This is a genomic window from Acinetobacter sp. A1 (assembly GCF_012371315.1).
Lineage (GTDB): Bacteria > Pseudomonadota > Gammaproteobacteria > Pseudomonadales > Moraxellaceae > Acinetobacter.
On sequence record NZ_JAAZQY010000021.1, the window covers coordinates 1 to 45,152 of the forward strand.

Annotated in this window: 38 protein-coding genes; 4 read left to right on the forward strand and 34 right to left on the reverse strand. The window is 41.1% G+C overall.

All coding sequences use genetic code 11. The features are described 5' to 3' along the window. Positions 1 to 124 precede the first annotated feature (124 nt). Positions 125 to 1,192: a maleylacetate reductase gene (locus HHA41_RS08700; protein WP_168461380.1), complete on the forward strand. Its 1,068-nt coding sequence runs from the start codon at positions 125 to 127 to the stop codon at positions 1,190 to 1,192. Between the two features lie 81 nt (positions 1,193 to 1,273). On the opposite strand, the gene HHA41_RS08705 is transcribed toward HHA41_RS08700, so the two are convergent. From HHA41_RS08705 to HHA41_RS08780, 16 genes are all read right to left on the reverse strand, one after another. Next, entirely contained in the window at positions 1,274 to 3,268 is a 1,995-nt protein-coding gene (locus HHA41_RS08705; protein ID WP_168461382.1) for an alpha/beta hydrolase, read from the reverse strand. Positions 3,269 to 3,395: 127 nt separating this feature from the next. After that, a complete protein-coding gene (locus HHA41_RS08710; RefSeq protein ID WP_168417495.1) occupies positions 3,396 to 4,298 on the reverse strand; it encodes an ABUW_2363 family tetratricopeptide repeat lipoprotein in 903 nt (300 codons plus the stop codon). A 153-nt stretch (positions 4,299 to 4,451) separates the two neighbouring features. Then, a complete protein-coding gene (gene cysE, locus HHA41_RS08715) occupies positions 4,452 to 5,249 on the reverse strand; it encodes a serine O-acetyltransferase (RefSeq protein ID WP_168417494.1) in 798 nt (265 codons plus the stop codon). Then, a complete protein-coding gene (locus tag HHA41_RS08720; RefSeq protein ID WP_168461383.1) occupies positions 5,242 to 6,090 on the reverse strand; it encodes an RNA methyltransferase in 849 nt (282 codons plus the stop codon). The genes cysE and HHA41_RS08720 overlap by 8 nt, the downstream gene beginning before the upstream one ends. A gap of 24 nt (positions 6,091 to 6,114) precedes the next feature. Next, positions 6,115 to 9,678, reverse strand: a complete 3,564-nt coding sequence (gene dnaE, locus HHA41_RS08725) for a DNA polymerase III subunit alpha (RefSeq protein WP_168461384.1) — start codon at positions 9,676 to 9,678, stop codon at positions 6,115 to 6,117. A 188-nt stretch (positions 9,679 to 9,866) separates the two neighbouring features. After that, positions 9,867 to 10,562: a methionine ABC transporter permease gene (locus HHA41_RS08730; RefSeq protein WP_167846080.1), complete on the reverse strand. Its 696-nt coding sequence runs from the start codon at positions 10,560 to 10,562 to the stop codon at positions 9,867 to 9,869. Next, complete coding sequence (locus HHA41_RS08735) at positions 10,559 to 11,584, reverse strand: ATP-binding cassette domain-containing protein (RefSeq protein WP_168461385.1); 1,026 nt, start codon at positions 11,582 to 11,584, stop codon at positions 10,559 to 10,561. Before HHA41_RS08735 ends, HHA41_RS08730 begins: the two co-directional genes overlap by 4 nt. Before the next feature lie 74 nt (positions 11,585 to 11,658). Further along, complete coding sequence (locus tag HHA41_RS08740; RefSeq protein ID WP_168461387.1) at positions 11,659 to 12,531, reverse strand: MetQ/NlpA family ABC transporter substrate-binding protein; 873 nt, start codon at positions 12,529 to 12,531, stop codon at positions 11,659 to 11,661. A 513-nt stretch (positions 12,532 to 13,044) separates the two neighbouring features. After that, complete coding sequence (purD, locus tag HHA41_RS08745; protein ID WP_168461388.1) at positions 13,045 to 14,328, reverse strand: phosphoribosylamine--glycine ligase; 1,284 nt, start codon at positions 14,326 to 14,328, stop codon at positions 13,045 to 13,047. Between the two features lie 117 nt (positions 14,329 to 14,445). After that, positions 14,446 to 16,020 carry a bifunctional phosphoribosylaminoimidazolecarboxamide formyltransferase/IMP cyclohydrolase gene (gene purH, locus HHA41_RS08750; RefSeq protein WP_168461389.1) on the reverse strand — a complete coding sequence of 525 codons (1,575 nt, stop codon included), beginning with the start codon at positions 16,018 to 16,020 and terminating at the stop codon, positions 14,446 to 14,448. Between the two features lie 92 nt (positions 16,021 to 16,112). Then, complete coding sequence (gene fis / locus HHA41_RS08755) at positions 16,113 to 16,382, reverse strand: DNA-binding transcriptional regulator Fis (RefSeq protein WP_001086304.1); 270 nt, start codon at positions 16,380 to 16,382, stop codon at positions 16,113 to 16,115. A gap of 388 nt (positions 16,383 to 16,770) precedes the next feature. Further along, positions 16,771 to 17,622 (reverse strand): DUF3426 domain-containing protein, encoded by an 852-nt coding sequence (locus HHA41_RS08760; RefSeq protein ID WP_168461391.1) that lies wholly within the window; start codon positions 17,620 to 17,622, stop codon positions 16,771 to 16,773. A 16-nt stretch (positions 17,623 to 17,638) separates the two neighbouring features. Then, positions 17,639 to 18,541 (reverse strand): 50S ribosomal protein L11 methyltransferase, encoded by a 903-nt coding sequence (gene prmA / locus HHA41_RS08765; RefSeq protein WP_168417485.1) that lies wholly within the window; start codon positions 18,539 to 18,541, stop codon positions 17,639 to 17,641. Between the two features lie 224 nt (positions 18,542 to 18,765). Continuing rightward, a complete protein-coding gene (locus HHA41_RS08770; protein WP_168461393.1) occupies positions 18,766 to 19,647 on the reverse strand; it encodes a bile acid:sodium symporter family protein in 882 nt (293 codons plus the stop codon). A 71-nt stretch (positions 19,648 to 19,718) separates the two neighbouring features. Then, on the reverse strand, positions 19,719 to 20,630 hold the full coding sequence (locus tag HHA41_RS08775; RefSeq protein ID WP_168461394.1) for a bile acid:sodium symporter family protein: 912 nt from the start codon (positions 20,628 to 20,630) through the stop codon (positions 19,719 to 19,721). Positions 20,631 to 20,812: 182 nt separating this feature from the next. Beyond that, on the reverse strand, positions 20,813 to 21,169 hold the full coding sequence (locus tag HHA41_RS08780; RefSeq protein WP_154320682.1) for a hypothetical protein: 357 nt from the start codon (positions 21,167 to 21,169) through the stop codon (positions 20,813 to 20,815). A 244-nt stretch (positions 21,170 to 21,413) separates the two neighbouring features. On the opposite strand from HHA41_RS08780, the gene mnmG reads away from it, so the two are divergent. Then, on the forward strand, positions 21,414 to 23,294 hold the full coding sequence (gene mnmG / locus HHA41_RS08785) for a tRNA uridine-5-carboxymethylaminomethyl(34) synthesis enzyme MnmG (protein WP_168417481.1): 1,881 nt from the start codon (positions 21,414 to 21,416) through the stop codon (positions 23,292 to 23,294). Between the two features lie 356 nt (positions 23,295 to 23,650). Here mnmG and HHA41_RS08790 read toward each other — a convergent pair whose 3' ends face one another. Further along, positions 23,651 to 24,649 (reverse strand): WYL domain-containing protein, encoded by a 999-nt coding sequence (locus tag HHA41_RS08790; RefSeq protein WP_168417480.1) that lies wholly within the window; start codon positions 24,647 to 24,649, stop codon positions 23,651 to 23,653. Between the two features lie 407 nt (positions 24,650 to 25,056). On the opposite strand from HHA41_RS08790, the gene HHA41_RS08795 reads away from it, so the two are divergent. Continuing rightward, a complete protein-coding gene (locus HHA41_RS08795) occupies positions 25,057 to 25,656 on the forward strand; it encodes a hypothetical protein (RefSeq protein WP_154320684.1) in 600 nt (199 codons plus the stop codon). Between the two features lie 154 nt (positions 25,657 to 25,810). Here HHA41_RS08795 and HHA41_RS08800 read toward each other — a convergent pair whose 3' ends face one another. From HHA41_RS08800 to ppsA, 16 genes are all read right to left on the reverse strand, one after another. Beyond that, the gene (locus HHA41_RS08800) at positions 25,811 to 26,989 is read right to left on the reverse strand and encodes an acetyl-CoA C-acetyltransferase (protein WP_168461395.1); all 1,179 of its coding nucleotides are present in this window, start codon (positions 26,987 to 26,989) and stop codon (positions 25,811 to 25,813) included. An 82-nt stretch (positions 26,990 to 27,071) separates the two neighbouring features. Next, the gene (locus tag HHA41_RS08805; RefSeq protein ID WP_168461396.1) at positions 27,072 to 28,844 is read right to left on the reverse strand and encodes a class I poly(R)-hydroxyalkanoic acid synthase; all 1,773 of its coding nucleotides are present in this window, start codon (positions 28,842 to 28,844) and stop codon (positions 27,072 to 27,074) included. A gap of 124 nt (positions 28,845 to 28,968) precedes the next feature. Further along, positions 28,969 to 29,313, reverse strand: a complete 345-nt coding sequence (locus HHA41_RS08810) for a phasin family protein (RefSeq protein ID WP_019384921.1) — start codon at positions 29,311 to 29,313, stop codon at positions 28,969 to 28,971. Positions 29,314 to 29,363: 50 nt separating this feature from the next. After that, a complete protein-coding gene (gene phbB / locus HHA41_RS08815) occupies positions 29,364 to 30,110 on the reverse strand; it encodes an acetoacetyl-CoA reductase (RefSeq protein ID WP_168461397.1) in 747 nt (248 codons plus the stop codon). Positions 30,111 to 30,588: 478 nt separating this feature from the next. After that, complete coding sequence (gene alr, locus HHA41_RS08820; RefSeq protein ID WP_168417476.1) at positions 30,589 to 31,665, reverse strand: alanine racemase; 1,077 nt, start codon at positions 31,663 to 31,665, stop codon at positions 30,589 to 30,591. Between the two features lie 44 nt (positions 31,666 to 31,709). Then, positions 31,710 to 33,155 carry a replicative DNA helicase gene (dnaB, locus tag HHA41_RS08825; protein ID WP_168417475.1) on the reverse strand — a complete coding sequence of 482 codons (1,446 nt, stop codon included), beginning with the start codon at positions 33,153 to 33,155 and terminating at the stop codon, positions 31,710 to 31,712. Positions 33,156 to 33,375: 220 nt separating this feature from the next. After that, positions 33,376 to 33,822 (reverse strand): 50S ribosomal protein L9, encoded by a 447-nt coding sequence (gene rplI / locus HHA41_RS08830; RefSeq protein WP_004973150.1) that lies wholly within the window; start codon positions 33,820 to 33,822, stop codon positions 33,376 to 33,378. Positions 33,823 to 33,831: 9 nt separating this feature from the next. Beyond that, positions 33,832 to 34,059, reverse strand: a complete 228-nt coding sequence (rpsR, locus tag HHA41_RS08835; protein WP_004719336.1) for a 30S ribosomal protein S18 — start codon at positions 34,057 to 34,059, stop codon at positions 33,832 to 33,834. Between the two features lie 11 nt (positions 34,060 to 34,070). After that, positions 34,071 to 34,460, reverse strand: a complete 390-nt coding sequence (gene rpsF, locus HHA41_RS08840) for a 30S ribosomal protein S6 (protein ID WP_168461398.1) — start codon at positions 34,458 to 34,460, stop codon at positions 34,071 to 34,073. Positions 34,461 to 34,791: 331 nt separating this feature from the next. Beyond that, complete coding sequence (gene cyoE / locus HHA41_RS08845) at positions 34,792 to 35,670, reverse strand: heme o synthase (protein WP_168417473.1); 879 nt, start codon at positions 35,668 to 35,670, stop codon at positions 34,792 to 34,794. Between the two features lie 10 nt (positions 35,671 to 35,680). Then, the gene (locus HHA41_RS08850) at positions 35,681 to 36,007 is read right to left on the reverse strand and encodes a cytochrome o ubiquinol oxidase subunit IV (RefSeq protein WP_004973158.1); all 327 of its coding nucleotides are present in this window, start codon (positions 36,005 to 36,007) and stop codon (positions 35,681 to 35,683) included. After that, complete coding sequence (cyoC, locus tag HHA41_RS08855; RefSeq protein WP_168417472.1) at positions 36,007 to 36,627, reverse strand: cytochrome o ubiquinol oxidase subunit III; 621 nt, start codon at positions 36,625 to 36,627, stop codon at positions 36,007 to 36,009. The genes HHA41_RS08850 and cyoC overlap by 1 nt, the downstream gene beginning before the upstream one ends. A 3-nt stretch (positions 36,628 to 36,630) precedes the next feature. Next, positions 36,631 to 38,619 (reverse strand): cytochrome o ubiquinol oxidase subunit I, encoded by a 1,989-nt coding sequence (gene cyoB, locus HHA41_RS08860; RefSeq protein ID WP_168461399.1) that lies wholly within the window; start codon positions 38,617 to 38,619, stop codon positions 36,631 to 36,633. A 3-nt stretch (positions 38,620 to 38,622) separates the two neighbouring features. Then, on the reverse strand, positions 38,623 to 39,696 hold the full coding sequence (gene cyoA, locus HHA41_RS08865) for a ubiquinol oxidase subunit II (protein WP_168417470.1): 1,074 nt from the start codon (positions 39,694 to 39,696) through the stop codon (positions 38,623 to 38,625). Positions 39,697 to 40,000: 304 nt separating this feature from the next. Beyond that, positions 40,001 to 40,792, reverse strand: coding sequence for an RDD family protein (locus tag HHA41_RS08870; protein ID WP_168417469.1), 792 nt, complete (start codon positions 40,790 to 40,792; stop codon positions 40,001 to 40,003). Positions 40,793 to 40,866: 74 nt separating this feature from the next. Then, positions 40,867 to 43,245: a phosphoenolpyruvate synthase gene (gene ppsA / locus HHA41_RS08875; RefSeq protein ID WP_168417468.1), complete on the reverse strand. Its 2,379-nt coding sequence runs from the start codon at positions 43,243 to 43,245 to the stop codon at positions 40,867 to 40,869. A 155-nt stretch (positions 43,246 to 43,400) separates the two neighbouring features. Between ppsA and HHA41_RS08880 the strand changes: the two genes are divergently transcribed. Further along, the gene (locus tag HHA41_RS08880; protein ID WP_168417467.1) at positions 43,401 to 44,237 is read left to right on the forward strand and encodes a pyruvate, water dikinase regulatory protein; all 837 of its coding nucleotides are present in this window, start codon (positions 43,401 to 43,403) and stop codon (positions 44,235 to 44,237) included. 114 nt (positions 44,238 to 44,351) lie between these two features. Here HHA41_RS08880 and HHA41_RS08885 read toward each other — a convergent pair whose 3' ends face one another. Continuing rightward, complete coding sequence (locus tag HHA41_RS08885) at positions 44,352 to 44,906, reverse strand: flavoprotein (protein WP_168461401.1); 555 nt, start codon at positions 44,904 to 44,906, stop codon at positions 44,352 to 44,354. Between the last annotated feature and the right edge of the window lie 246 nt (positions 44,907 to 45,152).

Below are 45,152 nucleotides of genomic sequence, written 5' to 3' on the forward strand. Positions count from 1 at the left end.
CACTACTGAATCGACATAGACAAAATGAGAACTTATGCAAATATTTGTCTATATTTTTAGTTATAGTTAATTACTCTCTTTTTCACTTTAAACTCAAAGTGTCACAAAATTTAAGATCAATAAGATGCAAGCATTTCATTATCAGGCTTTGCCTGTAGATGTTCATATTGCTTCGGAGCAAATGAATAACATTCAGGACATTTTACATCCTTACGGTTATCAACGTATTTTAATTATTACGACTGCAGGACAACAAGCAGCAGGTGAGCGTTTATTTAGACAAATCCAAGACAGTGCTGTGGCGGTATATCCACACGCTGTGATGCATGTGCCAAAAGAAGTGGCACAGCAAGCCATACACGATGCGAAGTATTTAAAAGCCGACTGCTGTTTGGCATTAGGTGGCGGTTCAGCCATTGGTTTGGCCAAAGCGATTGCATTGGAAACTCATCTACCGATTATTGCAATCCCTACGACCTACGCTGGCAGTGAAATGACAACAGTATATGGTATTACTGAAAATCAGCTGAAAACCACAGGAAAAGCTGAACAGGTACTGCCTAAAGTGGTGATTTATGATCCAGAATTGACCCTGAATTTGCCTACAGAAATTTCGGCATGCTCAGGTATGAATGCAATGGCACACGCGGTTGAGGCCTTGTATGCACAAGATAAAAATCCAATTATCAGTTTAATGGCGGAAGAAGCGATTACTCAACTGGCACAGGCTTTACCTGAAATTGTAGAAACGCCACACAATATTCAGGCACGTGAACAAGCCTTGTATGGTGCGTGGTTAGCAGGGGTGTGTTTGGGTTCGGTAGGTATGGCAATCCACCATAAAATTTGTCATAGCCTTGGTGGGCGTTATCAATTACCACATGCACAAACCCATGCCATTATGCTGGCATATTCAGTGCACTATAACCGCCATGCAGATGTTGAAGCCATGAATCGATTGGCAGTTGCTTTAAATGTGTCAGATCGAGATCAATTGGGCTTAGCAATTTATCAGCTCAATCAGAAGTTAAATATTCCAATGGCACTGAAAGATTTGGGCTTGCCTGCAACAGCACCCGCAGAAGTCGTAGGTATTATTTGTGATAGTCCATATTACAACCCACGTGAATATGACTATGCCGAATTAGAAGCATTATTGACCAAAGCGTACTGGGGGCAAGCACCTGCCTAAGTATTTTGAATGTTTAAGTCAACAAAAAACCGAAGATGAAATATTCACTTCGGTTTTTTGTTGCGTAGATTAAATTGGATTTTAAGGTTTATACAAACCTAACTCTTGCAAATGCAAACGTAGAATACGTCTGAGTTCCAGTACAGCTTCAGGCGTTTCTTGAATAGAATGACTGCCTTTGATAATTTTTTCAGAAACAGCACCTGTAAGATGTGCGCTGTTGTAGTGCACAACATCATCATTCATGAGTAGGGGTTCTTTGCTTTCAGTATTGTTGCCAATAATGCTGTGATATTTAAAACCTTTTACGGGCAGAATATTTTCAGTCAGTTCAGTAAATTTAGAATGTTTACTTAAATCACTTGGGCCATTTTGAATGACTCCATGCCCAATTTCTTTAGCAAGATTTTTTAGGTCAACATCATGCTGTTGTAAGGTATCTGAAAATGCATTTAAAAATGCACCTGGCAAACGAATAACTTTACGGGCAGCAAGGGTAAACCAACGGTCGGCAAACTCTGTACCACGGTGTGGAGCCGCTAAAAAAATTGCCCGATTAAAATTTGTGATGGGTTTAAGTCGCAAACGGGCTTGCAATAACGGGTCAGATTTAAAGCGCTCTAGACGTCTGTTCTTCAGCATTTGCATTGCTGGTTGGGTAAGGTCAGTATCACTCACCAGTAATCGAGCTAAAATGCCACCCATACTGTGTCCAATCACTACGGCATCTTTTTTGGCTGCAGCAGAAGAGTTGACCTGTTTAAAGCCTTGTTGCAATAAAGCATAAATTTGGAAACGACTTTCTAAAATAGGCATATTGGTTGAATAAAAAACTTGCCACACTTGAAAATTTTCCCGCAATACAGGATCACCCATAATATCGTTGGTTAAACGCACCCACGCTTCAGGGCTACTGGCAAGACCATGTATCAGTACGATCACTTTTTTGTTAGGGTTATAAGGCTCCAGCAAATACAGATGCGGCATACTCAGGCGTTCTTCACGGTCAATCAGTGAAAGATAAGCCGATTTACCCAAGTTATTCTGTGCTAACCACAAGCCATAAGGCGCAGAAAAGTTTGCCGCCAATGGATAGTTCTTTTGAGCAATATTTGCAGCTTCGTATTTATAAGGATCGTAAGCTTTTAGCTTAAATTGTGAACTATATAAAATATCTTCAATTGAACGAGCGCTAAGTGGTTCTGCGGTGAGGGTTGCTGCTAAATATCGTGCTTGGTGAATGTTTGGATTTTTTCCAGCAGGATAGTCGTGCTTCAGTGGGTCAATAATATATTTACTTTGGCTGATATCATCATTTGGGTTTTCAGGTAATACCACCAAAAACTCAGAACCAAAACCATCACGGCGGGTAATAGAGCGTAAACCCGAAAAGTTTAAGTTATAGGTCGACATCAATTGCTGAATTTTTTGTTGTTTCAACTGTGGATAGTGATCAAAATCAATTTCATAAATGCTATTGCCGACACGAATTTGATGCTGTAATTCGTTGTGTTTATGTCGTAGTGCATAGCTACTGACCAGTTTGGCAATCGCCTGATTATAAAAATCTCGAATTTGGACTTGGCGGTTGTCAAAAATACGGTCTTGTGGAGCACGTTTGGTCTGAAACATGTAGGCATAACTGTAACGAATGCTTTGATCCAGCATATTTAATTGCTGATCTAAACATTGTTCATAATTGGCCTGATTAACTTTCTGTTGTTCTTCCGATCTTTTACTATTCAGAATACCAATTTTGCAGGACGAGGAGTTTTCCAGTGCAATGGCTTTGGCTAAATATAATTCACTTGCCGTAGACAGTAATTGTTCATCTTGGATCTGTGGAATTTGCTTCAGTGCGCTGACACATTCTGCAGGTTGTTGGGCACAAATAGTGGCTTCACGTCCTGTCATCGATAGCACATTCAAACTGGCTTCACTGATTTTTTTGCGTGACAAAATGCTATCGCGTTCATTGGCGATACTGACTTTTAAAGCTTGATTTTTGACACTCACTACCTGACAACCAGACAGCAGTGTTGTACTGAGCAGTGCAGCAATCACAATTTTATTCATGGAAAGTCTGGCTTAATTTTTAAGATTTTTTTCCATCATACGTTTTTTTAGGCGTAATTCAATTGCTTAGCCATAAAAATAGACCGTCGAAACGGCCTATTTTAAGGTATTTTTGTATCGGTGCAGATTAAGTGCGTGGTGCAATCACTTGCCAAACATTCCAGCGACCTTGTTTTTCAATTTCAGCAATTAAACGGTCTGCAACTTCAGCTTCTTGCGGGTATTTGATTTTGTAGTTTTTCAGCGTTTGTACCGCATTTTTCTTTTGTTCTAGCGCAATATAATTATTGGCTGCAGACAAATAAGCTTCCTGCACACCCGCTTTCATCGCTTTGTCTAAATATGAAATTGCTTCACGATGACCACCACCTTCAGACAGGCCAAAACCAAACCAGAAGTTGGCTTCTGCATCTTCCTGATTAATTTTTAAAATACGCTGTGCATAGCTGAGTGAGCGGGTAGTGTAGATAGAACCTAAGTCAAGGTTACGTGCCATGACGCTGGCTTTAAATGCACGCATTAAAATATCAAAAGAGGCATTTTCATTGGCTGCCAAAGTGTCTAGTTGTGCGGTTACTTCTTTAAGTTTGGCTTCAAAACCACGGCGTTCCTGACGCTCACTAAAACGTGGCGGATAGTGACGTGCCTTACCTTCAACCAGTTGTAAGAAATCATCAATTTCAGTGATGTCTATTTCATTTTCGCCCGCCAAGGCCGCAAACTTTAAGCTGCGTTGATTGTTATTCACCGTAGGTACAATCAATTTGTTCTGATCTAAAGTGATGCTTTGGCTTGGATTGTTCGGGTCAGTCACCACCATTTTGGTGACAGGCTGTGCTGCTGCTTTTTGTAGGTTAATTTCAAACGGAGGTGGGGCATCGTAATTAAAAGGGTTTAAGGCATAAAATGGTGCGCTTAATTCAGGTTCTGTAAAAACGATAGGTGGTTTCACTTCTTGTTTTGGTGTTGCTACACAAGCGCTGACGAGCGTCGCGGCAAGGATGCTGAGTGCCAAAGGCTTAAGGGTCATGGTGTTCTTCCGTTCAATTTATTTTAAAAGTGAGTGGTGATTGTGTTAGATGAAAATATTGCATGTTGGTCAGTCTAAGAAATCTGTTCCGAACATGCAATACAAATGAGGGGGCTTGGTTACACAGTGATACGAAGTTTTTAAAGCAAAAGATTATTTGCTTTGAGTTTCACATTCACGTCTAACATCTTCAATTATTTTTAATTCTTCAGCGCTATACGGTTGTTCATCTTGTTGCTGACTTTTAAAGGTTGGATCAAGCAAAGATAAACGCTGACATAACAAATTCATACGTTTTTCATTCTGTTGTAAACGGTCAAGTAACACACGCATACCGTCAAGCACGGGGTCAGATTGATCTTCAGTCGCGGCATAAGGTTGGAAACCAATGCTGGCTGCATAATCACGACGACGTGCTTCCTGATCATCTGCAGGTTTGTTTTTGATAATAAAACGTGCAGGGTTGCCTACAGCGGTTGCACCTTCAGGTACTTCTTTGGTCACCACAGCATTAGAACCAACTTTTGCATTTTTATGTACGGTGAATGGGCCTAAGATTTTTGCACCCGCACCCACAATCACACCATCTTCTAAAGTTGGGTGGCGCTTGCCTTTATTCCAAGTGGTGCCGCCTAAGGTGACACCATGGTACAAAGTGACGTCATCACCAATTTCGGCGGTTTCACCAATCACCACACCCATGCCATGGTCAATAAAAAAACGACGACCAATTTTTGCACCTGGGTGAATTTCAATGCCTGTTGCAAAGCGGCTGAATGAAGAAAGCAGACGAGCCGAACCTTTACAGTCTTTGTTCCATAACTCATGTGCCACACGGTGCATGAGCAATGCATGAATGCCTGGGTAGGTGGTTAAGACTTCAAGTGTATTTCGAGCAGCAGGATCGCGCGCGAAGACAGCTTGAATGTCTTCTTTGAGCTGTTTAAGCATTAGTTTGATCCTCGTCCTGTGTTGATGTAGATTTTTTCCATGAACCGTTATTCATTGCTTGTACGCGGCTAAAAATACCGCGAAGTAAATGGTATTCCATACGATCTAATTGTATACGTCCGAAAAGCCGACGCAAGCGTAAAGGCAATAATCGTGGATTTTTTGGATCCATAAATTCAATTTCTGCCAGCATTTTTTCTAAATGTGGATAGAACTGCTGCATTTGTTCGTGATTCACCAAAGGCTCATCCCATTGCATGGCTTCAGAATCTGTTACTTGCATCGTTGCAGTAGGATCGGCAACTTTGCCCACAATATCCATGGCTGCCATACGCATTTCGTAGCAAATGACCTGAATGGCTTGAGCGACATTTAGCACGCCATATTCCTCATTGACAGGAATAGTGACATGATAATTGGCCAAAGCCAGTTCTTCATTGGTTAAACCACGGTCTTCACGGCCAAAAATAATCGCGACATTTTGCCCATGCTGTGCCACAGCATTTAACGATTTTTCTGCGGCAGGTCGTGCATCTAGCAATGGCCAAGGAATTGTACGGCTACGTGCGCTGGTACCAAAAACCAGATGACAATTTGCAATGGCATCTTCAAGTGTTTCCACCACTTCAATCTGCTCAATTAGGTCGGTTGCACCTGCGGCTAAAGCGTCAATATCTGGATGTGGATAGGTTTTAGGCGAAACCAAAACTAATTTACATAGCCCCATGGTTTTCATGGCACGTAAGGCGCTGCCAATATTGGCAGGCAAGGTGGTGTTTACCATGACAATTCGCACGTGGGAGAGATGTGCGGCAACAGCGGCATTGTCAACTTGACTCATAACAAATCCAAATGGGTTAAATTTTTAAGAATATTGATCAGCTTCTGCATTATATAAATCTAGTGCATCGTCCATGCTCATGTCCGCAGGCGGCGGTGCAATATTTGCAGGTTTAGCAACTTCTGCGACTCGGGCTGCCTTCGATTTCACCTGATATTCAATATGCAGGTTTTCCTTGCCAAAATAATCACGTAGTTTGACTAAGGCTTCATCTAAAGGGGCAACTTTCCACTGAATACCCAAATGCAATTCAGCTTGAGCATAGGCATAATCTAGATGCAAAATGACTGGAATATGGGTGCATAAATCTACATTACAATAAGGCAGCAACATTGTTTGTAAGTCTTGACTCAGGGTCTTGCTTAAATGTTCTGTATGTAAATGAATCTGAATACTGTTGGCACGTTTTTGACGAATTTCATTTAAGCTAAAGGCTTTGGTTAACCGACCCATAGGGCGGTCAAAACCTTCGCGTTCGTAAATTTCGCCTTCAATCACCACCACTTTTTCAGTTTGCACGATGTCTTTAAAACGTTGGAAACGCTCATGGTTGGCAGAGACTTCTATACGTGCGGTACCGTCATCTAAAGTGACCACCATCCGATTTGGGAAGTTAGCAACATCCACCACTAGACCTGCAAAGACGGTGGTCACACCACGTCGGGTTGGGGTTAGTTCATTAATCTTACTAGGTATAAAGGCTTTGAGTTCATTGCGATAAACATCTATCGGGTGGCCTGTCAGGTATAAACCTAAAGTGTCTTTTTCACCCTTGAGCCGTACTTCATCTGACCATGGCTTCACAGGTTTGGCAGGTTTACGCTGTACTTCTTCAACCTCACCAAACAGGTCCATAATGCCTGTTTCACGGTTAGAGCGGGCTTGTTCTGCTGCTTGTACTGCCTCTGGCAATTGTGCCATTAAACTAGAACGTTCGATGCCTAAACAGTCTAAAGCTCCCGCACGAATTAAAGCTTCTAAAGTCCGTTTATTGATTTTTTTCAAATCAATACGATGGCAGAAATCGAATAAGTCGCGATATGGTCCTTCTTTTTGGCGTGAATCAATCACAGATTGCATGGCCTGTTCACCCACGCCTTTAATCGCACCAAGTCCATAGACAATGGTACGTTCATCGCTTGCGTGGAAATGATACAAAGACATATTCACTGAAGGCGGTAACACTTCTAAGCCATTGTGGCGGCAATCATCAATCAAGAACACCACGTTATCGGTGTTTTGCATTTCCGATGACATGACCGCTGCCAAGAATTCAGCAGGGTAGTGTGCTTTGAGCCATGCAGTCTGATATGCCACCAAGGCATAGGCAGCTGCGTGTGATTTGTTAAAACCATAGCCAGCGAATTTTTCCATATAGTCGAAAATATGGTTGGCTGTGGCGGCATCAATGTCTTTTTTCTCAGCACCTTCAATAAAGATTTGGCGCTGTTTCACCATTTCTTCAGGTTTTTTCTTACCCATGGCGCGACGTAGTAAGTCTGCACCACCGAGTGTATAGCCTGCACAATATTGTGCTGCCTGCATGACCTGTTCCTGATAGACCATAATACCGTAGGTCGGCTCAAGCACACCTTCTAGCAAAGGATGTAGATATTCAAACTCGCCACCATGCATACGGTGAATAAAGTCTGGAATTAGATCCATTGGGCCTGGACGATACAATGACACGAAAGCAATAATTTCTTCAAATTTACTTGGGCGTGCTTCTTTCAGCATCTTTTTCATGCCCACGGATTCAAACTGGAATACTGCAGTCGTATTGGCATTGGCAAAGACTAAATAGGCGTCTTTATCATCCAGTGGAATATGAGCAATATCTAGCGGTGTATCGGCTTTGATGCGTTTATTAATATTTTGTACCGCATCTTCAATAACAGTCAGGTTACGTAAGCCCAAGAAGTCGAACTTGACCAAACCTGCCGATTCGACATCGTCTTTATCGTATTGCGCAACACGTGCGGTACCATCGGCATCACACATGACTGCAGAAAAGTCGGTGATTTTAGTGGGTGCAATGACCACGCCACCCGCGTGTTTACCTGTATTTCGGGTTATGCCTTCAAGCTTTAGGGCCATTTCCCAAATTTCAGAGGCATCATCATAGTCAGGGTTAGACGGGTTGGTGACTACATCTTTAAGTTGGGGTTCGGCTTCAATTGATTCTTCTAGGCTGAGTCCTAAGGGTTTGGTTGGAATCAGTTTGGAAATACGGTCTGCCAAGCCATAAGACTTACCCAAAACTCGTGCGACATCTCGAATTGCACCTTTGGCTGCCATGGTACCGAAAGTGGCAATTTGCGATACTGCATCACGTCCATAGGTGCGAGCTACGTAGTCAATGACTTTATCGCGTCCTGCAATACAGAAATCGACGTCAAAGTCGGGCATAGATACGCGTTCTGGGTTTAAGAAACGTTCAAATAATAGTTCATAGCGCAGTGGGTCTAAGTCGGTAATTTTTAAGCTGTAGGCAACCAATGAACCTGCACCCGAACCACGGCCCGGGCCAACAGGTACACCGTTGTTTTTAGACCACTGAATAAAGTCCATAACAATCAGGAAGTAACCCGGGAAGCCCATCGAGTTAATAATATTAATTTCGTATTCAATTCGCTCATCATAAGGTTTGCGAATTTCTGCCCAATCTTCGTCACGCTGTGCAACAGGATAAAGCACATTTAGACGTTCTTCCAAACCTTGCTTGGACAAGTGTGCAAAGTAGGTATCAATGGTGTGTCCTTCTGGAATTGGATAATCTGGAAGGAAGTATTTACCCAATTGCAGCGTGACATTACAGCGTTTGGCAATGTGATAGCTGTTTTCAATAGCACTTGGAATGTCAGAAAACAGCGCCGTCATTTCTTCGGCAGTTTTAAAATATTGCTCAGGACTGTAAGTTTTTGGACGACGGTTGTCCCCTAAGACATAACCATCGGCGATGCAGACGCGCGCTTCATGCGCTTCATAATCTTCACGGCGAATAAAATGCACATCGTTATGTGCTACCACGCCAATATTATATTTTTTAGCTAATTTAACTGCTTCGGCAATAAAGGTGTCTTCATCAGGGCGATCTGTACGGGTCAGGGCTAAATAAACCCGATTGCCAAATTTTTCAATCCATTCTTCAAGCAAGGGTTCTGCTTTTTGCGGATTGGAGGTGATCAGCATTTTGCCGACATCACTTTGAATACCCAGCAATACAATCAGATCATCGGCTTGTTCTAATATCCATGTTTTATTCACACAGGGAATATTGAGCTGCTGGCCTTCAATATAGCCACGAGAAACCAGTTCAGTCAGATTGCGCCAACCGTGATTGGTCATTGACAATAAGGTCACACGATGATCGGCATCATTTAAACGCAGCACGGAACCTAAAATTGGTTTGATGCCTTGTCCTAAGCATTTGCCATAAAATTTTACGGCAGCATGTAAGTTGGATAAATCGGTCAATGCCAAGGCTGGCATTTCTTCATTGACTGCGGCTTTAATCAAGTCAGGTACGCGTACAATCGACTCGGTAATCGAAAATTCTGTATGTATACCTAAATGAACAAAGCGCATGAATCAGTCCCTTAAAAAATCACGGGTTAGTTTAGCATGCTCTGCTCAAGACAAAACATGCCGCAGTGTTTTTCTGTGCTGAAGTGATCTTCAACCGCTAACACAATTTTAATTTTATACGCTAACTTTTGCCGTTTCATCGAGTAGGGTGAACAGGTTAAGTCATACGCAATTGAGTGATGATTGTTTTATCTCAGCTTAGATAACCAGTCACCTAAACTTTGCACCAACTGCACTAAAATTAATAACACCACCACCGTTAGCATGACAACACTACTGTCAAAACGCTGATAACCGTAGGAGATGGCAAGGTCACCAATACCGCCTGCACCGACAGCACCCGCCATGGCAGTTGCGCCAATCAAGCTAATGGTGGCTGTGGTCAAGTTTAAAATGAGTGAGCTGCGTGCTTCGGGTAAAATAAATTTGAAGATGATTTGTAATGGTGTTGCACCCATCGCCTGTGCAGATTCGACAATTCCTTCATTGACTTCAAGTAATGAAGTTTCCACCAAACGACCAATATATGGGCCGACATAAATCGTTAGCGGTACAATCGCTGCCCAAGTTCCAATAGATGTACCAACCAAGAGCTTGGTTAAGGGAATGACCGCAATCAACAAAATAATAAATGGCAGAGAGCGTAGTGCGTTTACAATGGGATTGAGGCCATGATAAATCACACGGTTAGGTAAAATTCCTGTTGGACGAGTGACCAAAAGGGTAATGCCCTGAATAAAACCCCAAATACAACCAAACAACATGGCAAAGAACACCATGTGAAAGGTTTCTTGCAAAGCTGTAACAAACTGGTTAATGGATAATGAGCTTTTCCAAAATGGAGCAGTCAGCGAAGTCAGCCACTGCACAATTAAATCTCTCATGCTTGTACTCCTGACTGCTCAACCTGTACACCGCTACTTTCCAAGAAGGCAATAGCATGCTGAATTTCTGCAGCATCGCCCAATAATTGAATAAACATTTGCCCAATCACTGCGCCATCTATTTCAGTCATGTTGGCAAACAGGATATTCAGGCTAATATCAAACTGTTTAATGACGGCCTGAATTACGGTTTCTTGAGCAGATTTACCTAAAAACTTCAGGCAATAAATACTGTGCTGATTTTGGTTTTCAAGGTTATGCAGAATATTAACTGGTAATTGTTGCTGTAAAACTGTTTGAATAAAACTTTTGGTGGTTGGATGTTGCGGCTGACTAAAAATTTCCAGTGTTGAACCTGTTTCAATCACTTTGCCTTGTTCCATCACCGCCACATAATCACAAACAGACTCAATCACATCCATTTCGTGGGTCACCATTACAATGGTAATGCCTTGTTCCTGATTAATTTTTTTAAGTAGTTCCAACACCGATTTAGTGGTTTGCGGATCAAGGGCAGAAGTCGCTTCATCACAAAGCAATATTTTAGGATGATTGGCTAGGGCACGGGCAATGCCAACACGTTGTTTTTGCCCACCTGAAAGCTCATCGGGGAAAGCGTCTTTTTTATGTTTTAAATCAATAAAATCGAGCAATTCATTTAAACGTTTTTCACGTTCGGCTTTGCTCCAGCCGAGAAGTTTCATCGGCATTTCAATATTGGCGGCCACAGTTTTAGTCTGCAATAAATTGAAGTGCTGAAAAATCATCCCAATATGGGCACGTTCTTGACGTAATTCACGTGCATTCAGCGCAGTAAAATCTTTTTGATGAATGATGACTTGCCCTGCGTTCGGACGTTCCAACAAATTAATCAAGCGGATTAAAGTGCTTTTACCTGCACCACTATAACCAATAATGCCAAAAATACTGCCTGCCGGAATCTGTAAATTAATCTGATCCAATGCACGTAAAGTTTGACCTTTGAGCTGATAGTGCTTTGAAATATTTTTAAATTCAATCATATCGTCAAAAACTGTCCATAAATGAAAAAACAGGCAAAGTTCGCTTTGCCTGTTTTGTTTAGCGCATTATATTACTATTTTGCTGTTTCAGTGAAATAGCTGACCGGCTTGTTCACATCCACTTTGGTGCCGCCAAAGTTTTGATCAATATATTGTTGCACTGCTGCGGTATGGTAAAGCGCACCAACTTTTTGTAGCACAGGGTCATTTTGACGCTCTGCAGCAGTCGCTATAATATTGACATTCATTTTTGTGCTTTGGTCAATTGGCTCATAATAAATAGAGTCTTTTAATACGTTTAAGCCACCTTCCATTGCAAGGGTATTGCCCAAAACAATTGCATCAACTTCGTCTTTTACACGTACAGCAGTTGCCATTTGAATAGGTTTGATTTTAATTTGCTTGGTGTTTTCAATAATGTCCGCAGGTGTACCTTGCACATAGTCAAAACCATCTTTCAGCTTAACCAAGCCTGCAGATTGAAGTAAAAGCAAAGCACGTGACTCATTGGCACCGTCATTTGGAATGGCAATGGTTGCACCGTTTTGGAATGCTTCCACTTTTTTGACTTTGCTTGAGTAAATGCCCATTGGCTCTAAATAAGTAGTGGCAACAGGTGCAATCTGATCTTTGTTGTTGGCATTAAACGCAACCATATAGGCATAAGATTGGAATGCGTTTAGATCAATTTCTTTATTGGCAACCGCTGTGTTCATAGACACGTAGTCTGTGAAGTTTTTCACTTCAAGTTGAATACCTGCAGCTTTAGTTTCAGGCAAGTCTGCAATAAAACGCCAGATATCTGCGTCTGAACCAGTAGAAGCCATAGTAACGGTTTGCAATGCTGATGCATCTTTTTGTGCTGCGTCAGTCGCAGGCGCTTCTTGTTTGCCACAGCCCGCCAAGCCGACTGAAAGACCAAGTACAAGACCAAGGAACTTTTTCATGAATATATCCTAAGCAAGCTTGAGCGAATGCCTAAAACTTGCCATTGTGGAGGTAGTTAAATTGCATTTAATACAGTTGTATGCAATTTATACCAAACCTCTAAATCTGTATGAAATGTCTGTGTATTGAAAATCGATTCGTCCAATCTGCCGCATTCATCAAATACGAGGCGATAAGGAAGCTTTGCGGCTTTTCAAAAATTTGCAACATGATAACAATAAAAAATAATTCTATATAGGGGAGAGTCTGTAATGCATATCACTGTTTTTACAAAAGAAAGCAATTTAGTCAAAATAAGTTCTTATTAATAAATATATTCTGTAAAGATGGTGGATTTGAACAAGTGTTTAAATAATTTAGATTCTTTAGCATTTATTCTGCAATATAAAGATTAAAAATTGCAGTGGGATGTAGGTTAGAGCAGTCCATTCAGATTCAGGTCAAAATGTTGACCATAAAAAAGCCCGTTCTGTGACGAGCTTTTTTATGGACTTAAATTTAAACTAAAAATATTAAGCATTTTCACGCGCAATGGCACGATAACCAATATCTTTACGATATTGCACGCCATCAAAGGTCACTTTTTCACACAGTTCAAGCGCTTTGGCTTGAGCTTCACCAATGCTGTTACCCAATGCTGTCACACACAGTACACGACCACCATTGGTCACAATCTCGCCATTGGCATTGCTTGCTGTACCTGCATGGAACACTTTCGCATCGGCCATTTGTGTATCTAAACCAGAAATGACATCACCTTTGCCTGAAGTTTCTGGGTAGCCTGCAGTTGCTAACACAATACCAACAGTTTTGCGTTCATCCCAGTTTGCTTCTGCAGGCAAGTTACCTGCGATACCTGCCTCGACTAAATCTACTAAAGATGATTTTAAGCGCATCATAATAGGTTGTGTTTCTGGGTCACCAAAACGGCAGTTGAATTCAATCACACGTGGCTGACCCGTTGCATCAATCATCAAGCCTGCATACAAGAAACCTGTATAGTCATGGCCATCTGCTTTCATGCCGTCTACAGTTGGACGCATGATTTCTTGCATGACTTTTTCAAATACGTCTGCAGTCACTACAGGCGCAGGAGAGTAGGCACCCATACCGCCAGTATTTGGCCCTTGGTCACCTTCAAAAATACGTTTATGGTCTTGCGATGTTGCCATTGGCAAGATGTTGTTGCCATCAATCATACAAATGAAAGACGCTTCTTCCCCATCCAAGAACTGTTCAATCACAACACGTGAACCTGCATCACCAAACTTGTTGCCTGCCAACATATCGTCAATGGCATCAAAAGCTTCTTGATTAGTCATCGCAACGATCACGCCTTTACCTGCAGCAAGACCATCCGCCTTGATGACAATTGGCGCACCATTTTGTTCTACATAAGCTTTGGCAGCATCTACTTCAGTGAATACGTCATAGAATGCAGTTGGAATGTTATGACGTTTTAGGAAGTGTTTAGCAAAGGCTTTTGAACCTTCAAGCTGTGCCGCAAACTGGGTTGGACCCCAAATTTTTAAGCCTGCTTCACGGCAAGCGTCTACTACACCATTCACCAATGGCGCTTCAGGGCCAACAATAATTAAATCGACTGCATTATTTTTGGCAAATTCGATAATGGCAGGGTTATTTTGAATGTCTAACGCCACATTTTCGCATTTGTTTTCAGTTGCAGTTCCTGCGTTGCCTGGTGCAACAAAGACTTTAGCAACTTTTTCATCTTGTGCGATTTTCCATGCCAATGCATGTTCACGACCGCCACTACCTAAAACTAAAATGTTCATTTATTAAAATCCTTAAAAATTAATCCCCCTTGTATAAGGGGAACTCCCATCGTTCTACAATAATATAGAAAACCCTCCTTTATAAATAAAGGAGGGCTAGGGAGGATCGTCTAAAAATTAGTGACGGAAATGACGCATACCTGTGAATACCATTGCGATACCAGCTTCATCTGCTGCTGCAATAGTTTCTTCGTCACGCATTGAACCACCTGGTTGAATGATGCATTTGATACCCGCTTTAGCAGCGTTATCAATACCATCACGGAATGGGAAGAACGCATCAGATGCCATAACAGCACCTTCAACCACTAAACCTGCATGTTCAGCTTTGATCGCAGCAATACGTGCAGAGTTTACACGGCTCATTTGACCTGCACCTACACCAATCGTTTGACGGTTTTTCGCATAAACAATTGCATTTGATTTCACGTATTTTGCAACTTTCCAAGCAAAGATCATGTCATCAATTTCTTGTTCAGTTGGCGCACGTTTGGTCACGACTTTTAAGTCATCTTTAGTGATCATGCCCAAGTCTTGGTCTTGAACCAATAAACCGCCGTTAACACGTTTGTAATCCATTTGCGGTGCACGAGCATCAATTGCAGGAAGCTCACCACAAACAAGTACACGTACGTTTTTCTTCGCGCCAGTCACTTCAAGTACGCCATCTGCAATACTTGGCGCAATGATCACTTCAACGAATTGACGGTCTACAATCGCTTGTGCAGTTGCAACATCTAACTCACGGTTAAATGCAATGATGCCACCAAATGCAGATTCTGGATCCGTTGCATAAGCAAGATCATAAGCAGCTTGAATACCCTCTAAAGACACAGCAACACCACATGGGTTTGCGTGTTTTACGATTACACAAGCAGGTTTTGCAAATGATTTCACACATTCAAGTGCAGCGTCAGTATCTGCAATGTTGTTATACGATAATTCTTTGCCTTGTAACTGTTTCGCAGTTGAAACAGAAGCTTCAGTTGCAGCAGGGTCTACATAGAATGCAGCAGACTGATGAGGGTTTTCGCCGTAACGCAAATCTTGCGCTTTGTTTAATTGCGTGTTGAACGTACGTGCAAACTGATCTGCAGTACCTTCTTCTTTACCTACACGTGCGCCTAAGTAAGATGCGATCATGCCATCATATTGTGCAGTGTGTTCAAACGCTTTAACAGCTAAATCAAAACGAGTTTCGTAAGATAAAGCACCGCTGTTTTTCATTTCTGTAATGACAGTCGCATAGTCAGATGCATTAACCACAATACCCACAGAAGCATGGTTTTTCGCTGCAGCACGAACCATGGTTGGACCACCAATGTCAATGTTCTCAATTGCATCAGCAAGTGAACAGTTTGGTTTAGCAACCGTTGCTGCAAATGGGTAAAGGTTAACAACAACAAGGTCGATGGCATCAATATTGTGTTCTGCCATAACCGCTTCGTCTAGACCACGACGAGCCAAAATACCACCATGAATTTTTGGGTGTAACGTTTTTACACGACCATCCATCATTTCTGGGAAACCAGTATGCTCTGACACCTCTACAACAGCGATGTTGTTGTCTTTAAGCAACTTATAAGTACCGCCAGTAGATAAAATTTCTACCCCAAGTGCAGCAAGGTCTTGTGCAAATTCAACAATACCTGTTTTGTCAGAAACAGAGATTAAAGCGCGTTTAATAGTCATGATCTTCGTCACAGTTTTCAATTACAGATTAAAACAAAGTAGCAAAATGCAGGTAAAAAAAATGCCTGCGGAGGCCGCAAGCATTTTATCACTTATTCACTCATTAAACCGTGAGCTTTTAACTTTTTACGTAAAGTACCACGGTTTAGTCCAAGAATTTCAGCAGCACGTGTTTGGTTACCGCGAGTGTATTCAAGAACAACAGATAAAAGAGGTTTCTCCATTTCTGCTAACACCATGTCATACACCTGAGAAGGTTGTTCACCTTGCAATTGTGCAAAATAATGGCGAACTGCGCGATCTACGTGAATACGTAAAGCAACATCAGATTGTGCAGTAAAAATAGGAGATTTGCTATTCATGCGAATTAATCCGAAAATCAGATATCACTTGGATAAAGTGATATATCAATGTGGTCTATAAATAAATGAACTCCGTTTTAGATCCTAAAACGGTAAGCTCTAAAACTGGAACATTTAGCTTGCCACAACTCGAGCGCTTGGTCGAAATTTAAGCGTAACAATACATTAATAATTGTTACAGACCAAAATCAAAACAAAAAAATCTACACAGTACGCAATATAAAAAATAAAGCGCATTAGGCAGAACTATATTTGTTGTGAATTTTGCGAGGAGTTTGCAGCACAAAGCTTTCGTGGCGCGTATGATACCATTGTATGAGAAAAAGTGAGCAAGAAAACTGCAATTTTTTTAATTTTTTTCGCAATTTTTTCTACTTTTTTTTGTCGATTAAGGCTTGATAATTTCTAAACTATAGGTATCGAAGCTGTTTCGTGCCACTGGAACCAAAATGTCAAACTTAAAAGGACTATTTTTAGGAATACGTTGAATACTCGAAAGACTTTCGACCAAATACTCCTGTGGAGAATAAATATAAGTCGATAAAGTTCTCTGGTTTTCTTTTAGGGTGACTTTAATATTAGGCAATGCCAAGCTTTTATCGTGATAATTAATCAGCTCGCCTGTAAATTGCGTATTCAGTCGGTCAATACGTTTTACACGAACACGGTTGATAGAAACTAAACTGTAGCGTTCTTCTAGGCTTTGACATTTAAATACCTGACATACCTGTGTGAATACAGAATTCAGCGCAGGACTACTGTTCAGGAATTTCGGGTTAAACCATAAAATCTGGAAGACTAGCAAACCAATTAGCAATGTGTTGATAATGCCCCACAGCAAATAGTAGCCATTACTGTGCTTTTTTTCCTGTTCAATGTCTTGAATAGACAAATTCATGGCAGGAATAGTGCCAATTGGCTCTGTGCTGAAATAGTTTAGATTATTTAAATAGGTTTTCAGATCAATATTGGAGTGTTCCACCTTACGCTGGAAAATGTCCAAAATGTTCTGTTCTTGCGGAATTTGTTCAGTTACAGGAATTAAACTACGGTTTTGTATGCGTTGTAGATTAGAGCGTGAACTAACTTCTTGTTTATGCGCCTGCACCAAATGTGAAAGCGCATTAAAGTTGTTAGAACATTTTGGACAGCAAACCATGCCTTGCGCAACGGTCAGTTGCGCAACAGAAACTTTATAGACAGTTTGGCATTCAGGGCACTTGGTTTGCTTGTCGCTCATAATTCAAAAAATGTAGTTAGTTAGGGTGGCGTTTCCCAGAAATTCTGCACCAGTTTTCTTCGCGTTTTTCGACCTGTACTATATCAAAAAATTCAGAATAAACACTAGAAACTTCAGCAACTTGCTCTTCAATTACACCTGCAAGTGCGAACTCTCCCTCAGATTTAATTAAAGTTGCAAACTCTGGCGCAAGCATCATTAACGGCCCAGCTAAAATATTGGCAACCAATACGTCAGCTTTTTCCTGAGCAATAGTCTGATTAAACTCTTCAGGCAAGCCCACGTACAAGTTTTCAAGTACGCCATTCAGTTCAGCATTTTGTTTGGTTGCCAAAACTGCTTGTGGGTCAATATCGGTTGCATAGACTTTTTTCGCACCAAGCAATAAAGCAGCGACCCCTAAAATGCCTGAGCCGCAACCATAATCAATCACGACTTTATCTTTTACGTCTGTTTTGCCTAACCACTGTAGGCATAGGAAGGTACTGGCATGGTTGCCTGTACCAAAGGCTAAACCTGGATCCAGTTTAATATTTACTGCATCTGCTTCAGGTGGCTCAAGCCATTCAGGCACAATCCAGAATTTATCAGCAATTTGGATAGGTTCATAATAATCCATCCAAGAGCGTTCCCAGACTTGGTCTTCCAAAAACTCACTGCGTAAAGGAGCATCTGGCATTTGAGTGCGAATAAATGTTTCCAGAGCGGTAACATCAATTTCTTCACCTTCATCTTGTGCATAGATGCCTGTCACAATCACTTTATTCCAAAGCGGTGTTTCACCCGGAAGTGGTTCAAGCAAGTCCTGATTTTCTGCATCATCTAATGTGACACTTACCGCACCCAAAGAACTGAGTAGCGTTTCAGTAAAATCAACTTGTGCTTGATCAACAGTAATATGTATTTGTAACCACTTCACGGATATAACCTAAAATTCTATGCGAAAGCACTATTGTAACTGAACTCAGGCAATTGCCGCTATTTTTTATTCAGCTAGCCTGCTGTTGTTTGGGAAACGAGCGGGAATAGTTCGCTGAGTTAGTTTCTTTTTTTTGACCATGAATATGCAAAAATCATAGCCAAAAAATAAAACCCCAAACACAATACGGGTTTGGGGTTGTAATAAATAGTCTCTAGTCTGGGTTAAGATGCCGATGTTTCTGCTGCGGGTGTCGGGACAAACTTATTGAGCAAAGTGCCCAAAATGGCCGCAAAGATATACATAAAGATCGAATAGACCGCAGCAGGCATTGCAATCGTGGAGCTTGCCATCACGGTAAGTGCAATCGTCATGGCAAGGGTACTGTTGTGAATGCCAATTTCAAATGCACAGGCGCGAGCTTGCTGACTATTTACCCTAAAGAAACGTGGTACAAAATAACCAATCAATAAGCTGCAGGCACAGAATAGGGCAGTTGCAAGTCCGACATCGGCTAGATATAGCATAATATTATGGCGCTCTTTGGCAATTGCTCCAATGATAATCACAATCAGAAAAACCACGGCAAAAATACGCACAGGCTTATTGAGTCGATCTGCAATCTGTGGACTGAAATGTCTGACTAGCATACCAATCGTGACTGGCACAATAATAATGAGAAAGACTTGTAATACTTTGGCAAACTGTAAACCGACGTGTTGCCCATCTTGCATAAAGTGCTGAATTGCAAAATTGACGATGAGTGGCAAGGTAAAGGCGGCAATGACCGAATTTACTGCAGTGAGTGTGATATTTAAGGCTATATCACCTTTATATAAATAACTAAATAGATTTGCCGTTGGGCCACCTGGCGATGCAGCAAGTAGCATTAAACCTACAGCGAGCAGCGGTGGTAAATTGAGTAGTTTACAAATAACAAAGGCAATGGCTGTTAAGAGTACCAATTGACAAAATAAAGCCACCAATACTGCTTTAGGGTGTTTGCTGACCCGTTTAAAATCATTCGGAGTGAGTTCTAAACCCAGTCCAGCCATGACAACAGCTAGAGCGAGTGGTAAAAATATTGTGATTAATCCTGAATCCATAAACACTCCTTGTTAATCTAAGACATCTCTGTTTTTGTTTGATTTAAAATATTAGTGCGATATTGCCCTTGCTAGACTGCATTTTTTTTGTGGCTAAATTTTTGTCCTTGCTCTAAAGCTAGGCTGTGTTTGGCTGACTGTCTTGCCATCATATTGCCTAACATAAAGCTGAACATATACATAAAAATCGTGTAAATCGCAGAAGGAATGGCAATTTCTGTGCTTTGTAAAACCGATAGGGCAATGGTGAGTGAAACGGCGGTGTTATGAATACCTATTTCAAAACAGCAAGAGCGAGCCTGCTGGTCTGGAACCCCCGACAAATAAGGAACCAAATACCCAATTAATAAACTTAAAAAGCAAAATAATGCGGTGGCAATACCAATTGCGCTGAAATAGTCAAAGACGTTGGCGCGTTCACGAAACAACGCATAAAAAAACAGGGCAAAAATAAAGTAAATGGACATTAAACGCATCGGTTTGCCCAAGTGTGTCGCAATTTGTGGCATGGCATTACGCACGGCCATGCCTACACAAACAGGCACAATAATCAATAAAAACACTTGCGCCATTTTTTCAATCGGCAGACCAATTTGTTGTTGGTCAGTCATAAAATATAGAAAAGATAGATTCACAATAAAAGGTAGTGTAAATGTGGCCATTACTGAGTTCATGGCTGTTAGGGTAATGTTTAAAGCAACATCACCTTTATAAACGTAGCTAAAGAGATTCGCAGTTGGACCGCCAGGGGATGCGGCCAACAACATGAGACCAATGGCCAATAATGGCGGGAGCTCTAGAAATAAACAAATTAAAAAAGCCAGAACAGGCAAAATTACTAGTTGTGAAAATAAAGTTAAAAAGATGACTTTAGGAAATTGATTGACACGAATAAAGTCCTTAGGCGTGAGTTGTAAGCCTAAACCCATCATCATGACTGCTAGGGTGAGCGGTAGAAAAAAGGTAAAAAAGCTGGAATCCATTGCACATCCTTTTATCTTTTATCGTGACATTATTCTTGTGATCCTTTTTGCAGTTTAATTGTTTTTTAATGTTGTGCAATAAACAAAGCAGTCACTTATTTTTAAGCAACTGCTTTGGGGGGTAAAAGCTACTGATCTTGTTATTAGACAGCAGATTTTAGACTAGGTTGTTTTATGCTGAATTACATCGCTTGTGGGCGTGGCGGCGTAAAGCCGAGCGCACATTTTCCTTTCAGTTCTGTGCCATTGAGTGTAATGCTAGTGGTCTGCGCATCTGCCATACAGGCACGGTATAACTCAGGTTCGTTGCCTTGTAATTGTACTGCTTTAGATGAACTAAAGAATTGTGGTTCGCACGTACCATTCCAAATAATGCCACGATGCGCAAAACTTACAGCTGTACCTTGAGTTTTTCCCTTACAGACTTGCTGGAATTTTTGCGCATTGTAGATGGTTTCTACCTTGTCATTTGCCTGCACTGCAAATGGACTAATAAATAAACCACAAAGCATAGATGACAGTAAAATTTTCTTATTCATGATGTTTCCCTTTGTTTCTAATACCTGTGCTTAATAGGATAAAAAATAGGCAAATTAAAACAACGGTGATCTGGTTAATTGATGGGTTTAAATGTTTTTATATACAGTAAAAATGCAAATTTAGATTACAAAGTATTAATTCTATAGTGCCTTGTCGCCAATAAAATCGACTGAATCTGTCAACTTATGCCTGAAGTTTTGCTATAATATTCCGTCTTTATTTTTATATCTCTCATTGACCATTATGCACTATCCTAAAGTTTACGATGTCATTGTTATTGGCGGCGGTCATGCAGGCACTGAAGCGGCGCTTGCAGCAGCACGTATGGGTCGTCAAACCTTACTGTTAACTCATAACATTGAGACTTTAGGGCAGATGAGCTGTAACCCTGCTATTGGTGGTATTGGTAAATCGCATCTTGTGCGTGAGATTGATGCTTTGGGCGGTGCAATGGCTTTGGCTGCCGATAAAAGCGGGATTCAATTCCGTATTTTAAACTCACGTAAAGGTGCTGCGGTTCGTGCAACACGTGCGCAAGCAGACCGTGTTCGTTTTAAAGCAGCTATTCGTAGCACTTTAGAAAACCAAGCCAATTTAGATATTTTTCAGCAAGCTGCAGATGACCTGATTGTTGAAGGCGATACCGTAAAAGGTGTTGTGACCCAAATGGGCATTCGCTTTGATGCGAAAACGGTGGTATTGACTACAGGTACCTTCTTAGGTGGCGTTATTCATATTGGTTTGGAAAAATCTAGTGGTGGTCGTGCAGGCGATCCGCCATCAATTGCTTTAGCAGCACGTTTACGCGAATTAAATTTGCCAGTAGGGCGCTTAAAAACAGGTACGCCACCACGTATTGATGCACGTTCAGTCGATTTTTCTGTGATGATTCCACAGCCAGGTGATTTTCCATCACCAACCATGTCATTCATGGGCGATGTGTCGATGCATCCAGAGCAAGTGAACTGTTATATTACCCATACCAATGAGCGTACTCACGAAATCATTCGTGGTGGCCTAGATCGTTCACCTATGTATACAGGTGTAATTGAAGGCGTTGGCCCACGTTATTGCCCATCTATTGAAGATAAAATCCATCGTTTTTCTGACAAAGACTCGCATCAGGTGTTTTTGGAGCCAGAAGGCTTAGACACACATGAGTTGTATCCAAATGGTATTTCAACCTCTTTGCCGTTTGATGTGCAGTTTGAATTGGTACGTTCAATTCGTGGTATGGAAAATGCGCACATTTTGCGTCCAGGCTATGCGATTGAATATGACTACTTCAACCCGCAAGCATTGAAATTTACTTTAGAAACCAAAGCCATTAATAACCTGTATTTTGCGGGACAAATTAACGGTACAACCGGTTATGAAGAAGCAGGTGCGCAAGGTGTATTGGCAGGTTTGAATGCGGCACGTCGTGCTTGGGATCAGGAACAATGGACGCCAAAACGTGACGAAGCCTATATCGGGGTATTGGTAGATGACCTGATCACATTAGGCACTAAAGAACCGTACCGCATGTTTACGTCACGTGCGGAATATCGTTTGATGTTGCGTGAGGACAATGCAGATCAGCGTTTAACCCCAATTGGTCGTGAACTTGGTTTGGTGGATGATACCCGTTGGGCGGCTTATTGTGAAAAAATGGAAGCTGTAGAGCGTGAAACAGGACGTTTACAGCATTTGTGGGCTGCACCGAACAACCCAATGGGTAAAAAATTTGTAGAAATGACTGGTGCAGATTTATCTAAAGAATGTTCTGCAATTGATCTGCTTAAACGTCCTAATATCAGTTTTGCGCAAATTGCAGAATTGACTGGTTCAGAAGTGTCTGCACAAGTTGGTGATCAAATTGAAATTGCAGTGAAATATGCAGGTTATATTGACCGTCAGCATGAAGATGTGGCTCAGTTAAAACGTCTGGAAGAAACCAAAATTCCAGCCGATTTTGATTATGATGCTGTGTCAGGCTTGTCACGTGAAATTACCTTAAAGTTGAAGCATGTCTTGCCTGAAACATTAGCGCAAGCCAGTCGTATTCCAGGTGTGACACCTGCAGCAGTACAATTGGTGATGATCACCATTCGTAAAAATGCACAGGGACGTAAATCTGCTTAAGATTTGATATGCCTGTTAAGAAAGCTCGCAGATTGCGGGCTTTTTTTATGCGCTAAAATTTTAAAAAGATGCTAAGTAAAGTAGAAATTAAGTTTAAGAAAATAAAAGATTTATACTACGAATATTATGATTTCACGGCAGGGACGAGAACAGTTAAAGTGGCTTTTATCAACATAGATAGGAGTAAAACATGACTTTAAAAAAGATTCGTTATAATACGGCTGAATTGGCATGCTAAATAAACGCAATGCCAAGTTAGGTCTAAATTTTAAATCAGCAGCTCTAACAACAAAATTTAAATAATAAATATAAAACTATCGGTCCCAGTATTTGGGACCTTTTTATTTCTCAGTTTATCATTCATTGCTTTGATGCACTGCAGTCGCTACTTCAGCAGGCTCAATTTGAATTAACTTTTTACCAAAGCTGCGTAACCACCAAACCAATTGCGAGGTAAAAGGGACAGTGGCTGTTACCAATACATCACCATTTTCCAATGTTTCAATGGTCTGGTCTTTACTTAACTGACTTTCATCAAAGTAAATTGCATCAGCTTTTTGCATGGTCAGTTTGAGCTGAATATTTTCTGTGGCTTTGCTGAAATTGACTCTGAAGCCCAGTTCGCCAGATTCAATATAAGCATCAATATCAAAATTGACAGGGTGTAATGCGCGTGAATCTAAAACTTTTGCGGCTTTAAAACGATGCAGGGCAAAGGTCTGAATATCTGTTTTATCAAAGCGGGTACATATTAAATAAATGACTGCGCCTTTTTGTACCAGTGCCAAAGGATTTAGCACATAGGTTTTTTCTTCACCTGAACTGCTGCGTGATTGGTAAATACATTCCAGTTGTTTGTCTTGTAGCAAGCCTTCATAAATTGCTTGCTGCGCATTACGGTCTACCAGTGGTGGAATTAAGGGTTGTGTTGCAGGCACAATCCGTACACGGTTAATCCATTGGCGAACATTATTTTGCGTAGATAAACTACGCCGTGCCAAATCAAACCAAGGGTTCATTTCTTCAATCAGACTTGGTGGCAACAAGTGTTTTAAATGTTCTTCGACCATCATAAAGGTGACCGCTTGTGAGCTGGTCATGTGTGGCAAGCTTTGAATAGGTGCATCTGATCGCCAACGCCAACCTTGTGGCACGGTACCGTTACTTTCAATAGGAAAGCGCTGCGAAATTTGGTTTAAGTCACGCTGAATGGTGCGCAAACTGATGTCAATGCCTTCACGTTGCAAGACATCGTGTAATTCACGCGTACCCATCCATTTACCTGTAGAGAGTCGCGATAAAATTTGCCATTGGCGATATAAACTATTCGATGTTTCTTTTTCTTGTATAGACATATTCAGTATTTGCTTGGTCGTTTTAAATGAGTCAGAACGTGAGTGTTAACACAATAAGAAAACTTAGAATGTTTAGCAAGTTTTTTACTCAAAAAGGGCGGTGCAGTACATATTCAGATCATGCATCTATGCAGTGAGTTCAGAGGATTAACGTATTTTAAATTAGATTAAACTATGTGAAAAAGTATGTGATTGATGCAAGACAACTCAGAATTTCGGGTGATTTGAGAGGGTGCTTTTTAATAAGCAAGCTTAAACTGTATGCTTTAAGTAAGGTCAAGTCTTTTTCTTGTGTGTTTGAGGTGGGTTTATGTAAATAAAAACACGTATTGCCTTATGGTGCTGTAGTTTAATTAAGCACACAATTTGGACAAAACCTAACTTGAAATAAGGAGGAACAATCAACCGTGAATTTATCTAGCAGCGATGCACGAGAAATTTTTTGGTTAGCCCGCTATTTAACCCGTATTCAATATTTATGTCAGCAATTTCCCTTTAAACAAAATGCGGCTGCTTTAAGCTATGCACATGCTTTTTGTTTACCTGCTTTTGATGCTGCATCTCTAAATGAGCTAATTTTAAATGAAGAGCAACCCGCGTCATTTGCCATGCAATTCCAGCAAAGTAGCGTAAAAATTCATAATTTAGCAGATGTGTTATCACCTCAAGCCTATACAGAATTGATACGCCTCATTCGAAATGCCCGTGACAATGCTGCTTATATTTGTGATGTGGTGCAAGACTGCCACGATGTTCTAGAAGCTGAGCCGCAAAATATTTTTTTATTCTTTCAATTGGGGCAAAAATTGGAAGAGTTAGATCGACAAATCCGACTTAAACAATCTAAGGACATGACAGTAGCGCAAGTGGAAATTATTGTGCAATTGCTCAAAGATTTAGGTTGGCTATCACTGGCTGAAGCATGGCAGCAACTTAAACAACAACCTGATAGCATGAATTTTTATCATTTTAGCGACCACATTCAGCATTTACTTTCTGTGGATTAAAGCACCGATTCATCCTGCTTTGAACTTGTTGATAAAATCGGTGGCTATTCACTCCAGCATGCATCTAAAAAAATAATGGAAGCCTGAGCTCCCATTATGTATTGAATTTATTGTCAATCTTAATCAAGTTTCAAGATTCGATGCAATGGTGTACTTAGTCACGTTCAACTGCAAGTGCAACACCCATACCACCCCCAACACAGAGGGTTGCAATGCCTTTCTTAGCATCACGGCGTTGCATTTCATGTAATAAAGTCACCAAAATACGGCAGCCTGAAGCCCCAATTGGGTGACCCAATGCAATTGCACCACCATTGACGTTGACTTTATCTAGGTCTAAGCCTAATTCTTTAGCAACACCCAAAGCTTGTGCAGCAAATGCTTCGTTGGCTTCAATCAAATCAACCTGATCTAAGCTCCAGCCTGCTTTGTTGAGGGTTTTCTTCACTGCTTCAACAGGACCAAGCCCCATAATTTCAGGCTCAATACCAGACATGGCATAGCCTTTAATACGTGCCAATGGCTTAAGACCTAATTCTGCCGCTTTGTCTGCACTCATCATCAGTACTGCTGCTGCTCCATCATTAATGCCTGAAGCATTACCTGCGGTTACGCTGCCATCTTTTTTAAAGGCTGGGCGTAGTTTTGCTAGGCTTTCAAGGCTGGTATTGGCTTTAATGTATTCATCTTCAGCAAATACGACAGGCTCGCCTTTACGTTGTGGAATGCTGACTGCGGCAATTTCATCTTTAAACTTGCCAGCTGCCTGAGCTGCCGCAGCACGTTGTTGTGAAGTCAATGCAAGTTGATCTTGCTCTTCACGGTTTAAACCCAGTTTTTCTACAATATTTTCTGCGGTAATACCCATGTGATACTGGTTATAGGCATCGGTTAAACCATCAGCCACCATGCTGTCTACCAATTGTGCATTACCCATTTTTTGCCCATTACGCAGCTGCATATAGTGTGCGCTTTGTGACATAGATTCTTGACCACCTGCGACCACAATCTCGGCTTCATCGCATTGAATGGCTTGTGCTGCCAAATGTACCGCACGCAAACCTGAACCACAGACTACATTCAGGGTAGATGCAGGCACTTGTGCTGGAATGCCAGCAGCAATTGCTGCCTGACGTGTAGGGTTTTGTCCCACGCCTGTCGTGAGTACGTTGCCCATAATCACCTGATCAACTTGTTCAGGTTTTACATTGGCACTGTCTAAAACAGCACGAATTGCTGTTTGCCCCAACTGTGGTGCAGATAAAGATGCAAGACTACCTAAAAAGCTACCAATCGCAGTACGTTTTGCTGCAACAATCACAACATCTTTCATTTTATATCCTTAAATTTTGTGTTCATGTTTCTGTGGATGCACATGATATATAGCATGTGCATGGCTGTTGTTATATGACCGATTAGAATAAATTTACCAAAACATAGCGACCTGGTGCCGCTTCAATGATTGGATACTGCGCATTACCCAAGCTGCGGGCAGGGACTTGTTCCCCAGTGTACGGTGTGACCCATGCCTGCCAGCGCAACCACCAAGATTCAGGGTGATATTCTGCGCCATCTAGCCATTGTTTGGTATTTTCAAACTTGGCAGCATTGGTGTAGCAACCGTATTTATTACGGCTTGGAGGATTAACAATACCTGCTACGTGTCCAGATTCACCTAAAACCAAGGTAGATTCACCACCCAAGTAATCTGCGCCACGGAAACAAGTATCCCAAAGTGCGATATGGTCTTCCTGCGTTGCAATAAAGAAGCTTGGTGTTTTTACACGAGATAGATTCAAGCCCACACCGTTAACCTTAACGGCATTTGGTGAAATCAATTCATTGTTCAAATACAAATTGCGCAATAAGAAATTATGAATTTTGGCAGGGATATTCGTACCATCGCTGTTCCAATATAAAATATCAAAATCAGAAGGTTCTTTACCTTTTAAGTAGTTTTCGATGTAGTAATTCCAGTACAGCGTATTTTCACGCAGTAAACTGAAGGTAACTGCCAACTGACGACCATCGAAATAACCCAATTGATTGTTCAGGTTTTCCAAACCACTCACCACAGGCTCATTAATAAATACACCTAAGCTGCCTGGGTTTTCAAAGTCGATAATGGTGGCCATATAGGTCGCAGACTTTACGTGATTTTTCAGGCGTTTTGCTACGTAATAGGCTTGAGTCGCAGCAAGTAACGTACCGCCAATACAGTAGCCAATGCAGTTGGCCTCTTTTTCACCGGTAATTTCTTCAATTACACGCAAAGCTTCTACTGCACCTTGTGTAATGAGATCAGCAAAAGTCAGTTCTTTCTGTTCGGCATTTGGGTTACACCAAGACATTAAAAAGACCGTATGACCTTGCTGACGCAACCAGTTCACTAAAGAGTTTTGTTCGCGTAAATCCAGCACATAATATTTATTGATAAACGGTGGTACGACTAGAATAGGGGTTTGATATACATTTTCAGTAGTTGCTTCATATTGCAATAATTGGAAAAAGTCATTTTCAAAGACGACTGCACCAGGGGTATACGCCAAATCTTTGCCCAAGCTGAAAGAGTCGCTATTCACCATACGAATAGATAAATACTTGCCGCTGTTCATGACATCATCATGGAAAACCTGCATGCCGCGGACTAAGTTTTCACCTTGTTCAGCGACGGTTTGCTGAATCACTTCTGGGTTAGTCCACAGAAAGTTACTTGGAGATAACGCATTGATCATTTGACGGGTAAAGAAGTGAATGCGATAGCGAACTTTGTCTGGAACGCCTTCGACCACATCTACCATGTTTTGCACTAACTGGCTAAACAGTAAATAAGACTGTGATAACAGATCAAAATTTGGGTGTTCTTGCCATAATGGGCTGTTAAAACGACGATCACCACTTTCAGGCTGAATAAATGGTGCTACATCTTTGGCCACGCTGCGCATCAACACATTTTGGTAGATTTGCATTTGACCTTGCCACCAGCTCCATTGCATTTCCATCATGCGAGCTGGGTTTTTAGATAGTGCTTCAAAGAACAAAGACATATCTTCTTTGTTGAGCTGCGCCAAAGCCTCATTAATTGGGCTTTGCCCATAATAAAATTCTTGTAATTTTTTCCAGATGTCATCATGTACAGAAAAAAATTGTAGTATGTTTTCTTTGAATTGAAATGAGTTCGGGTTCATTTCATCGCTCCATAGCACATGGCTTTTAGCAATCAAATTGAGTGCAGGGCTGAAACTAAAACGGGGAAATTTTCACACTTCCCCGTAACATTCGTCCTGATAACGCATGGTTTTCAGAGCAGTGTTATTTATTGTTAGGCATAGATTCGCTAACTAACTTTTCAAATTCCGATTTGAATTCAGTCGTTAGTGTTGCCAACTTTTTGCCATCTTCAATCATTTGCTGACTAAGTTTGTTCATGGTTTCTAATTGCTTGGTGGTGCAATTCACCATGCTTTGCATGTCTTTAACTTCACTATTGGCAAACATTTGCGCTAGACCAATGTTGGCATAGTTGCGTGCTGCTTCTAATTGTAGGTTGGTTAAGTCAGCAAAGTTTTTAGCCACTAAGCTGTTGAATTTTGTGTACGGTTCAAATACGTTTTTGTATTGTGCATTCATATTTGAGAATAAGTCGCCGTATAGCATGGTGTAACTCCAGTAAATAAACTTGTAAATGAAAATAGGGGCTGCACGGTTTAGTGCATGTATAAACCGCCATTAATCGATAAGGTTTCGCCTGTCACGTACGCACCGTGCTCGCTGACCAAGTACATAACAGCAGCGGCAATTTCAGCTGGCGCAGCAAGACGTTGTAGAGGAATTTGTGCTTCAATGCTTTTAATCACATCTTCACGCATGGCAGTAACCATTGGTGTTGCGGTATAGCCAGGCGCAACCACGTTTACACAAATATTTGAACGTGCACCTTCTTGAGCTAAGGCTTTGGTAAAACCGATAATGCCGGCTTTGGTCGCAGAGTAGTTGGCTTGTCCAAACTGACCTTTTAAACCGTTGACTGAGCTGATATTGACAATACGTCCCGACTTTTGTTCTAACATTTTGTTAAACACGGGCTGAGTCACTGTGAACAATGTTTTTAAGTTGGTATCAATGACTTGTGACCACTGTTCATAGCTCATCTTTTTAAAAGTTGCATCACGGGTGATGCCTGCATTATTGACCAGCACATCGACACGACCTTCAGCAGCAATTGCTTCTTGAATAGCTGCTGTTGCCGCTTCGTGGTTATTTAAATCCGTTAAGACAAAGCGTACATCGCTGTCTTGAAATCCTTCACTTTGAAGCCATTGTTTTTCGCGGTCTTCTTCACGTGGTACAACCGTTGCGATAATTTTATAGCCTGCTGTAACCAGTTGACGGCAAATCTCACTGCCAATACCACCTAATGCACCCGTCACTAAAGCTACTTTTTGTTCAGACATGTTGTTTTCCTAAGCAGAATAAGGTTATAAAAAATAAGAAGTTTTTCCTCTTTATTCTTGTTTAGAAATTAAGCGTTTTATATTGCGAACAGACTGCAGTTTGATGATGCTTTAAAGTCAAAAGTAAACAAATATTGGAAATATCTTGAGGAAGAAACGGCAGCATGTAAGGATTTGAACAAGCAGCTACAGTGAAGTTATTGATTCATCGTGCAGGACGCAGCAAAGTTCAGAGAACTGGTGCAAATAAGGGTTTGCTATAAGTTGTAGATATATGACAGTTAAAATACATACTGCGAGCAGATTATTTGGATTTAGATTTTTTAATATGTGCAATTAATAGTTGTTGTGCTTGAAGTGCGTTGTAATGTTGAGGATGGATTTAAAGTTGAATTATTCACTTAGATAGACATATTAAAATGAAATGGCATGTAGCGATCTAGCTACATGCCATTTAACAAAGCTATATAAAGAATATTTAAAGTGCAGTTGTTTTACGTTGCGGACGTGGGCTTAAACGACAGAGGAGTTCATAACCAATCGTACCATTGGCTGTAGCAACATCATCTACTAAACGGTGCTTGCCCCATAACTCAACTTGCGTGCCTAAATCGACATTTAAACCAGTCACATCAATGGCAATCATGTCCATAGACACACGCCCAAGGACAGGTGTAAGTTTTGAGCCGATCGCCACAAAATTCGGCTGCGTAAATGTGCGTGGATAGCCATCGCCATAACCAATTGAAACAATGGCAATCTGCATGCTTTGTTCTGCGGTAAAGGTTGAGCCGTAGCCCACATGCTCGCCAGCATCTATTTGATTCAGAGCAATAATTTCTGCACTGAGCGTCATCACTGGTTTTAAATCGAGAGCATGCACATTGTGGGCAGCAAAAGGCGTTGCGCCATATAGCATGATGCCAGGGCGTACATAGTCAAAATGCAACTCAGGGTAACGATAGATTGCAGCAGAATTACAGCATGAAGCTAAAATTGGATGGCAATTGTCTTTGACATGCAAAAATTGGGCGACCTGTTGATCATTTAATGCATGATCACCATCGGCATTGGCAAAGTGCATGGTCAATACACAAGTAAACCCTTCAGCTTTCAGCATCTGAATTACATCTATAATTTCTGGAATTTTGAAACCTAAACGATTCATACCGCTGTTGAGTTTGACCCAAACCTTTAAGCCTTGTGCAATATAATCGGCTTTGTGCTGCAGTAACCAATCTAGCTGGGCTTGATGGTGCACCACACATTCAAGTTTGTGTGCCAAGACTTGCTGCATTTCATGTTTGGCAAAAACGCCTTCAATGAGGGTAATGGGCTGTGTATATCCTAATTCACGGATTTCTAAAGCTTCTTCCACACAAGCGACACCAAAGGCATCGCTGTCTTTTAAGGCTGCTAAGCAGTCTTTTACACCATGTCCGTAAGCATTGGCCTTGACCATGCTGACAATTTTCGCTGTTGGGGCAAGTTGTTTGACACGGTTTAAATTATATTGCAGTGCCTGACTGTCAATATAAACTGTTGCTTGGCGCACCCTAAATACTCCTACAGGGTCTGTGAAAATAATGATGCTGGGGATTATTCCTCATCATCGTACTGAGCATAATACTCAGGGGATAAGTTACTAAAACGGGTGTATTGGCCTTCAAATGCCAAACGTACCGTACCAATTGGGCCGTTACGCTGTTTACCAATAATAATTTCGGCTGTACCTGCTTCTTTAGATTCTTTATTGTAGACTTCATCACGGTAAATAAACATGATCAAGTCAGCATCCTGCTCAATCGCACCAGATTCACGTAAGTCAGACATCACGGGGCGTTTATTTGGTCGATTTTCTAAAGAACGGTTCAACTGCGACAAAGCAATCACAGGGCAGTTCATTTCTTTGGCCAAAGCTTTTAAGCTACGTGAAATTTCTGAAATCTCACCAACACGGTTATCACCCATGCCAGGGACTTTCATTAATTGTAAGTAATCGACCATGATACAACCGATTTTACCGCCATGTTGTTTGGCTATACGCCGTGCACGTGCACGAACTTCCGTTGGTGGTAGGGCAGAAGAGTCATCAATATACAAATGCTTTTCTTGCAGTTGCAAAATCGTACCTGTGACTTTGGACCATTCATCGCCACTGAGTTTACCTGAACGTAAATTGCCTTGATGCACTTTACCGTAAGCAGAAATCAAACGCATCGCAATTGAATCAGCAGGCATTTCCATTGAGTACACAAGGGCAGGTAAGTCATTATTGAACAAGACACTTTCGACCAAGTTCATAGCAAAAGTGGTTTTACCCATAGATGGACGTGCAGCAACAATAATCAAGTCACCCGCTTGCATCCCTGAGGTCTTATTGTCTAACTCTACAAAGCCCGTAGTTAAGCCTGTAATGTTGCCTTCCATTTTGGAAAGCTCATCTAGCTTGTCAAATACATCGGCAACAACACTGGAAATTGCTTTAGGGCCTTGCGCTTTGGCATTGTTATTGTGTTGTTCAGCAATCTGGAAAATATTAGTTTCGGCTAAGTCTAAAATTTCACTGACACTACGGCCTTTAGTGTCATAGGCATTTTGTAAAATTTCAGAACTAACTTTAATCATATTTCTAAGAGTAGAGAATTCTTTAATTTTCGTGGCATAGGTTTCTAGGTTATAAAAACTAGAAGGTGAATCTGCCATGAGTTGCATCAAGTATTCTTCGCCACCTGCGGCTTCAAGCAAATTCTGTTTAATGAGCCAGTCATTTACCAATACGGCATCATAAGGCGAGTTTTCTTTAGAAAGAGAATCAATCGCACGGAAAATATATTTGTGGCGCGTTGCATAAAAATCAGATTCTTGTAAGACATCACCCACTTGCTCAAAAGATTCGGCCACAGTCATTAATGCCGCTAAAACAGCTTGCTCAATGGCTAGGTTGTGCGGTGGTGTGCGGAACTCTTTTAAGGGGCTGTTCTCATTCGGTTTTAGATCAGACTTTGTAGTATGTTGCTTTGCGCTGGCATTCGCCTGTGACATATAAATCCCTGATTTTTAAAACAGTAAATCGCTGAATAATACATGGGGGAGAGAACTTAAAACTCAAGCTGCTTTCCACTTCACGATGATACGCCCTCTAGAAAAAAAAGCGAGTAGATTTTGGCGAAGGATAAGTCAAATGCGAATTAGAAAAGGCGGGGTAAATATGAAAGACAAAAAAAGAGCATGCGTTAAGCATGCTCTTTCTTTTTGCGTAAAATTACTCAGATACGATAGTAACGAGAACTTCAGCAACAACATCATGGTGCAATTGGATTGCGATGTTGAATTCACCAGTGTGACGAAGCGCACCGTTTGGTAAACGAACTTCTGCACGGTCAACTTCAAGACCAGCATTCGTTAACGCGTCTGCGATGTCACGAGTACCGATAGAACCGAATAGTTTACCTTCATCACCAGCTTTAGCAGTGATTACGATGTTAACTTCGTTCAATTGGTCAGCACGTGCTTGAGCAGCAGCTAAAATTTCAGCTTCTTGCTTCTCAAGTTCAGCACGACGAGCTTCAAAAGCAGCAGTGTTCGCTTCAGTAGCAGCAACTGCTTTACCTTGAGGGATTAAGTAGTTACGGCCGTAACCAGCTTTAACTGAAACTTTATCGCCTAATTTACCAAGGTTCTTAATGCGTTGTAATAAGATAATATCCACAGCTCAACCTCACTTATGATTGTCAGTGTAAGGGATCAACGCTAAGTAGCGAGCTTGTTTAATAGCAAGCGCTAATTGACGTTGGTAACGAGCTTTAGTACCTGTAATACGGCTAGGAACAATCTTGCCATTTTCAGTGATGTACTGTTTTAGTGTATCGATATCTTTGTAGTCGATGTACGTAACGTTCTCAGCTGTAAAGCGGCAGAACTTGCGACGACGGTAAAAACGTGCCATTGATGTTCTCCTTAAGCTTCAGCAGAGTCTTGGTTAGCTTGTTGTGCTTCTTCACGTTGAGCTTTACGCGCACGTTTTTCTTCAGCACTCTTAGCCAATAGTGACTCTTCAGTGATAGCGTTTTCACGACGGATGATAAGGCTACGAATGATTGCATCGTTGTAACGGAACAATTCTTCTAGCTCATCAAGAGTAGTTTGACCACACTCAACATTCATAAGAATGTAGTGAGCTTTGTGGATCTTGTTGATTGGGTAAGCCAATTGACGACGACCCCAGTCTTCAAGACGGTGGATTTGACCTTCAGCTTCTTTGATGTGAGTTAGGTAACGTTCTACCATACCCACAACTTGATCGCTTTGGTCTGGATGTACCAATAGTACGATTTCGTAGTGACGCATTGTCAGCTCCTTACGGTTTAGGCAGCCCCAATCATTAATTGATTGAAGCAAGGAGTCACAACCGAAGTTGTGTCGCAAAATTGCGAAGTGTGAATTTTAGTGCTTTTGCCAAGTAAATACAAGACTTTGTGTGAGTAATGATCGCGAGATTTGTTTATTAGCAGAATCTATTGGTTTAATGGATGAAATAAATGAATAATAGTATGTAGCTAACTTTTATAAAGTTAGTGTATTGAAAATTTTATTGAAGAAAATGAAAAAATTCTAGAAAAGTACAGCGTGTGAAAAGAGGGCAGGTACTCCATTAAAAGATAGAGCGGAACTCTATCTTTTAAAAAAGTATGATTTGCGTGGTTGGCGCAGTTGCCGTAAAGCTAAAACATAGGCTCACAACAGTAATTAAAATAACCGAAAATAGGAAAAAGCGTTTTGCCCATAATTGATCATTTTCTGCTTTAAAACCAATAATGCCCAAATACAACCAATAGATGCAGAACGCATTTAAAATAACCAAATACAGCCAGTTTGCATAACCAAATACAAACAGTCCGTTCATGGCAATAGTAAACAACATGACATAAATCAGTGATTCAATTTTGGTACGCAGTATGGAACGCGCTACTGGCAAAATTGGAATATTGGCATTTTTGTAATCATCAAAGCGGTAAATTGCAATTGCCCAGGAGTGGGGCATTTGCCAAAGTGCATAGCCTAGAAAGATCAGCAGTGCAGCTAAGTCAAACTGGTTTGCAACCGCAGTATAACCAATGACAGGTGGGCTTGCGCCTGAAATACTGCCAATAATGGTTTGATGAATTGTTGTGCGCTTTGTCCATAGGCTATAAAAGCCCACATATACGACAAAACCAATCAGCGCAAAAAGAAAAGCGTATGCATTAACTCCAAACCATAAAATACTAAAACCGATTAAGCCCAATACAACCGAATAAATCAGCGCAATTGGAACAGAAACAGTTTTTTTCACTAATGCACGGTTTTGTGTGCGTTGCATTTTTTGGTCGATGTCTTGGTCAATAATATTGTTGACCACACATCCTGAGGCGACAACAAGTGTTGTACCAAGCAGAGTAAGCAGTAGGAGAAGGAAATCTACAGAACCTTGGGCAGCTACAAAGTAGCCACCCAAAGTGGTAATGAAATTACCAAAGAGAATTCCTGGCTTTGTCAGGAATAAATACTTTTTCAGCATGACAACCAGTTTAGATCATCATGTTGTAGTGTAGGTAGTTCATGATCCATACAGAACCAACCAAAAGGATGGCAATGGTCAGAATGGTATACACGAATGCAATCACGTTCCAACGTTGCTCTGAAGAAGAATTCATATGCAAGAAATAAATTAATTGAATAAGAATCTGAGCAACTGCTGTAATCGAAATAACAGTGATCAAAATACCACGGCCAAAACCACCTGCCATTACCATACCAAAAGGAATAATGGTAAGAATAACAGATAGGATAAAGCCAATCGTATATTGCTTAGTGTTACCGTGTGATGCACCAGCAGAGTTGTGATCGTGACTCATTAGAGAACTCCCATCAAGTAAACTACGCTGAATACACAGATCCAAACGATGTCAAGGAAGTGCCAGAACAAGCTTAGGCAAGCTAAACGACGCATGTTAGGAAGAGTCAAACCATATTTCTTGATTTGAATCATTAACACGATCATCCAAACTAAACCTGAAGTTACGTGAATACCGTGCGTACCAACCAAAGTAAAGAACGCAGATAAGAACGCACTTACACTTGGACCATGACCAGCATGAACTAAATGGTTGAACTCATAAAGTTCCATACCAATAAAGATCGCACCGAAAATCCAGGTAATACCTAACCAAGTTAAAACCTTAGCAACATCTTTCTTGTAAGCAGCTAAAACGGCAAAACCGAAAGTTACAGAAGAAATCAACAGGGCAAAAGTTTCTGTAAGAACGAAGCCTAATGACTCGCCAAACAAATCTTGAGCTGTTGGAGTGCCTACTGGAACGTGGCTACTTAATACAGCGAACGCGATGAAGAGTGTACCGAAAATTACAAGGTCACTCATCAAGTAGGTCCAGAAACCAAAGACGGTGATGTCGGTATCATCGTGGTGATGATGCTCATCGTGTCCGTGGTTGTCGTGATGAAGTACTTCAGCCATGTCTTAGTCCTTCTTCAAGTGTTTTTCAAGGATCGCATAGCGTTCGTTTTCAATACGCTCAACTTCAGCAGCAGGAACATAGTAGTCCACTTTCTTCGTGAATGAACTCACGATGAAGCTGATGATTGCAGCGATAAAGGTAACGAATACTAACCACCAAATATGCCAGATTAACGCGAAGCCCATTACTGTAATAAACATTGCAATAATGAAACCAGCTGCACGGTTGGTTGGCATGTGGATGTCTTCATACTTCGTTGGACGCGCGTATGCAACACCATTTTCTTTGTCAGTCCAGAAAGTATCAATACCATTGATCTTTGGAAGGTGAGCAAAGTTATAGAACGGTGCTGGAGAAGAAGTCGCCCATTCAAGCGTACGACCATCCCATGGATCGCCTGTAAGGTCTAAACGTTGGTTACGTTGTAAGAAACCAACCACGATCTGCATAACGAAGCAGAATAAACCGATAGCAATTAACACAGAACCGAAGAACGCGATTGACAAGTACGGATCCCATTCAGGGTTGTCATAAGTATTCAAACGACGTGTCATACCCATGAAACCAAGGATATACAACGGCATGAATGCAAAGTAGAAACCGAAGAACCAGAACCAGAATGCTGCTTTACCCCAAGTCTCATTCAGTCTCCAACCAAACATTTTTGGCCAGTAGAAAATGATACCTGCGAACATCGCGAATACAACACCACCAATAATTACGTTATGGAAGTGAGCAATCAAGAATAAAGAGTTGTGTACAAGGAAGTCCGCTGGTGGAACTGCCATTAATACACCTGTTAAACCACCGATACCGAAAGTCACAAGGAAGCCAAGTGTCCATAGCATTGGGGTAGTGTAGGTAATACGACCCTTGTACATAGTGAATAACCAAGAGAAGATTTTCACACCAGTAGGAATCGCAATAATCATGGTCATGATACCGAAGAACGCGTTAACGTTGGCACCTGCACCCATGGTAAAGAAGTGGTGAACCCATACAACAAGTGATAACACACCAATTGCAACGGTTGCGTACACCATTGATTTGTAACCGAACAAAGTTTTGCGCGCAAAAGTCGCAGTTACTTCAGAGTAAATACCAAATGCTGGTAATACTAAGATATATACTTCTGGGTGACCCCATGTCCAAATCAAGTTTACATACAACATTGGGCTACCACCCATGTCGTTGGTAAAGAAGTGGAAACCGAAGTAACGGTCAAGCGTTAACATCGCAATTGTCGCAGTTAAAACTGGGAAAGTTGCAATGATAAGTACCGAAGTAACTAATGATGTCCAAGTGAAAATAGGCATGTCCATAAGTTTCATGCCAGGCGCACGCATTTTGATGATGGTAACGAAGAAGTTAACACCCGTTAATAGCGTACCTAGACCAGAAACCTGTAGTGCCCAAATATAGTAGTCAACACCAACACCTGGAGAGTATTCGATACCTGAAAGTGGAGGATAAGCCATCCAACCAGTTGCAGCGAATTCACCTAATGCAAGTGAAACCATTACTAGACCCGCAGCACCAGCAAATAACCAGAAGCTTAAAGAGTTCAATAATGGGAAGGCTACGTCACGAGCACCAATCTGTAATGGTACAGAGATGTTCATTAAGCCAACAACAAGACCCATTGCCACGAAGAAGATCATGATCACACCGTGAGCGGTGAAAATCTGGTCATAGTGTTCTGGGTGTAAATAACCTTCACCACCACCTTTTGCAAGGAACTGCTGAAGACGCATCATGATCGCATCTGCAAAGCCACGAAGAAGCATGACTACAGATACAAAGATATACATGATACCAATTTTTTTATGGTCTACAGATGTGAACCATTCGTTCCACAAGTAGCCCCATTTTTTGAAGTAGGTAATACCAGCAACAACTGCAAGGCCACCTAAGATCATCGCTGCAACAGTAACCAATACGATTGGATCGTAAGGAATTGCATCTGGACCTAACTTACCTAATAAGCTCATGTCTTATTCCCCTTGAGAAGCAGTCGCATGTTCAACTGCTACATGAGTTTCAGAAGCAGGCGCTTCACCAGCCACTACAGGAGCTGAATGGTCAGCACCATGGTAGTTACTCATATAGTTATTGATCACTGATTCAAACAAGCCTTGCTCAACAGAAGAGTAATAAGTCACAGGATGTGGCTGAGTCTTATATGGACCTTCTTTTAAAGCCGTTGCAGCAAGTTCTTTCTCTAATTCAGTTTTGGCATTACGAACCATTGCATCAATTTGTTTCTGCGAACGGTTACCGTCACGTAAAGAAGCAAATTCAGCTTGATCTAAAACTGTTTTTTGAACAGCTTGAGGATTAATCGTCGTACCTTGACCTGCTTTAACAGCTGTTACCCATTGCTCAAAATCAGCTTGAGTTACAGAGTGAGCTTTAAAGCGCATTTGCGAGAAACCATAACCTGAATAGTTAGATGAGAAACCACGGAATTCGCCCGTGTTATCTGCTAAAACGTTCAAGTGAGTTTGCATACCCGCCATTGCATAAATCTGACCAGATAATGCAGGGATAAAGAACGAGTTCATTGTGAAGTTAGATGTTAAACGTAAGCTTACAGGCGTTTGCTCTGGGAAGCGTAATTCGTTAACAGTCGCAATGTTCTGTTCTGGGTAGATAAAGATCCATTTAAATTGTTCAGCAATAACTTGAACAGTTAAAGGAGCTTTGTCGGATTCTAGCGGACGGTAAGGGTCGTACTTGTGGGAACCCCACCAAGTTAACCAAGCTAAAATACAAATAATAATAACAGGTATACCCCAAACTACAATTTCAATTGCAGTTGAGTGTGACCATGTTGGTTGATAGTCTGCGTCTTTATTCGATGCACGATATTTCCAACCGAACCACAATGCCATAATTGCAGATGGAATAACCACCAATAGCATTAGGTAAATCGCAGTCATCATCAGGTTACTTTGACCTGAAGCAACTGGACCTTTTGAGTTCAGAAGTACTAAATCACCACCACACCCTGTTAAAAGTGCAGCCATCGTAGATAAAGACAATACAGCTAAAATCGTTTGTCTCATTTTACAACCTCGGTGAAGAGTCCCATTCCCTAATTTAATATGGGATAGCGATTAAAGTGTCGCATGATTAAAAAGACCTCGTTAGACACGAAAAACTCTTCTTAATCATCGGACACCGCTACGTTGTAGGGCATTATGCCTGATATCGACAAACTAAGCTATATATAAAGCCGCTTTAAATGCCTGTAATAAAAACCGATTTTGATACTCGGAATTATTTGTACTATTGAAAATTTATTATTATTTATCAAAGAAGTAAATAAAAAGGGATGATAAATCATCCCTGTATGCCAAAAAATCAAAATTATTGCTTTACGACTTTGGTTTTTGCTAATTTATCGTGTAGAGCTTGGCGTTTTGCTCCAAATGCAAAGGCATAATCTAAAATTGTGATGAATGGCATAAACATCATATTCAAAATAATGAAAATGATAGAGCGAATCGTAAAGACTCGCATTAGGCTCACTTTTTCATTGCTTTCTGCATCTACAATTTTAATTTTGGTTAAACGCTTACCAATACTTTGACCATTTTTAGCCAGTAAGAATGCTTGCAAGCCCAGCATAATGAGTAAATAAATTGCAATGGCTTGCCATGCTTGCATAGGAATCAGCTGAAATAACTCAGTTTGTAATTGAATGGCTTGATCTGAAGTGGTTGCCGCTTGCATCTTTTGTTGTAAGCCAGACAATTGTTCAAATTGATCTGCATTTAAGAAAAAAGAGGGAATAGCTGCTGCTGGTAGCCAAAGCAGCATATCAATAATTTTTGCTAGCGCACGACTGTTGATACTGGCTAACTCAGTTTGCGTTGTTTTGGTTTTTGTATTTTGTGATTGGCTATATTGTGCTGCAGTTGCACTATAGTTCTGTTCAGGCTGCTGAAAAGGAGATGCTTCAGAAGTCGGTGCTACATAGCCTTGTGGTTCATATACAAGTTTCCCTTGGGTGAGTTCACCTAAAGCTTTCCACTCGCTCATGCCTTGGTGCCAAGCCAAATCTGTCAGCAACACTTGTTGGCTGGCGAGCATTTGGTTGAGCTGCTCTAAGGTGTATGGCCCAGCTTGTTGATTATTTCGTGCCAAGTAAATTTGCATAAATATAAAATCTCAAAATAATAATTTGAAAAAAAACCCACGCAGGTGCATGGGTTTTCTTTTAACACGTTTTATTAAGCTTGTTGAGCTTTTTCTTCAGAAAGGAAGAACCAAGTGTCTAAAACTGAGTCTGGGTTTAAAGATACAGATTCGATACCTTGTTCCATGAGCCATTGCGCAAGGTCAGGGTGATCTGAAGGGCCTTGACCACAGATACCTACGTATTTACCAGCTTTACGGCAGGCATGAATTGCCATAGAAAGCAATGCTTTAACCGCAGGATCACGTTCGTCAAACAAGTGAGAAACAATACCTGAGTCACGGTCTAAACCAAGGGTTAACTGAGTCAAGTCATTAGAACCGATAGAGAAACCATCGAAGTGCTCAAGGAATTGTTCAGCCAACAATGCGTTGGTTGGTAATTCACACATCATGATCACTTTTAGACCGTTTTCGCCACGTTTTAAGCCATTTTGTGCAAGTAACTCAATCACACGTTTTGCTTCAGCAACTGTACGCACAAATGGAATCATAATTTGCACGTTAGTTAAGCCCATTTCATCACGTACTTTTTTCAAGGCACGGCATTCAAGCTCAAAGCAATCACGGAAGTTGTCAGACACATAGCGGCTTGCACCACGGAAGCCCAACATTGGGTTTTCTTCTTCAGGTTCGTATAACTTACCACCAATAAGGTTGGCATATTCATTCGATTTGAAGTCAGACATACGTACAATCACTGGTTTTTCAGCGAAAGCAGCAGCAAGGGTAGAAATACCTTCAACCAATTTTTCTACATAGAATTCGATTGGTGAAGAATAGCCCGCAGTACGTGCCATTACAGCTGCACGTGTTTCACGTGGTAAGCTGTCAATGTTCAGTAATGCTTTCGGGTGCACACCAATCATACGGTTGATGATGAATTCTAAACGTGCAAGGCCAATCCCTTCGTTTGGAATTTGAGCAAAGTCAAATGCGCGGTCTGGGTTACCCACGTTCATCATAATTTTGAACGGAAGTTTTGGCATAGATTCGATAGAGTTCTTTTGAACTTCAAAATCTAAAGCACCTTCATAAATGAAGCCTGTATCGCCTTCGGCACAAGAGACAGTGACTTCTTGACCATCTGCTAATACTTCAGTTGCATTACCACAACCCACAATTGCAGGTACGCCTAATTCACGTGCAATAATTGCAGCGTGACAGGTACGACCACCACGGTTAGTAACAATGGCAGCAGCACGTTTCATTACTGGTTCCCAGTCTGGGTCAGTCATGTCAGAAACTAAAACGTCGCCTTCTTGTACTTTGTCCATTTCTTTAATAGACGTTACCACACGAACTTTACCAGAACCGATACGCTGACCAATTGAACGGCCTTCACAAATTACAGTACCTTTTTGTTTAAGCAGATAGCGTTCCATTGTGCCAACATTTTCACGGCTTTTTACTGTTTCAGGACGTGCTTGAACAATGTAAATTTGACCGTCGTCACCATCTTTCGCCCATTCAATGTCCATAGGTGCTTGATAGTGTTCTTCAATAATTAAAGCTTGTTTTGCTAGTTCTTGAAGTTCGTGATCGTTTAAAGAGAACTGTTGACGATCTTGTTTTTCTACATCTACCACTACAACAGATTTACCTGCAGCACCTTCTTCGCCATACACCATTTTTTGGTGTTTAGAGCCAAGGTTACGACGTAAAACCGCATGTCTACCCGCTTTTAATAGTGGTTTAGAAATGTAGAACTCATCTGGGTTAACTGCACCCTGAACGACCATTTCACCCAAGCCATAAGAAGCGGTAATAAATACTGCATCACGGAAACCAGATTCTGTGTCTAGGGTGAACATTACACCAGCAGCACCAGTTTCTGAACGGACCATACGTTGTACGCCAGCAGACAATGCAACAACATCATGATCGAAGTTTTGATGTACACGGTAAGAAATCGCGCGGTCGTTGTACAAAGAGGCAAAAACTTCTTTAATGGCAATTAACACGTTGTCGATGCCACGGATGTTGAGGAATGTTTCTTGCTGACCTGCAAAAGATGCGTCTGGTAAATCTTCTGCAGTTGCAGATGAACGAACGGCAACCGCGATATTAGGGTTGCCGTTAGAGAGTGCGTCAAAAGCAACGCGAATTTCTTGTTCTAGGGCTGCGGTAAGCGGAGTGTCGACAATCCATTGACGAATTTTTGCACCAGTTTCAGCAAGCGCATTCACGTCATCTACATTGAGCGTTTTTAGCTCTGCTTGAATTTTAGCGTTTAGGCCACTTTGCTCGAGAAATTCACGATAAGCAGCAGCTGTTGTTGCAAAGCCACCTGGTACAGATACACCAGCGTTTGATAAGTGGCTGATCATTTCGCCTAGAGATGAGTTTTTCCCACCCACAAGCTCAACATCGTGCTTCCCTAATTTTTCCAGACCAATTACGCGCGCTTCCAAAGTTATTACTCCACTTTTGCAGTATTAATCACTATCTTGTCATGAAATTATAATAAATCTACTTAGCAATATGATTTTACTAAGCGACAGTCATGTAAGATCGGTTTACTATAAAGATTATATAGCACTAAGACAAATGTTTAAGGAGAATTTTAATGTCAGATGGTAAACAAATTAAGCGGAGTGTTTTTTTTATTTCCGATGGAACTGCAATTACAGCTGAAACCCTTGGACATTCACTCTTAGCGCAATTTCCAAATGTAGACTTTGATATTCACATTCATCCTTATATTACGTCTGAAGAAGCGGCAATGAATGTGGTGACTGAGATTAATGCGCGTGCACAGCAAGATGGTCAACTGCCTTTGGTTTTTGACACGCTAGTAGATCAATATGTGCGTGACATTATTAACACTGCAAAAGCGATTAACCTAGATGTGTTCGAAGGCTTAATTAGCAAGCTTTCAGAGGAATTGGGTACACCACCAACCACCTTGGTTGGACAAACTCACGCAGTGACAGATTCTGAATCATATAAGGCACGTATTGATGCGGTGCATTTTGCCTTAGACAATGATGATGGCGCACGTACACGCCATTACGACAAGGCCGATCTGATTCTAATTGGGGTGTCACGCTCAGGTAAAACACCGACATCTATCTACTTATCTTTGCAGTTTGGTATTCGTGTTGCGAACTATCCATTAACCGAAGAAGACCTAGATGACAACCGCTTGCCAGCAGTCTTAAAACCACATAAACACAAGTTGTTTGGCTTAATGATTGATGCAGAACGTCTGGTTGCAATCCGTACTGAACGCAAGGCTAACAGTCGTTATGCGAGCTTTAACCAATGCCAAATGGAATTACGTGCTATTGAAGGTATTTATATTTCAGAAGGTATTAAGTATTTAAATGTATCTGAAATGTCGATTGAAGAAATTTCAACTCGTGTATTACAAATGACAGGTTTGAAACGTCGAATTGGATAATCAAATTAATATCATTAAAAGGGTCAAAATATTATTCTGACCCTTTTTTATTGGATATAAATAGAATAAAAATTAAGCTATTATTTATTTAAATGATAATGCTTTTGATGTGACTTAAAATGTAGTGATAATGGTATCCACAGGGTGGCTTTGACCGTCGATGCTATGCACACTATGCGCACAGACTTTTACAATAGGCCAAGTAATCAGAGTGCAATTTTCACGCTGCAAAGCCGCATAATAATGATCAGATTTAAAATAATGTTGATGTGTATCGGCAATGTTTGGGGTGAGCTGACGTTTGAGCCAAGTGTCTTTTACCTGCGCATCTAAAAAACGTAAAGCCAAAATATTTTTAACGCGGTTGTTAAACAAACGCCGATTTTTAAATACCAATGGATGGCTAATCAGGCGATGTATGCCACGTTCTGTGGCAGGCAAAACAAAATGCGGGGCAATCTGGAACACCTTGACCGAAGCCGCTTGTTGACAAATTTTATCAAGCTGTGCCACGCTGTCTTGATTGGCACCAATTACAGCCACATGTAAACCATCAAAATCAGACGGTTTGACTTCGGTAGCAGGAATACACTTACCTTGAAACTCTTGAAAATCTATCAGGCAGTTTTGGAAGGCGTGTCTATGTATGTCATGTTTAGGACTGACCATGCTGAATCCCTTATTTTATTCATTTTATAAATTAGAACATTTACTCTATTTTGTGAGGGCAGTACTGTTTGGTAAAGTCTTTTGTGCAGGCGAACCAGTCATTTCTGCAGATTGAAAGTTCAAAAAATGCAAATTTGAGTATCTAAAGTTAAAAAGGCCTCGCAATAACTAATGCCAGTCAGTTAAGCAAAAAAAGTTAAAATACTGTAAAAAGAGCGTATGTAAATACGCTCTTTTTTTATGAAT

Bases quoted from the DNA above. Each gene is read 5' to 3' on its own strand.
- HHA41_RS08870 (WP_168417469.1), bottom strand. From the start codon at position 40,792: ATGCAAATTTACTTGGCACGAAATAATCAACAAGCTGGGCCATACACC.
- cyoE (WP_168417473.1), bottom strand. From the start codon at position 35,670: ATGCTGAAAAAGTATTTATTCCTGACAAAGCCAGGAATTCTCTTTGGT.
- HHA41_RS08800 (WP_168461395.1), bottom strand. From the start codon at position 26,989: ATGAAAGATGTTGTGATTGTTGCAGCAAAACGTACTGCGATTGGTAGC.
- mnmG (WP_168417481.1), top strand. From the start codon at position 21,414: ATGCACTATCCTAAAGTTTACGATGTCATTGTTATTGGCGGCGGTCAT.
- HHA41_RS08790 (WP_168417480.1), bottom strand. From the start codon at position 24,649: ATGTCTATACAAGAAAAAGAAACATCGAATAGTTTATATCGCCAATGG.
- HHA41_RS08780 (WP_154320682.1), bottom strand. From the start codon at position 21,169: ATGAATAAGAAAATTTTACTGTCATCTATGCTTTGTGGTTTATTTATT.
- cyoA (WP_168417470.1), bottom strand. From the start codon at position 39,696: ATGAGACAAACGATTTTAGCTGTATTGTCTTTATCTACGATGGCTGCA.
- dnaB (WP_168417475.1), bottom strand. From the start codon at position 33,155: ATGTCACAGGCGAATGCCAGCGCAAAGCAACATACTACAAAGTCTGAT.
- cyoB (WP_168461399.1), bottom strand. From the start codon at position 38,619: ATGAGCTTATTAGGTAAGTTAGGTCCAGATGCAATTCCTTACGATCCA.
- HHA41_RS08735 (WP_168461385.1), bottom strand. From the start codon at position 11,584: ATGATTGAATTTAAAAATATTTCAAAGCACTATCAGCTCAAAGGTCAA.
- HHA41_RS08730 (WP_167846080.1), bottom strand. From the start codon at position 10,562: ATGAGAGATTTAATTGTGCAGTGGCTGACTTCGCTGACTGCTCCATTT.
- HHA41_RS08805 (WP_168461396.1), bottom strand. From the start codon at position 28,844: ATGAACCCGAACTCATTTCAATTCAAAGAAAACATACTACAATTTTTT.
- HHA41_RS08775 (WP_168461394.1), bottom strand. From the start codon at position 20,630: ATGGATTCCAGCTTTTTTACCTTTTTTCTACCGCTCACCCTAGCAGTC.
- HHA41_RS08880 (WP_168417467.1), top strand. From the start codon at position 43,401: ATGTCAGATGGTAAACAAATTAAGCGGAGTGTTTTTTTTATTTCCGAT.
- phbB (WP_168461397.1), bottom strand. From the start codon at position 30,110: ATGTCTGAACAAAAAGTAGCTTTAGTGACGGGTGCATTAGGTGGTATT.
- cyoC (WP_168417472.1), bottom strand. From the start codon at position 36,627: ATGGCTGAAGTACTTCATCACGACAACCACGGACACGATGAGCATCAT.
- HHA41_RS08770 (WP_168461393.1), bottom strand. From the start codon at position 19,647: ATGGATTCAGGATTAATCACAATATTTTTACCACTCGCTCTAGCTGTT.
- HHA41_RS08700 (WP_168461380.1), top strand. From the start codon at position 125: ATGCAAGCATTTCATTATCAGGCTTTGCCTGTAGATGTTCATATTGCT.
- purD (WP_168461388.1), bottom strand. From the start codon at position 14,328: ATGAACATTTTAGTTTTAGGTAGTGGCGGTCGTGAACATGCATTGGCA.
- HHA41_RS08705 (WP_168461382.1), bottom strand. From the start codon at position 3,268: ATGAATAAAATTGTGATTGCTGCACTGCTCAGTACAACACTGCTGTCT.
- HHA41_RS08720 (WP_168461383.1), bottom strand. From the start codon at position 6,090: ATGAGTCAAGTTGACAATGCCGCTGTTGCCGCACATCTCTCCCACGTG.
- cysE (WP_168417494.1), bottom strand. From the start codon at position 5,249: ATGCTTAAACAGCTCAAAGAAGACATTCAAGCTGTCTTCGCGCGCGAT.
- dnaE (WP_168461384.1), bottom strand. From the start codon at position 9,678: ATGCGCTTTGTTCATTTAGGTATACATACAGAATTTTCGATTACCGAG.
- HHA41_RS08885 (WP_168461401.1), bottom strand. From the start codon at position 44,906: ATGGTCAGTCCTAAACATGACATACATAGACACGCCTTCCAAAACTGC.
- fis (WP_001086304.1), bottom strand. From the start codon at position 16,382: ATGAATAGCAAATCTCCTATTTTTACTGCACAATCTGATGTTGCTTTA.
- HHA41_RS08850 (WP_004973158.1), bottom strand. From the start codon at position 36,007: ATGAGTCACGATCACAACTCTGCTGGTGCATCACACGGTAACACTAAG.
- HHA41_RS08740 (WP_168461387.1), bottom strand. From the start codon at position 12,531: ATGAAAAAGTTCCTTGGTCTTGTACTTGGTCTTTCAGTCGGCTTGGCG.
- rpsR (WP_004719336.1), bottom strand. From the start codon at position 34,059: ATGGCACGTTTTTACCGTCGTCGCAAGTTCTGCCGCTTTACAGCTGAG.
- purH (WP_168461389.1), bottom strand. From the start codon at position 16,020: ATGACTATTAAACGCGCTTTAATCTCTGTTTCTGACAAAACAGGTATT.
- HHA41_RS08760 (WP_168461391.1), bottom strand. From the start codon at position 17,622: ATGAGCGACAAGCAAACCAAGTGCCCTGAATGCCAAACTGTCTATAAA.
- rpsF (WP_168461398.1), bottom strand. From the start codon at position 34,460: ATGCGTCACTACGAAATCGTACTATTGGTACATCCAGACCAAAGCGAT.
- HHA41_RS08710 (WP_168417495.1), bottom strand. From the start codon at position 4,298: ATGACCCTTAAGCCTTTGGCACTCAGCATCCTTGCCGCGACGCTCGTC.
- HHA41_RS08810 (WP_019384921.1), bottom strand. From the start codon at position 29,313: ATGCTATACGGCGACTTATTCTCAAATATGAATGCACAATACAAAAAC.